This is a genomic window from Streptococcus sp. sy010, assembly GCF_007859175.1.
GTDB lineage: Bacteria > Bacillota > Bacilli > Lactobacillales > Streptococcaceae > Streptococcus.
In genome coordinates this window covers 403700-460403 of record NZ_VOHO01000001.1, presented here as the reverse complement: position 1 = coordinate 460403, position 56704 = coordinate 403700, and the positions used below count along the sequence as shown (strand labels likewise).

Here is a 56704-nt window from a genome sequence, read left to right as displayed (position 1 = left end):
ACGGGGTTTATGTCACCGAAGTGCGTGTGAAAAATCAAGTCTATCGTGCCATGACCAGCATTGGCAAAAATGTGACTTTTGGTGGTAACGACTTACGAATTGAATCACACCTGTTTGATTTTACTGGTGAGATTTATGGTGAAACCATTGAAATTTTTTGGTTGGATAAAATTCGAGAAATGGAAAAATTTTCTGGTATTGAAGAGTTGATTTGTCAATTAGAAGCCGATCAAAAAATCGCTAAAAATTGGAAAAAGCTAGCTATTTAAGGTTAAATTTGATATAATGAAAGGGCTTAGAATTGCTAGAATCATTATTTTATAGGAGTATATCGAATGATAACCTTATTTTTATCTCCTAGTTGTACTAGTTGTCGTAAGGCTAGAGCTTGGTTGATGAAACATGATGTCTCCTTTGTAGAACATAATATTATGACAAGTCCTTTGAGTCGTGAAGAATTGATTAAAATTTTATCTTTAACAGAAAATGGAACAGAAGATATTATTTCAACACGATCGAAGATTTTTCAACGTTTGAATATTGATGTTGAGGAGATGTCTATTACAGAATTACTAACTTTGATTGCCGAGAATCCAAGTCTATTGCGTCGTCCAATTATCATGGATAGTAAACGCATGCAGATTGGTTTCAATGAAGATGAGATTCGTGCCTTCTTATCAAGAGATTACCGTAAGCATGAATTAAGACAGGCAACTATTCGTGCGGAAATAGGAGGGAGCTAACTCATGAAAAATTATAGCTATCCGATTGATGTATCTTGGAGCACTAGCGAGTTGACTGCTGTGCTTCATTTTTTAGGTTTAGTTGAACAAGCCTATGAGGGGCATGTTACAGCTGAAAACTTACTGGAAGCTTATCAAGCCTTTAAGCAGGTCGTTCCTAGTAAGGCACAAGAAAAACAGCTAGATCGTGAGTTTGAAAAAAATAGTGGTTATTCAACTTATCGGGCTGTTCAAGAAGCTAAAAATCTTGAGAAAGGTAGATTGTCGCTTGGAAAATAAGTACAGTTTTGCTTGTCAACTGATTCGTCAAGCAGGTCAGTTATTAAGGCAACGTCTATCAGAGGAGTTGATTGTTGAGGAAAAATCAGGCTTTGCTGATTTAGTCACGCATTTAGACTTAGCAATACAAGATTTTTTAGTTGAACAGATCAAGACCCACTACCCAACAGATGCTATTTTGGCAGAAGAGAAAAATTTTTACCATGATTTGATGACAGGAACGGTTTGGGTTCTTGATCCCATTGATGGGACGACCAATTTTATTGTTCAAAAAGATGATTTTTGTATTCTTCTAGCTCATTATCACAAGGGTCAACCACAATTTGGTTTGATTTATCAAGTCATGGCTGACAAGCTCTATCATGGTGGTGGAGAGTTTGAGGTTTATTGCAATGAAGACAAGTTATTGCCTTATCAAGATAAACCCTTAACACGCTCTCTTTTTGCCTGCAATAGTCAAATGTATCGAGATAATGTTGCTCACTTAACTGATTTTCTCAATCAAACCTTGGGTGTTCGTATGTATGGTGGGGCAGGTATCAGTTTATCCTATGTGTTGTCAGGACGTTTGTCTGGCTACATTTCCAATATTCAAGTTTGGGACTATTTACCTGCCAAGATTATGGGAGAAAAGTTGGGGTATTGCTTATTGACCTTATCTGGTCAAGAGCCAGATTTTAAAACCCGACAAGAAGTGATGTTTATCCCAAAAGTTAAGCAAGAGGAAATTTTGGCTTATTTATCGGGCATTAGATAAGCGACTTGCGGAATTTTTTTGCCAGAAACCCCTTTCTTATAGTATAATAAAAGTATGAAAACGATATTACCACAGGCCTTTATTGATAAGTATCGTGAGCTTTTAGGAGAAGAAGCAGACGCCTTTTTTGCTAGCTTTGATCAACTTGCTCGCTCTGCCTTTCGCATAAATCCCTTGAAAAAACAGATGGTTGATTTTCCCAATCCGATTCCTAATACGGCTTGGGGTCACTATGGTAAGATTAGTGGCAAATCTCCTGAACATGTGACAGGTTTGATTTATTCTCAAGAACCAGCAGCTCAAATGGTTGGACAGGTAGCAAAACCAGAACCTGGAATGCGCGTGTTGGATTTGTCGGCTGCACCAGGGGGGAAATCAACTCACTTGTTATCTTATCTTGGTAATCAAGGCATTTTAGTTAGTAACGATATTTCTAAAAAAAGAAGTCAAGTATTGGTTGAAAATATAGAACGTTTTGGAGCAAGAAATGTTGTGGTGCTTAATGAAAGTGCCGATCGTCTAGCCAAGGTCTTCCCTAATTATTTTGATTTGATTGTTTTTGATGGGCCTTGTTCTGGTGAAGGTATGTTTCGGAAAGATCCAGAAGCTATTCAATATTGGACAGTTGATTACCCTAGCCAATGTGCTGACTTACAAAAATCCATTTTACAAGATACTCTGACTATGCTAGCTCCAGGTGGGCGATTGGTGTATTCAACTTGTACGTGGGCACCCGAAGAAAATGAGGACGTGGTTAGTTGGCTTTTACAAGAATACCCAGAACTTACTTTGCTTGATGTGCCTAAATTAAATGGTATGGTTGAAGGCATTGATTTGCCACAAACGGCTCGAATGTATCCGCATCAGTTTGAGGGAGAAGGACAATTTGTTGCTCACTTTCAAGATCAAAGACTACCAGTATCAATCCGTATTAAATCAGGTCACTCTAATTTGACTAAGGGACAAAAAGCCTATTGGCAAGAGTTTGCCAAAGAACATTTAAAGGTGGATTTAAGTGGCATGTTGCAGGTTTTTGGTGATCAATTATATCTGTTACCTCAAGAGTTGCCTGATTTGTCTTCCTTGAAAATTGCACGTAATGGCTTGCACCTAGGAACGTTTAAGAAAAATCGCTTTGAACCATCGTTTGCATTGGGGATGGCTCTAAGTTCGGATGAAGTCAAACGAACAGTAACTATTAGTGAAGCAGATTTCAGCAAATATGTGTCAGGGCAAACAGTGACTTTGCAAGAACCCTTGTCAACAGGCTGGTATCAACTGTTAGTGGGAGGTAATGGTTTGGGCTTTGTTAAGGTCGTTGGTCAAGTGATTAAAAATTATTATCCTAAGGGATTAAGATTTCAGGTATAAAGGAAAAAGAAATGAAAAAACAACTTAAATTGGCATTTACAGCGTTGATTGTTCTATCAACGTTTAGTCTAGCTGCGTGTTCTAAATGGATTGATAAAGGTCAATCAACGACTGCTGTAGGCTCAACGGCCTTACAACCTCTAGTTGAGGCTGTTTCTGATGAATTCTCTAAAAATAATATTGGTAAATACATCAATGTCCAAGGTGGTGGGTCTGGTACAGGTTTATCACAAGTTCAATCGGGTGCAGTAGATATTGGGAATAGCGACCTTTTTGCTGAGGAAAAGTCAGGAATTGACGCAGCTGCACTGGTGGATCATCAAGTAGCGGTTGTTGGAATAGTGCCAATTGTTAACAAAGCTATTACTGTTGACAATCTGACTGTTGAACAACTTAAACAAATTTTTACAGGTCAAATTAAGAATTGGAAAGAAGTTGGAGGTCAAGATTTGCCGATTACGGTTATCAACCGTGCTTCTGGTTCTGGTAGTCGAGCGTCTTTTGATGCAACAATCATGAAAGATGCCCAACCTCTTAAAGCACAAGAGTTGGACTCAAATGGTATGGTGCGTAGTATTGTAGCTCAGACGCCTGGAGCAATCTCTTATTTAGCTTTCTCTTATACAGATGATACGGTTAAAAAGATTAAGTTAAATGGCTATGAACCAACTTCAGAAAATGTTCAAGTCAATAATTGGCCAATTTGGTCTTATGAACACATGTACACCAAAGGACAACCAACAGCCTTAACGAAGGAATTTTTGGACTACATGATGAGTGAAGAAGTTCAAAATACAGTGATTAAGGATATGGGTTACATTTCCATTAACGATATGAAAGTGAAAAAAGATGCCAAAGGTGTCGTAACGGAGAAATAAAATGTCTAATGAAATTTCAAAACGTTTATTATCAACTTCAAAAAATTCCAAACTGGAGAAGTTTGGTAAGACCATTACCTTTTTCTGCCTCCTTTTAATTGTTTTTGTGGTTGCTATGATTCTCCTTTTTGTCGCTCAAAAAGGTTTAGCAACTTTTATCAAGGATGGTGTCAATCCCATTAGCTTCCTATTTGGTACAGATTGGAATCCGTCGCAAACGGGTCCAGATGGTTTGCCGATCTTGGGAGCTTTACCTATGATTTTAGGCTCTTTCTTTGTTACTTTCTTGTCAGCCTTGTTGGCAACCCCATTTGCGATTGGAGTGGCTCTCTTTATGACAGAAATCTCACCTAAGCGAGGGGCAAAAATCATGCAACCTGCTATTGAACTTTTGGTCGGTATTCCGTCGGTTGTTTATGGCTTCATCGGTTTAACGGTGGTTGTGCCTGCCGTTCGTTCGGTATTTGGCGGTTCAGGATTTGGTATCCTATCAGGTGTCTTTGTACTCTTTATCATGATTTTGCCAACAGTCACTTCAATGACGGTTGATTCACTAAAAGCAGTTCCACGTCACTATAAAGAGGCGAGTCTGGCTTTAGGAGCAACTCGTTGGCAAACAATTTCTCGTGTCATTTTACAGGCAGCTAAGCCAGGGATTTTAACAGCAAGTGTCTTTGGCATGGCGCGTGCTTTCGGAGAAGCCTTGGCTATTCAAATGGTAGTAGGAAATGCAGCCCTCATGCCAACCAGTTTAATCAGTCCGGCTTCAACCTTGACTTCTGTTTTGACTATGGGAATTGGTAATACGGTTATGGGGACTGTTCGTAATGATGCCCTTTGGAGTTTAGCCCTAATTCTTTTATTGATGAGCTTGTTCTTTAATAGCATGATTAAACTAATTACACGTCCGAAAGGTAAGAAAAACTATGTACGCTAAAAAAACTGATAAAATTGCCACAGGTGTTCTCTATGGTATTGCCGGCTTTGTCTTACTTATCTTGATAGGTTTAATTGGCTATATTCTAGTTCGTGGTTTATCACATATTTCATGGTCTTTTGTAACAGGTCAATCGAGTGCCTACAAGGCAGGTGGGGGCATTGGTATTCAGCTTTATAATAGTATCTTTCTCCTAGTGATTACACTTCTGATTTCTTTACCCTTATCACTGGGAGCAGGTATTTATCTATCTGAATACACAAAGGCAGGTCCTGTTACCAATCTCATTCGTAATGCCATTGAGATTCTTAGTTCGTTACCATCTGTTGTGGTTGGTCTCTTTGGTTTCTTGGTCTTTGTTGTTCAAATGGATTATGGCTTTTCAATTTTGTCAGGTGCTATGGCTTTGACTATTTTCAATTTACCAATGATGACCAGAAATGTCGAGGAAAGTTTGAAAGCTGTTCACCATACTCAACGTGAAGCTGGCTTGGCTCTGGGACTTTCTCGTTGGGAAACCATTATTTATGTGGTTGTTCCAGAAGCGCTACCAGGTATCATAACTGGGGTAGTCTTAGCGAGTGGTCGTATTTTTGGTGAAGCAGCAGCTCTCATCTATACGGCTGGTCAGTCAGCTCCAGCACTTGATTGGTCTAACTGGAATCCTTTAAGTGTAGCTAGCCCAATTTCTATTTTCCGCCAAGCAGAAACCTTGGCAGTTCATATTTGGAAGGTTAATGGTGAAGGGCTGTTACCAGATGCAGTACAAGTGTCTGCGGGAAGTGCAGTTATCCTATTATTCTTTATCCTTATCTTTAATTTTTCGGCCCGTTATCTAGGTCGAAAAATTCATGCCAAATTGACATCACAATAGAGGAGAATTATGGTCGAATATAATTGGAATGAAAAGCATATCATCACCTTTGATAAAGATAATGTCGCTCTAGAAACCAAAGATTTACATGTTTTTTATGGGACAAAAGAGTCAATCAAAGGCGTGGATATGCAGTTTGAAAAAAATAAAATAACTGCTTTAATTGGTCCATCTGGTTCAGGAAAGTCAACCTTTTTAAGAAGTTTGAATCGAATGAATGATACCATTGACATTGCTCGAGTGACAGGAGAAATTTGGTATGAGGGCTTAGATGTGAATCGTCCTGACATCAACGTTTATGAGATGAGAAAACAAATTGGTATGGTTTTCCAACGCCCAAATCCCTTTGCGAAGTCTATTTATCGTAACATTACTTTCGCTCATGAGCGAGCTGGAGTTAAAGATAAAGCCTTTTTGGATGAGTTGGTGGAAACGTCACTCAAACAAGCAGCTCTTTGGGAGCAGGTTAAGGACGATCTCCACAAGTCAGCATTGGCACTTTCAGGTGGTCAACAACAACGCTTGTGTATTGCAAGAGCGATTGCTGTTAAACCAGATATTCTTTTGATGGATGAGCCAGCTAGTGCTCTTGATCCGATTTCAACCATGCAGGTCGAAGAAACCATGATGGAGTTGAAAAAAGATTACACCATTATCATCGTCACTCACAACATGCAACAAGCAGCTCGTTCAAGTGATTATACTGCGTTTTTCTATAGTGGTGATTTGATTGAGTATGATCAAACCAAGAAAATTTTCCAAAATGCAAACTGTCAGTCAACCAATGACTATGTTTCTGGACGTTTTGGATAGAAGGGGGATAAGATGCAAAATCCAATTTTACATATCAGCGATATTTCCCTTTACTATGGGAAGAAAAAATCATTAAATAATATTTCCATGGATATTTTCCCAAATGAGATCACGGCTTTTATTGGTCCATCAGGATCAGGAAAATCAACGCTTTTACGTTCCATTAACCGAATGAATGACTTGATTCCAAGCGTTACCATTACTGGATCAATTATGTATAAGGGCCATAACATTTACAGTCCTCGGATGGATACGGTTGATTTGCGTAAGGAAATTGGCATGGTCTTTCAACAACCGAATCCGTTTCCAATGTCAATTTACGAAAACGTTGTTTATGGCTTACGTTTGAAAGGTGAAAATGACAAACAAAAGTTTGATCAAGTTGTAGAAACGTCACTCAAACAAGCGTCAATTTGGGACGAAGTTAAGGATCGCTTACACGATTCAGCCCTTGGCTTATCAGGTGGTCAGCAACAGCGGATTTGTATTGCTAGGGTGTTGGCAACTAGTCCTAAAATTATCCTATTGGATGAACCGACATCTGCTCTTGATCCGATTTCCTCAAGTAAGGTTGAGGAAACCCTTTATGAATTGAAGTCAGATTATACACAGATTATTGTCACTCATAGTATGCAACAAGCCAGTCGAATTTCAGACAAGACAGCCTTCTTCTTGAATGGTGATTTGGTTGAATACGATGATACGAAAAAAATCTTCCTTAATCCAAGCAAGCAAGAGACAGAAGATTATATTACTGGTAAATTTGGTTAGAAAAAGGAGAATACTATGTTACGCACTCAGTTTGAAGAAGAACTAGAAAAATTACACAATCAATTTTATTCGATGGGAACAGAAGTACTTGCTCAAATCAATAAGACAGTTCGTGCTTTTGTGAGCCATGATGTTGATTTGGCCCAAGAAGTCATTGTAGAAGATGATGTGGTCAATGATTATGAGGTTAAATTGGAGAAAAAATCTCTTGAAATTATTGCCTTACAACAACCTATTGCTCAAGATTTGCGTAATGTTATCACAGTTTTGAAAGCGTCAAGTGATGTGGAGCGTATGGGTGATCATGCGGTTTCAGTTGCAAAAGCAACCTTGCGTATGCAAGAGGAAAGTAACTACTTGCCAGCTATTGAAGCAGAAATCAAGAAAATGGGACGTGCCGTTAAGGCCATGGTAGAAGATGCCCTAGATGCTTATGTCACAGGTGATGCAGATAAGGCTCGTGATGTCGCAAAAATTGATGCTGATATTGACAACTATTTCCGTAATATTCAAAGTCAAGCTATCGAAGAAATTCGTCAAAATCCAGACACTATTTTTGCTGGTAAAGAGTATTTCCAAGTCTTGCTTTATTTAGAGCGAATTGGTGATTACGCTAAAAACTTATGTGAGTGGGTTGTTTATTTGAAAACTGGTAAGATTATTGAATTGTGATATAATAAAGACAAGTAAGGAAGTACGATGGTTACTTCCTTTCAGTCTATATAAACGAAGGAGAAAAAGATGGAAACCGTTGAGCATTTAGTCAAACGTTTTGTCCCTGAGCATTATGATATTTTCTTAGATATCAATCGAAAAGATAAAATCTTCTCAGGTCGAGTTGCGATTAAGGGACAGGCAATTAAAGAAACCATTGCATTTCATCAAAAAGATTTGAAGATTGAAACGGTTCTTGTAGCAGGCAAAAAAGTGGAATTTGAAGTTAATCATGATTTGGAAGAGCTTCGTTTCCAAGTGGAGCAAGTTGGTCAACAAGAGCTTGAACTTATTTTTTCAGGTCATATTACAGATGGTATGACAGGAATGTACCCATCTTATTATACAATCGATGGGATTAAAAAAGAGGTGCTTGCTACTCAATTTGAAAGCCATTTTGCAAGACAAGTTTTTCCCTGTATTGATGAGCCAGCAGCCAAGGCGACTTTTAGCTTATCAATTAAATTTGATCAAGGCCAAGGAGAAGTTGTTCTCTCCAATATGCCTGAAATTGATATAGAAAAGCGTCAAGAAACAGGTATCTGGAGCTTTGAAACAACCCCACGCATGTCAACTTATCTACTAGCTTTTGCGATTGGTGAACTTCAAAGCAAGTTAACAACCACTAAGAGTGGTGTAGAAGTTGGCATTTTTGCCACCAAGGCACATAAATCCTCTTCGTTAGATTTTGCACTTGATTTTGCCAAGCGAGTTTTGGAGTTTTATGAAGACTACTTTGGTGTTCCTTATCCTTTGAAACAGTGTTATCATATTGCTTTGCCTGATTTTTCAGCAGGAGCAATGGAAAATTGGGGCTTGATTACTTATCGTGAAATTTATCTCTTGTCAGATGAGAATTCAACCTTGATGAGTCGTCAACTTATTGCATTAGTGATTGCGCATGAAGTAGCTCATCAATGGTTTGGTAACCTTGTGACAATGACTTGGTGGGATGATTTATGGCTCAATGAAAGTTTTGCTATGATGATGGAAAATCTAGCTGTTGATAGGCTAGAACCTACTTGGCAAATTAGCAATGATTTTAAAATTAAAGAAATTCCCTCTGCTCTTAATCGTGATGCCATTGATGGTATCCAATCTGTTCATGTGGCTGTTAATCATCCAGATGAAATTCAAACGATTTTTGATAGTGCCATTGTTTATTCTAAGGGTAGCCGTTTGATGTTTATGCTTTATCATTGGTTGGGTGAAGAAGCCTTTGTTGCTGGTTTGCGAGATTACTTTGAGCAACATCAATATGGTAACACGGTTGGTCAAGATTTGTGGAATGCCTTATCTGGTCATTCGGACAAGGATGCAGCTAGCTTTATGGAGAGTTGGCTAGAACAGCCAGGTTTTCCAGTTGTTACAGCCAAGGTAGAAAATGATACCTTAATCCTTAGTCAAAACCAATTTTTTATTGGTCAACATAAAGCAAAAGGTCGTCTGTGGCATATACCACTCAATAGTAACTGGTTAGGTATTCCAGACACCTTGTCAAAAGCTGTTCTTAAAATTCCTAATTTTAGTCAGTTAGCAGCCAAAAACAAAGGTGCTTTTCGTCTTAACCTAGGTAATACGGCTCATTTCATTAGCTATTATGATGGGCAGTTGCAGACTGATTTGATGGCTGATTTAGCTGAGTTAGATCAGATAAGTAAATTGCAAATCATCCAAGAGTATCGTTTACTTGCCGCTAGTGGCTTGATTTCCTACACCCAATTGCTACCATTTTTGACTGTTTTTAGTCAGGAGAGCTCTTATCCTATGCTATCAGCCTTGCAAGGACTTGTCTATAGCTTAAGAAATATCATTGATGAAGGCTCCGAAGCGGAGCAAGTTCTCAAACAACTTGTTATTAAAAGTTTTCAAACTAGTTATGAGCAATTAGGTTTAGTGGCTCAAAAAGATGAAGATGACGCTATTGAAAAAAGCCGTCATATCATGTTGAGCATGTTATCATGGGCCAATCACGCGGAAGTTGCGACTCGTTTGCAAGAGGTTTTTAACCAATATGCAGATAAATTGGATGAAATTCCAGCAGGGATTCGTCATGCTGTTTTGTCTAATCAATTAAGACGAGCTGAAAGTCAATCTCTTGTGGATCAATACTTAGAGCAGTATGTTCAAACAAGTGATGGTGTATTGCGTGTCGAATTACGAGCAGCTCTAGCCTTGACCCAATCAAAAGCTACTCTTGAACAGTTAGTGACATCTCTAAACAATAAAGATATCATCAAACCACAAGATTTATCGAGCTGGTATTTGGCGTTATTGCAGTCAAACTTTGCTCAAGAACGCTTATGGACATGGGCAAAAGAAAATTGGTACTGGTTGAAGAAAACCTTTGCTGGTGATATGAGTTATGCTGATTTTGTTAGTGTTGCTGCGGCTTGCTTTAAGTCAGAAGAACGCTTGGCAGAATTCAAAGCATTTTATGAACCAGAATTATCTGACTTGGCCCTAACTCGTGAGATTGAAATGGGTATGCGTGAAATTCAATCACGAATTGATCAAGTGGCTAAAAATAAACTCGAGTTAGAACAAGCTATTTTAGCTCACATAAAGGCCTAGTAGAAGGAGAGAGAGTTTGACTTCTGAACTCTCTCTTTAGTCTAGCTTAAGAAAAGTTTGTTAAACTTCTCGTTAGAAGGAGATACCATGATTAAAATTTTATTAGTTGAAGATGATTTAAGTTTGTCCAATTCAGTTTTTGATTTTTTGGATGATTTTGCTGATGTCATGCAGGTTTTTGACGGTGATGAAGGTCTTTACGAAGCTGAAAGTGGTGTTTATGATTTGATTTTATTGGATCTTATGTTACCTGAAAAAGATGGCTTTCAAATGCTAAAAGAGTTAAGAGAAAAAGAAGTCTTGACACCAGTTATCATTATGACAGCCAAAGAAAGTCTAGATGATAAAACTAATGGTTTTGAGTTAGGAGCAGATGATTATATTACCAAACCTTTTTACTTAGAAGAGTTGAAAATGCGTATTCAGGCCTTGCTCAAACGTTCTGGTAAATTGACGGATAATAATCTGAATTACGGCAATCTTGAAGTCAATACAAGTACCAATACGGTTTTAGTTGCCAATCAAGAGGTCGAACTATTAGGTAAGGAATTTGATTTGTTAATTTATTTCCTACAAAATCAAAACGTCATTTTACCAAAATCTCAAATTTTTGATCGGATATGGGGATTCGACAGTGATACCACCATTTCAGTGGTTGAAGTCTATGTTTCCAAAATTCGTAAAAAGTTAAAAGGAACTGATTTTGTGAATAATTTACAAACACTAAGGAGTGTGGGGTATATTTTAAAGAATGCTGAGTAGAATTAAAGGGTTATCCAAATCTGAAAATTTTCCCTTTTTTCTCCACTTTTTAGGTGTTTTTACAGGGATATTTTTGGTCATGACGGTCATTATCTTACAAGTCATGTCTTTTGGAATCTATACCACTGTTGATTCCAATCTCAGAACGGCACAAAAGGATATTTCGTCTTATGTGACCCTGGCCATGATAAAAAATAGTTTTAATGCTATTACTGACAATAATAAAACAACTGCTGACGATCAGTCTAAGTTAATCCCACCTAGCGAAGTGATTGCTAATACGGATGTTATTTTATATAGCTCTGATGGTAATATCTTAAATACACTTGATACCTTATCAGGTCTTGAATACGTCAAATTGGACAAGAAAAATTTAGATAGTATTGTCAAAGTGTCCCTAACCAATATTTTGGGAGAAACCCTTGAGTATCGGACTTTGACGGTGCCAGTGCAGAACGTGATTTATCCTGAAGTGGCCTATGCTATGATTGCCATTAACACCAATCAGTTAGAAGAAGCTAATAATCGCTATGCTAAAATGATTGTTATTGTCATGATAACTTTTTGGGTAGTGTCAGTGGGAGCCAGTGTTTACTTAGCCAAATGGAGTCGTCGTCCAATCTTGGCCAATTATGAAAAACAAAAAGCCTTTGTTGAAAATGCTAGTCATGAGTTACGTACGCCTTTAGCAGTTCTGCAAAATCGCTTAGAAACTCTATTTCGTAAGCCCAATTCAAGTATTATGGATAATACGGAAAATATCGCGTCAAGCCTAGATGAAGTTCGTAATATGAAATTGTTAACGACTAATTTACTTAATTTGGCTCGACGTGATGATGGCATAAAACCCGACTTAGAAACCTTATCATCAGACTTTTTTAATGACATTTTTACTAATTATCAAATGATAGCAGAAGAACAAGGTAAATTGTTTAAGGTAAATAATCAAGTCAAACACCAAGTTGTTTCAGATAGAATCTTATTAAAACAGTTGATGACGATTCTTTTTGACAATGCCATGAAATATACCGATAAAAATGATGAAATTGTTTTTGAAGTAAAATCAACAGATAAACATTTTTATTTGAGTGTGGCTGATCAAGGAATTGGGATTAGCTCTGAGGATAAAAAGCATATTTTTGATCGTTTTTATCGAGTCGATAAGGCTAGAACAAGGCAACAAGGCGGTTTTGGCTTAGGATTGGCTTTGGCTAAGCAAATTGTAGATTCGTTGAAAGGAACGATTACTGTTCAAGATAATGAGCCCAAAGGTACCATTTTTATCGTTAAATTCTAGTAAAAAAGTAACTGGTTTTTGTTTTCCAGTTACTTTTTTGTTAGAATGGGATTATGACAATTTTACAATTTTTGTTGGTGGCATTTTTTTGTGCCTTAGAAACCATTTTTTTCAATCAAGCCTTATTTAATGGAGAGTATTTGATTGCAGCCTTTTGGGGATTTTTGCTCTATCGTGATCTTAGACGGGTTTATTTTGTGACAAAATTAACGGAAAGCCTGTTCACATTTCCCAAGAAGAAAGACTAATGTGGTGACTGGAGAGACGTTTTTGGCTGTTATCAGTTAGTTGAACCACTAATTCTCCTTTTTGACTAATGTCAATCACAAGTCCTTCATAGCTTTTACCTTTGTCGGTAAAGCTTATTTTTTTATCCAAAACCAAGGATTTATCACGATAAACCCTAATTAAATCACGTTTTGGTGTATTAAAGAAAATTTGCCAAATCTCACTGATGAGCTGATTGCGACTAATGGGTGGTGTTTCTTGGAAAAGTGAATGAGCAATTTGGTTCAATTCAGAAGGAAATTCACTAATGAAAAAATTGATTCCTACTCCAATTAAGAGGTCAGTTACCACATCTTGTTCTGAGGATAAACTTTCGGTCAAGATACCTGCAATTTTTTTACCTTGGTAGTAGATGTCGTTGACCCATTTGATACCACAATCAATCCCAGTCAGACGCTGAATAGCTTTGACAATACTGGTTGCTGTCATCATAGTATAGACGGGTAAATCATCGTAGGAACAATTTGGTTTGAGGTGTAAAGTCATATAAATGCCACCTTGATTGGTATAAAAAGGACGACCAAAACGTCCAACAGCTTGTTCTTGTTGGGGAGCAAGGTAGAGAACTGGTAGCTGCTCTGCACTTTTCAGGTTTAGTTTGGCATCTAATTGGGTGGATTGGCTGTTGGAATTGACAGAAACCTGAAGCCCAGTAGCCTGACTAATTTCTTTGGCTGATAGATAATCCGTTTTCATATTCTAAGTATAATAAAAAATGACCGTAATAGGCAACTAAGAAAGCTAAATTTTGATAAAATATGTTAAAATAGTAGAGTTAATGAGTCCCGAAAAGGTAGTTGTCTAGATAGGTAGCTAGTACTTTGTAACTTTTTAACAAGATTTATTAAAAGGGGGACATTTTTATGTCAGAACGTAAACTATTCACTTCTGAATCAGTATCTGAGGGACATCCTGATAAGATTGCTGATCAAATTTCAGACGCTATCTTGGATGCGATTTTAGCAAAAGATCCAGATGCTCATATAGCAGCCGAAACGGTTGTTTATACAGGATCTGTTCATGTTTTTGGTGAAGTTACGACATCAGCTTATGTTGATATCAATCGCATTGTTCGTGATACCATTGCAGAGATTGGCTACACCAAGACGGAGTATGGTTTTTCAGCTGAAACGGTTGGTGTGCATCCGTCATTGGTTGAACAATCTCCAGATATTGCCCAAGGTGTTAATGAAGCTTTAGAGGCTCGTCAAGGTCAAGAAGATGCCCTGGATCGAATTGGCGCAGGGGATCAAGGTTTGATGTTTGGGTTTGCCATTGATGAAACACCAGAATTCATGCCCTTACCGATTTCTCTTTCTCATCAATTGGTTAAAAAATTGGCTGATTTACGCAAGTCAGATCAGTTGAGTTACCTAAGACCTGATGCCAAAAGTCAAGTAACGGTTGAGTATGATGAAAATGATCAGCCAGTCCGAGTAGATACTGTGGTGATTTCAACACAACATGACCCAGACGTCAGTCAAGACCAGATCGCCAAAGATGTCATTGATAAGGTCATTAGAGCAGTAATTCCAGCTCATTATTTAGACGATAAAACTAACTATTTGGTTAATCCAACAGGCCGATTTGTTATTGGAGGCCCTCAAGGAGATTCGGGCTTAACCGGTCGTAAGATTATTGTGGATACTTACGGTGGCTATGCTCGTCATGGTGGTGGTGCTTTTTCAGGCAAGGATGCAACAAAGGTTGACCGCTCTGCTTCTTACGCAGCTCGTTATATTGCAAAAAATATTGTTGCAGCAGGTTTGGCTAAAAAAGTAGAAGTTCAACTGGCCTATGCTATCGGTGTGGCAAAACCTGTTTCGATACGTTTAGACACTTTTGGAACTAGCCAAATGTCTGAAGAAAAACTGCAAGAAGCCGTACGTCAACTGTTTGATTTACGACCAGCAGGCATTATCAAGATGTTGGATTTGAAGCGTCCTATTTATCGTCAAACGGCTGCCTATGGTCACATGGGACGAACAGATATTGAGCTACCATGGGAGCGTTTAGATAAGGTTCAAGCTTTGCAGAATTATTTTCAATAAATAAAACAAGGGAGGTATAGAACCTCCTTTTATTTTAGATAAATCATTTGTAAAAATTAGTGAAATGTGATAAACTAGTAAAGTTGAATATAGTGTTAAGAAAGAATAGAACGTATGCGTAAGATTGTAATCAATGGTGGTAAACTTCTAAGTGGAGAAGTAGCGGTTTCTGGTGCCAAAAATAGTGTGGTGGCCTTAATTCCAGCTATTATTTTAGCAGATGATATTGTCACTTTGGATGGTGTACCAGCCATTAGTGATGTTGACAGTTTAGTAGAAATTATTGAAATTATGGGATGTGTGGTTAAACGTGATGGTGAAACCCTTGAAATTGACCCACGAGGTGTCAAAAATATCCCTCTACCTTATGGTAAAATCAATAGCTTGCGTGCCTCTTATTATTTTTATGGGAGTTTGTTAGGTCGTTTTGCAGAAGCCACAGTTGGCTTGCCAGGTGGCTGTGACTTGGGTCCTCGTCCGATTGATCTTCATTTGAAGGCTTTTGAAGCCATGGGAGCTAAGGTTTCTTATGAAGGTGAGTCTATGCGTTTGGCGACAGATGGTAGTCCACTTCAGGGAGCTCATATCTACATGGATACGGTCAGTGTTGGAGCAACCATCAATACTATGATTGCAGCGGCTAAGGCTCAGGGGAAGACTGTTATTGAAAATGCAGCGCGTGAACCTGAGATTATTGATGTTGCAACGTTGTTAAATAATATGGGGGCTAATATCCGTGGCGCAGGTACAGATGTCATAACCATTGAAGGTGTTAAACGCCTACACGGCACACGTCATCAGGTTATTCCAGATCGCATTGAGGCAGGAACCTACATTGCTATGGCAGCAGCTATTGGTCAAGGTATTCGTGTCACAAATGTTTTATATGAACATTTGGAAAGTTTTATTGCTAAACTGGAAGAGATGGGTGTGCGAATGACCATTGATGAGGATAGTGTCTTTGTTGAAAAACAAGATAATCTCAAAGCAGTGTCAGTTAAGACATCGCCGTATCCAGGTTTTGCGACCGATTTGCAGCAACCAATCACTCCCTTACTTTTGACAACTCAAGGTCGTGGTAGCATCATTGATACGATTTATGAAAAACGAGTTAATCATGTGGCTGAGTTAGCACGTATGGGTGCAGATATTTCAGTTGTTGGTGGAAAAACAGTTTACAATGCCCCAAATCAACTAACGGGTGCAGCAGTTAAGGCAACGGATTTGCGAGCGGGTGCGGCATTGGTAACGGCTGGTTTGATGGCTCAAGGAAAAACAGAAATTACCAATATTGAATTTATTTTGCGAGGTTATTCTAATATTATTGAAAAATTGACAGCTCTAGGAGCAGATATTCAATTGGTTGAAGATTAAAAAACTAGGATGAATTATCCTAGTTTTTTATTTTGTCATAAAAAAGGTCAATGCCTCTTAACATCGACCTTTTTGGTTAGCGATTATCCTTAGGAATAAAGATACTTAGAATAATCACAGCACCAAGGATTGCTGGAAAGATTGGTCGTCCAGCAAGATATGGTCCCCAATCTCCTAAAAGCCATTGACCTAGACTAGCACCAATTAAACCGACTATAATGCGAGTTAGACATCCGATACGATGGTTACGTTTGGTAATCAAACCAGCCAGTCCCCCAATAATAGTCCCAACAATAATTGCTTGAATCATAATATTCTTATCTTTCTAATCTTTGTGTTAGATAGCCCATTCGCCACCACGGAAGATTGGGACACGCTGACCGTCAGCTGTAATCCCATCAATATCCATCTTCTCAGAACCAATCATAAAGTCCACATGTGTTGTTGAACGGTTAAGACCAGCAGTTTTCAGCTCATCTTGGGTCATGTCAACTCCACCTTCAACACTGTGAGCATAGGCTGAACCGATGGCCAAATGATTTGAAGCATTTTCATCAAAAAGGGTATTAAAGAAAGTTAATCCAGAGAGAGAAATTGGCGTTTTATGTGGGACTAGGGCAACTTCTCCCAGTGAACGAGCTCCATCATTTTCTTCAATGAGGCGTTTAAGGGTTTCTTCGCCTTTCTCTGCCTTGACATCAACAATTTGACCATCCTTGAAAGTGAAGGTCATGTTCTCAATGACGACTCCGGCATAACTCAATGGTTTGGTGCTAGTGACAACCCCATCAGCACGACGATAATCTGGAGCAGTAAAGATTTCTTCAGTTGGCATGTTGGCAATGAACTTTTCACCTTGAGCATTGAAACTACCCGCAGCTTCCCAAATGTGATTTTTTGGCATACCAAGAGTTAAATCTGTACCTGGTGCAAGATAGTGAAGGGCGTCAAACTGCATGTCATTAAGGATTTTTGCTTTTTCTGTTAATTTAGCTTCATGCTCATCCCAAGCCTTAACTGGATCTGCTTCATAGATACGATTCATCTTAAAGATAGCATCCCAAAGGGCATCCACTTGTTCTTCACGGGTTTCCAGATCAGGAAAGACCATCGCAGCCCATTCAGGACTAGAAGCTGCAGCTAAGTTCCAGCTAATTTTATTAGCTTGAGTAGCAATTCGTTGTTTTTCAAGAGCGGTATTGATGGCTTTAGTGGCGGCTGCCAGACGTGTTGAATCTACACTAGCATAGGCACTTGGGTTATTTGATAGAACCACTAAACGACTAGCCTTTTTGTCTAAAAAATAGTTAGATTTATCCACTAGGTATTGTGGGACAGTCGTCAAGCGTTCTTCATCGGCATGTAAATAACGTTCTCGAGTAATGGCTTCATCAGTAAAGTCAACAATGACTTCACTCGCTCCTTTGGCATAAGCTTCCTTTGTCAATAGACGAGCCAACTCGTATTGACGGACATCAATGGTTAAACAAAGGGTATGTCCTTTTTGAACATTGACTCCTTTTGCGATTAGTAATTTTGCATATTTTTCGAGTAATTGATCAAAATTTGCTAGTGTCATAAGCATCTCCTTTTATGTGATAGGCTTAATATAGCATAATTTGGTAGAAATCTCAATTAAGAAAGCGTTGGGTAAGGCTTGAAAAAAAGTGTCATTCATGATAGGATAGTTAAAGAGTAAATTAAGAAAAGGTGAGAAATTATGGCTTTTGGCGATAATGAAGTAAGAAAAAAAACGCTTTTTGAAAAAATCACATTGGTTGTCGTTGTTATCATGCTTTTGATTACAATTGGTGCTGCTGTATTGACAGCTATTAGTGCGATTTCAGCCTAGTTTATCTAGGCTTGTTTGAACAAAGGGTGACAAATTGACCAAGTGATGTTTTGTCCCTCTTTTTTTGTATAGGAGAAATAAATGAGTATGTTTTTAGATACTGCCAAAATCAGCGTTAAGGCTGGTCGTGGTGGTGATGGTATGGTGGCCTTTCGTCGTGAAAAATATGTCCCAAATGGAGGTCCTTGGGGGGGTGATGGTGGCCGTGGTGGCGATGTTGTTTTCATCGTTGATGAGGGCTTACGCACTCTGATGGATTTTCGTTACAATCGGAAATTTAAGGCTAAATCTGGCGAAAAAGGCATGACTAAGGGCATGCACGGACGAGGAGCAGAGGATCTTTATGTTCGTGTTCCTCAAGGCACAACGGTACGTGATGCTCAAACTGGCAAAGTGATTACGGATTTGGTGGAACATGGTCAAGAATTTATCATTGCCAAAGGTGGTCGTGGTGGTCGTGGTAATATTCGTTTTGCGACTCCTCGTAATCCAGCACCAGAAATTGCTGAAAATGGTGAACCAGGTGAAGAACGCGAACTGGCTCTTGAGTTGAAAATCTTAGCTGATGTTGGTTTAGTAGGTTTTCCGTCAGTTGGGAAATCAACCCTTTTAAGCGTGGTCACGGCAGCCAAACCTAAGATTGGGGCTTATCATTTTACAACCATTGTGCCTAATTTAGGAATGGTGAGAACCAAATCTGGTGATGGTTTTGCCATGGCTGATTTACCAGGTCTGATTGAAGGAGCCAGTCAAGGTGTCGGTCTTGGTACCCAGTTTCTTCGCCATATTGAACGAACTCGTGTTATTTTGCATGTCATTGATATGTCAGCAAGTGAGGGGCGTGACCCTTACGAAGATTACTTGGCCATCAATCATGAATTGGAAACTTATAACTTACGTTTGATGGAACGGCCACAGATTATCGTTGCCAACAAGATGGATATGCCAGAATCTGAAGAAAATTTAGCGATTTTTCGTGAAAAATTAGCTGCTACTTATGATGAGTTTGATGAGCTACCACTGATTTTCCCGATTTCTAGTATTGCCCATCAAGGCTTGGATAATCTACTGGAAGCTACGGCAGAATTACTAAATCAAACTGATGAATTTCTACTTTATGAAGAGGCTGATTTGGAAGAAGAAGTTTATTATGGCTTCAATGGTGAAGAAAAAGCCTTTGACATTTCTCGTGATGATGACGCCGCTTGGGTTCTATCTGGTGAGAAGTTAGAGAAACTTTTTGTTATGACCAATATGGAACGTGATGAATCTATCATGAAATTTGCTCGTCAATTGCGTGGTATGGGAGTTGATGAAGCCCTTCGTCAACGTGGTGCCAAAGATGGCGACATTGTTCGTATTGGCAATTTTGAGTTTGAATTTGTGGATTAAAAAGGAGGATGATTATGGGTGATAAGCCAATATCTTTCAAGAATGAGGAAGGTCAATTTATCTCAGCAGCAGATATTTGGACGACTGAGAAACTAGAAGAACTGTTTAATACCCTTAATCCTAATCGCCAATTACGTTTGGCAAAAAATCATCAAGATAAAGAATAAATAAAGCACCTAGAATAGCTATTCTAGGTGCTTTATTATTATCAGATATGATAGTTAAGATAAGATTTAGATGATTTTTGTGCCATGAACGATAGGTGTCCCAATTTGTGAAGCTAAGCTATGACAGTTTTGAGCAGTGACGCCACCCCCAATCATGATTTCAATTCTATTATTGGCATAATCAACTAAGGATTTGAGATGGTTAATATTATCAGTAATTGGCTGTCTAAGATTGGCTGAACCATGCACTAAGACACGAGTAAAGCCATAATCAATCAGTTGTTCTAAGGCTTGAAACTGATCTGCTTTAGAAATAAGGTCAAAGGCCATGTGAAAAACCAGGGGCAATCTTTGAGTGCTTGGGAGCAAGGATTCAATGGCTAGGCAATCAAGTCGATTGTCTTGAGTTAGTAATCCCATGACTAAAGCGTCACTTCCTAACTTGATTGCTTTCAAAATATCAGTTCTCATCAGCTCTATCTCTTCTTGAGTGTAGACAAAATTTCCCCCACGCGGTCGAATCATGGTGGCTAATGAAATACCTTTGCTATGTAGAATTTTAGCAGCATGTTCAATAGTTTGAGCAGAAGGTGTGACACCACCAATGGCTAAATGTTGGCACAACTCGACACGCGCTACTTGATGGGGGCTTAACTCCAAAAGATTTTCTACCGTTTCGGTACAAAGTTCCTTGATTAACATATTTTTTCCTTATTTAATCATCATCTTGGTTAGAAATAGAGGCTCCAGATGTCACATCAGACCATCCGACCAGTGCTTGTCCGCTATCATCTAAATAGGCTTTTAGAAGTGGTGAAATATCTTGGGTGTATTGAAAGATGCCTCGTAGTTTTTTTTGGTCATCATAGAGGGCTTGATAAGTTTGAATCAACCGTTGGTTGAAGCTATCTAGAGGAATTGGCAGATGAAGGCTATCCGTTTGGCTGGTCTTGATGTCTGATAAGATCCAAGATTCCAATGGCTCCACATCATCGGCAAAGAAAAAACTACCGTCAGGTTGCCCATTACTGTATAGCACCTGTCCTTTTTCATCAAAAATCGTTAGTCGCAAGGGCAGATAATTCAATAGCTCTTGCGTTTGCTTGTCAATAAATTGACGAATTTGCCTTGCAATTTGCCAAGGGTGTTCAGCAGAATTTAGTATAAGCAAAGGCAGTTCAGTTTCAACTGTGCTTGTGCTGAAAATGGCTTGATGAGTGTTAGTTATGTTTTGCGTAAAGTTATCAAAACTAGAAATAGTCAGTTGTAACAAATCATCAAAATAAGTTTGAATGTTTTGCCAAAAGGCCAGTGTTTGTTTGTCGCTATAAAGGGCGAGAGCGTTCAATCTTTTCATAATCTCATCTTACGTGTTTTTATCAAAAAAAGCAACTAAGTGCTATAATAAAGACAGGAGGTATTAAGATGAGTAAAAGTCCATGGCTTATTTTGGCTGAACATCAGATTATTGAAACACCACGACTGCGTTTGCGTCCACTTTCCCTAGCTGATGCAGAAGATTATCATGAATTTAATATGGATGACGATTTGTTAAAATATAGTTATATGGCCAGTCGCACCAAAGAAGAGAGTTTAGAAGAATTAGTCCTGTGGAATCTCAAAACTCCCTTGGGTCGTTATGGTATTGAACTGCTGAGTGAAGGTAAAATTATTGGTAATTCTAGCATTCGCTTGGACGACACAAACACCAAAGCAGAGATTGGAATTACCTTAAACCGTCATTATCACCATCAAGGCTATGCTAGAGAAACGCTTGCTGCTCTAAGAGATTTGGCGGTAAGCATGCCGACGGTTAATTATTTGAAAGCAAGTTGTAACCAAGACAATCAGGCTAGTCGAGCTGTGCTAGAGGCCATTGGCATGAATTTGGAAGAAATTCTTGAGAACACGACCAGTCTTAGAGGTCATCAAATCACCACCTTAATTTATGGCTTAGATGTATCCAAAAACGCTTAGGTTTAGTCTAAGAGTTTTTGATGAGTTGATTTTTTCGATATTGGCTAGGTGTGACTTGATGATAGGCTTTGAATTGTCGATTAAAGTTGGAAAGGTTATTAAAACCGACTTGTTGAGCAATATCAAGAATCGAATCAGTCGTGTCAATTAAACGTTCACAAGCCTTATTAAGCCTAACCTGAATGATAAAATCAGTGCAGGTAGTTCCTGTATGCTCCTTGAAAAGAGCCATAAAATGCGTCTTGCTATAGCCCATCTGTTGGGCAAGCGTATCAATGCTCAAGGGAGTATGATAGTGGTGATTGATGTAGTCGATTAACTCACGAATTTTTTCATTTTTACGGTAAATGTCGTTACTTTGCTTACGCACGACATAGCGATAATAAAAGAGATAGTAGATGAGTTCTTGTAATTTTGATTTGAGTAAAATCTCAAAATGTCGCTCTTTCTTCTCCACTAGCTGAAAAATCATAAACAAACAAGTTTTGATGTCTTGGTAGCCAGACATATCAGGCTTGATGCAAGGTGTCAATTTATACTGGCTATTTTGTAAGGGTTGTAAATAGCGTAAGCTCACCAAATCAATCATGGAAGCCCCGAGCATATCAAGATGGCAATTAAAGACAGCCGTCAGATGTTCTTTTTGAGCCAATGGATGAATAGAGTGCATACCATTGGGACGGATTAGGATAATATCACCAGTTTGGCTATTGAAATAATCATAATCAATATGATAACGGGCAGTTCCCTCATGCACATAGTGGATCTCTAGTTCGGGATGCCAATGAAAGAGAATATCAGGACGTCCATTTTGGACATGGATTTGTTGAAATTGGTAAGGTAGTGGATTATTACTCATATTAGATGAACCTTTTTATTTTTTTCTATTATAACAAAATCAGACAAAAGTATCAGTTTTTCGCAGGATAGTGTCGGAAAAATCTATGAAAACAGGCTATATTATTAGTAAAAAGACATAGGAGGGTAAGAAATGACACAGTCAATTTTTCCAAAAAACTTTTTATGGGGTGGGGCAACAGCAGCCAATCAGCTTGAAGGAGCTTACAATCAAGATGGTAAGGGATTGTCTGTACAAGATGTCACACCAAATGGAGGCGTGCCAGCTAATTCAGCAGATAAAAATCCTCGGATTACTGACTACCCAACGTCTGATAATCTCAAACTTGAAGGAATCGATTTTTATCATCGCTATAAAGAAGATATTGCACTCTTTGCTGAAATGGGTTTTAAGGTCTTTCGCATGTCTATTGCCTGGTCACGTATTTTTCCAAAAGGAGATGAATTAGAGCCAAACGAAGCTGGTTTAGCTTTTTATGACAAGGTTTTTGATGAATTAGCCAAATATGGTATTGAGCCTTTGGTGACCTTATCACATTATGAAACGCCCTTACATCTAGCACGCACCTACAATGGTTGGGCTAGTCGTGAACTAATTACTTTTTATGAACGTTATGTGAGAACCGTCTTTATGCGCTATAAGGATAAGGTAAAATATTGGCTGACCTTTAATGAAATTAACTCTGTACTTCACGCGCCATTTATGTCTGGTGGCATTGTGACGCCTGTGGAAAACTTGTCTAAGCAAGAACTGTATCAAGCCGTTCATCATGAACTGGTAGCGTCAGCCCTTGCAACTAAGCTTGGTCATGAGATTAACCCTGATTTCAAAATTGGTTGTATGGTTCTAGCCATGCCAACCTATGCGATGACAGCCAATCCTTTGGATCAATTAGCTGTTCATCAATTTGCTAATCATAATTATTTCTTTAGTGATGTTCATGCGCGTGGCAAGTACCCTAATTACATCAAACGCTATTTCAAAGAAAATGATATTAGCATTGAGTTTGCTGAAGGGGATGAAGAAATCCTACAACACACCGTTGACTTTATTTCCTTCTCTTACTACATGAGTGTGGCTCAGGCCCATAATCCAGAAGATTATAATACAGGTCGAGGTAATATCATGGGTGGCGTTACCAATCCTTATTTATCAGCATCTGAATGGGGCTGGCAGATTGATCCGATTGGGCTACGTCTGGTCTTAAATGATTTTTATGATCGCTATCAGTTGCCACTTTTTATTGTAGAAAATGGACTTGGGGCCAAGGATGTTTTGGTTGATGGAGCTTACGGTCCAACGGTTGAGGATGACTATCGTATTGATTATTTACAACAACATCTCGTTCAAGTTGGAGAAGCTTTGCAAGATGGGGTTGATGTGTTGGGCTATACCACTTGGGGCCCAATTGATTTAGTGTCAGCATCGACTGCTGAATTAAGTAAACGTTATGGTTTTATCTATGTCGATCGTCATGATGATGGTAGTGGTAGCCTAGCACGTTATAAGAAAAAATCATTCTATTGGTATAAAACTGTCATTGCCAGCAATGGAGCTAGTTTGTACCAAGATTAGTCACCAATCAATAGATTTCTTCAAAACTATAAAACGGGTATTTTGTTTAATAGTGTTTGATATTGTATAATAGAGAAGTAACATGATGTCATGTTAATGATTTTATTAAGGAGAGGAAAACTTATGTTAGAAACAGGAAATCAAGCTTTAAACGATTATATCATGCAACGTTTTCAAGGCTTTATACAAGACAATCAGAAAGAGAAAAAAGGCGGCATTGTTTTTGCAGGAGATTCGATTACCGAATTTTTCCCTTTAAAAAAATATTTAGGGCGTGACCATCATTTGATTAACCGAGGCATTGCTGGAACAGATACGGTTTGGTTACAAGAACATTTAGCAGAGCAGGTTTTAGCTGTAGAACCTAGTAAGGTTTTCTTGTCTATTGGCACTAATGATATTGGACGCGAGTATCCAAAACAAGAGACGATTGAACGTTTCAGTCAAATCATTAGTCAAATTAAATCTAATAACCCCTTTGTTCAGATTTATCTACTTTCTATCTTCCCTGTCAATGAGTCTGTAGATTATCAAGAAAAAGTTAAGATTAGAACCAATCAAGCTATTCAATCTTTAAATCAAGACTTATCTCAATTACCAGGTGTTGAATTTATTGACTTGTACCCATTATTACTGGATAAGGATGGGCAGTTAGCAGCTAATCTGACAACAGATGGGCTTCATCTGACTATGCCAGCCTATGAGATCATTTCTAAAAAACTAGCTCTGTATTTATAAACCAATTGATTTTTTGATATCAAAAGATAATTTAATCTTTTATCAATTATAAGGAGTAATGAGATGACAATTTATCCAGAATTTCCTAAAAATTTCCTTTGGGGTGGTGCTACGGCTGCTAACCAGTGTGAAGGAGCTTATGATGTTGATGGTCGTGGCTTAGCTAATGTTGATGTTGTGCCAATCGGTAAAGACCGTTTCCCCATCATAGCAGGTCAAAAGAAGATGTTCGACTTTGAAGAAGGCTATTTCTATCCTGCAAAAGAATCTATCGATTTTTATCATCGCTACAAGGAAGATATTGCCTTATTTGCTGAAATGGGTTTCAAAACCTATCGCATGTCAATAGCTTGGTCACGCATTTTTCCAAAAGGTGACGAATTAGAACCAAATGAAGCAGGTCTTGACTTCTACGAAAAAGTGTTCAAGGAATGTCATAAGTACGGTATTGAACCCTTGGTCACCATTACTCACTTTGACTGTCCAATGCACTTGATTAAAGAATATGGTGGCTGGCGTAATCGTCAGTTAATCACGTTTTACGAACGCTTGTGTCGCACTCTTTTCACACGTTATAAAGGACTGGTAAAATACTGGTTAACTTTCAATGAAATCAATATGATTTTACATGCGCCATTTATGGGGGCGGGTCTTTACTTTGAAGATGGTGAAAATCAAGAACAAGTCAAATACCAAGCAGCCCATCATGAATTGGTAGCATCAGCCTTAGCGACTAAGATTGCTCATGAAATTGATCCAGAAAATAAAGTGGGTTGTATGTTAGCGGCAGGTCAATATTATCCCAATACACCCCATCCAGATGATGTGTGGGAGAGTTTGAAATTAGATAGAGAAAACTACTTCTTTATTGATGTTCAAGCGCGTGGTGAGTACCCAAATTATGCCAAAAAAGAGTGGGAACAAAAAGGGATTGACATCAATATTGAACCCAAAGACTTGCTACTGTTGAAAGAGAACACGGTTGATTTTATTTCTTTCTCTTATTATTCTAGTCGAGTAGCTTCAGCAGATCCAGCAGTCAAGGAAAAAACGGCTGGTAATATCTTTGCCTCAATCAAAAATCCCTACCTTACAGAGTCAGAGTGGGGTTGGCAAATTGATCCACTTGGTCTAAGGATTACGCTTAATACCATATGGGATCGTTATCAAAAACCAATGTTTATCGTTGAAAATGGTCTGGGAGCAGTAGATAGTCCAGATGAAACAGGCTATGTGGCAGATGATTACCGTATTGACTACCTGCGTGAGCATATTAAGGCGATGAATGATGCCATTAACCAAGACGGTGTGGAACTCTGGGGCTACACGACTTGGGGTTGTATCGATCTCGTATCTGCCGGTACTGGTGAAATGAAAAAACGCTATGGTTTTATCTATGTTGATCGTGATAATGAAGGTAATGGAAGTTTGAAACGTTCTAAGAAAAAATCATTTGATTGGTACAAACAAGTTATCGCAACTAACGGCAGTATGTTATAATAATGATAAAGGTGGAGAATACCTCTCACCTTTATTTTTGCTATTTTATTAGAGAGAAGTTTAGGATAAAAAATGAGATTTAATCGTTCACGTTTTCTTTTTATTATTGTTAGTTTTGCAAGTTGCTATGCAATAATGACTTACTGGTCTGTGGGAGCCTCTTTGATCAATACCCTAAAAAATGCATTGATGCCTTTTATAACAGGTGCAGGTATTGCCTACGTGATTAACATTGTTATGAGTGGCTATGAAAAACTGTTAACGAAGCTGTTTAAAAAATCTTTTAAGGGGTTACGAGCGCTTAGTTTATTGCTAGCCTATTTAACATTTATTTGGGCCTTTGTTTTTATTTTTTCAATTGTTTTACCAGATTTGATTAGTAGTCTGAAACGACTTTTAGCCATTAAACCATCTGATATTCAACATATTTTGATGCAAGTTCAAAAAAATGACAAGGTCACACAGTTTGTGGATTATCTCGGTGGGGAAGTGGCTATTAGCCGACAAATTTCTAGCTATAGTCAACAAATTTCTAATCAATTTTTAGGCCTACTATCAAACTTGCTGTCATCTGTGACAAAGTTTGCTTCAGGTTTGATGTCTTTGTTTGTGAGTCTTATCTTTTCTATTTATGTTTTATCAAGTAAGGAAAGTCTAGCGAGACAGGTAAATCTTTTGCTTGATACTTATTTAGGTCGCTTTGCTAAAAGTTTTCATTATGTTCGAGAAATTCTACATAGACGTTTTCGTGGTTTCTTTGTAAGCCAAACCCTTGAAGCAATGATTTTAGGTACTTTAACTACTATTGGCATGTGGATTTTCAAATTACCTTATGCTCCAACTATAGGTATTGTGATTGCTTTTACAGCGCTTATTCCAGTTGTAGGTGCTTATATCGGGGTCACAGTCGGAACGATTTTGATTTTAACCCAATCAGTGAATCAAGCGATTTTCTTTCTTATCTTTGTGATTATTTTGCAACAGTTTGAAGGCAATCTAATTTACCCTCGAGTTGTAGGTGGCTCTATAGGTTTACCAGGAATGTGGGTTCTATTATCCATTACTGTAGGTGGAGCCTTGGGTAGTATTCTAGGTATGCTTTTAGCAGTGCCTCTAGCTGCAACCTTTTATCAGTTAATCAAAGATCAGGTGGTTAACATTCAAGTTAGAAAAAATAGATGATATTTTTAAAAAGCGAGCGTCCAAAAAAGGAAGCTCGCTTTTTCTTACGAATAATAAGATAGGAGGTAGATAAGTGATGTATGAGATTAAGTTGAGAAAAGATGTTCTTTTGCCCCGTGAGCGTCTATTAAACGACGGAGCAGCTCAACTAAGTAATCAAGAACTATTGGCTATTTTATTACGTACAGGTACAAAACAATCATCAGTTATTGAGATAGCTACAAAAATAATCAATAATCTTAATAATTTAGCTGAATTCAAAGAATTATCTATTCAAGAATTGCAGCAAGTGTCAGGAATTGGGCAAGTTAAGGCGATTGAATTGAAGGCAATGATTGAGTTGGGAAAACGTATTACTCAAGCAGAATATTTAAAAGAACATCAGATTTTAAGCAGTGAGCGTATTGCTAAAAAAATGATGTTGGAATTTGGTGATAAAAAACAAGAGCACCTAGTGGCACTCTATTTAGATACACAAAATCGTGTGATTCAGCAAAAAGTGGTTTTTATAGGAGGAGTGAGACGCTCGATTGCAGAATCAAGAGAAATTCTTCACTATGCTTGTCGAACAATGGCGACCTCCCTTATTATCGTTCATAATCATCCGTCAGGTGTTCCACAACCAAGTGAGAGTGATATTAGTTTTACAGAAAAACTTCATCGTTCCTGTCAAGATTTGGGAATTATTCTACTCGATCACATTATTGTTGGGCAACGTCGTTACTACAGTTTTCGTGAAAAGGACCGAGTACTTACAAACGGTTAACAACATAATCAAAAAGGGCTAAGTCTTCTGGGCGACTTTTATGAAGCAATTCTGGATGCCATTGAACTCCCAAAAAATTACAATCAGTCGCAAGAACTGCTTCAATGGTACCATCCTTAGGATCACGAGCAATGACTTTTAGATTTGGTGCTAATTCTTTAATACTTTGATGGTGAAAAGAATTGATACTAGCTGTTTTTCCATAGATCTCTGCTAGAATACTATCTGAATCGACTTGCATATCTTGAGAAAGGTAGTCAGAAGGGTGATCTTGCCAGTGATTTTCAATAGCTTGGTTTAAGTTACCACCGAGAGCAACGTTCATCAGTTGCGTTCCTCTACAAACCGAAAAAATCGGTTTTTTCTGAGCTAAGGCCTCTTTGATTAAGGCTAATTCAAATGCATCACGTTCTCTTAGAAAGTCACAATCGTCAGTTTGAATGGTTTCACCATAAAATTCTGGTAGAACATTTTGGCCACCAGTTAAGATAAGTTTATCAATAAGGCTGATATAGTGGGTAGCCTGTTCTGGTTTACCAATGGGTAGAATAAGAGGGAGGCCACCAACTCTTTTCACCCCCTCAACAAATCCAGTTGCCGTATAAGAAATATTGACACCGTCAGGGGTCATTTGATCTAGTGTCGTGCGTTGATTACCAGTGATTCCAATAATAGGTTGTTTATTGTTTATTGTCATTGTCATCTTGATTCATAAAGTAAAGAAGAGTCTGTAATTCACTTGTCAAATCGACATATTGAACAAAGACATCTTTAGGGAGGTTAAGGTTTATTGGTGAAAAACTTAAAATGCCTTTTATTCCAGCTTCAACTAAGAGATCAGCAACTTCCTGAGCTTTGACACTAGGAACAGTTAGAATGGCTGTATGACTGGCTAAATGCTCAAGTTTTTCCTTGATACTAGCAATATCATAAATAGGGATATTATCAGGTGTAGTCTGACCAATCAATTCATGTTCAGCAGTGTCAAAGGCTGCAACAATTTGCATCTTATTGCGTTCATGAAAACGGTAATGAAGAAGGGCTCGTCCGAGGTTTCCAACGCCAATTAGGACAACATTGGTGATAGAGTGGTCGTTGAGAATATCAGCAAAGAAGTTCATTAGTTTTTTGACGTCATAGCCAAAACCACGTCGCCCTAACTCTCCAAAATAAGAAAAATCACGACGAACAGTTGCTGAATCAATGCCAATAGCATCAGCAATTTGACGAGAGTTAACTTTTTCAATATTTTCTGCATTAAGTCGTTTGAAGATACGATAGTAAAGAGATAAACGACGAGCAGTAGCATTTGGGATGCTTTTATCAATAGTCATAAATGTCATACGCTTTCTTTGAAATGTAATTTAGTCTAGATTCTATTTTAATGAAAGTTTGTGAATTTTTCAATAAAATAGCTTTGAGTTTAATAAAAAGCGCCGAAACGCTCTTTTAGACTGTGAATTTATCAAAAATCCCACGTTCTACCAAGCTATTCATGAGAAAGTAGAACTTATCTTGAAAAATTTTATGTTGTTCTGACTTGAAAATATTAACAGAACGAAGACCAGATTGATCTGTAATAGTCAATTTGAAACCTGTTAATTCTTTATTGACGATGATTTTTAGTGGGAAACCTTGATTGGAATTGGGAACTTCTTCTAACAATCGAGTCAGTTCGTAGTGACCAATTTTATTTTCAAAAAAAGTGGTGTCACGCAGGGTGTATTTTTTTATTTTAGGGCTGATTGCATAACGGTATTGACAATCAGGTAGATGAATTTCTTGTTTAAATGCCATACTAATGTTTTATCACTTTCTTTAAGATTTGGGCTAAAGCAAGGACTTCAGCAAGGGTATTATATTCAGAGAAACTAATTCTGATGACTTCGTTTAGACGTGGAGAAGTCTTGCCGTAATAACTAGCTAAGACATGGCTTGGTTCGATATTACCAGCGGTACAGGCTGAACCTGCTGAAAGCGAGAAACCAGCCAAGTCGAGTTGAGTTAATAAGAGAGCATTGTTCGTTTCTGGAAAACCTAAGCTAAGGACGTAAGGAAGGCTATTTGCCCCTTGATTAAGATAGTAATTAACACCTAGTTGATCTAGTTGTTTCAAGAAACTAGCTTTCAATTCATAGATTTGTGCTAAATTTTCCTGTTCTTTTGCTAAACAGTCCAATAAAGCAGTGGTCATACCTGCAATGCCTATTAGATTTTCGGTGCTTGCACGTCTATTGTTTTCTTGTTGTCCACCATGTAAAAGTGGAGTTAGTTTAAGGGTGTTGTGATAGAGAAAACCACACCCTTTAGGCCCGTGAAATTTATGAGCTGACGCCGACAATAAATCAATATGTAGCTCCTGAGGATGAACGGATAATTTACCGATCACTTGAATGGCATCAACATGAAAAACTGCTTGATGTTCTGTTAAAAGTGTGCCAATTTCCTCTATTGGATAAACATCACCTGTTTCATTATTGGCATACATGATGCTGACCAAGATGGTGTCTGGTCGCAAGGCTTCTTTTACTTGTTGAGCAGAGATGGTTTGATTGATAGGTTCTAGGTAAGTGACTTCAAAACCACATGTTTCTAAATAGCTCATGGTATGTAAGACGGAGTGGTGTTCAACACTTGTTGTAATCAAGTGTTTTCCCTTATCCTGATTGGCCAAGGCATAGCCTTTGATCGCCAAGTTATTGCTTTCTGTTCCACCAGATGTAAAAATTAGTTGATTATCCTTAACTGCTAGAGCTTGAGCGAGTTCTTGACGGCATTGGCGAAGGAGTTGATTGGCTTTACGTCCATCTTGATGAAGACTAGATGGATTTCCAAAAACCTGGCTCATCACCTGTGTCATCCGTTCAATCACTTTCGGTGTTAAATGACTGGTTGCCGCATTATCAAAATAGACCATGATTAAGCATCCTTTTCATCAACATGGTAAGAGAAGAGTGGACTGAGTGGTTGTCGTTCTTGAATGCGAATAATCGCTTCTCCGATTAACTGGCTGGCTGAAATATAAACCAACTGTTCAGGTTTTGGATGTTGGCTCTTAATGGAATCTGTAGCAATAATTTCTTTGATTGGGGCAGCATTTAAGACATCTGCGGTTGTTTTGGTTAAGTGGGCATGACTAACAGCCGCATAAATTGCAGTTGCACCACCAGCTTCTACAATTTTAGCAGCTTCAGCTAAGGTTTTTCCAGTATTCAAGATGTCATCAATTAGAATCGCCTGTTTACCAGCCACATCTCCAATGATGTAGCCTTCCTCACGATTGGCATCATCCTTGGCATAATCGATAATCGCGATTGGGGCATCGAGATATTCTGCTAGACTACGAGCACGTTTAATACCTGAATTTTTTGGACTAACAACAACGACTTCATCAGTTGGGAAATGTTGATTGATGTAACGCTTTGCAAAAAGAGGAGTCGTTAATAAATTATCTACGGGAATATCAAAGAAACCTTGAACTTGAACAGTGTGCAAATCTAGAGTAAGGATACGATTAACCCCTGCCTTAACTAACATATTCGCAACTAGTTTAGCTGTAATTGGTTCACGGGAAGAAGCAATGCGATCTTGACGAGCGTAACCAAAATAAGGGATAACAACGTTTATAGTATTAGCACTGGCTCTTAGGCAGGCGTCAATCATAATCAGTAATTCCCACAAGTTATCATTAACGGGAAAGCTTGTTGATTGAATAATATATATGTCAGCTCCTCGAACGCTTTCTTCAATGTTAACCATAATTTCACCATCAGCAAATTGACGTGAAGACACCTTGCTCAAGGGAATACCGGCAGCACTGGCAATTTTTTCTGCCACTTCCATATTAGAGGAAAGTGAGAAAAGTTTGACGGTTTTTGTAAAATGATTGTGATCAGACATCAATAAAAGGCTCCTTTTATAAAAAACTTCATTTTATTTTATCAAAAATGGCAAAAGATTTCAGTAAGTAACTATTTTAATTTTTAGGAAGTGTGCTTGCAAAACGAGCAAGTTTACTTTTGGCAAATTTATAGTTGATATTATATTTTTTCAAAAAAGCTTGAAAATCAGCTTCTCCTTTACTAGCATCGTTAACTTCTAACTCTAATTCATAGTCTTTGATTTGGGCATAACGATTGCTGTCTAAGGCAATCAACCCAATGTCAATCTGACTTTCACGGCGAATGGTTGTTAGGTTACCGAGTAGATTAAGTTTACTTAAATCAATTCCCGCATCCAAAATAGGTTGAGTGACTGTATTGATTGGAAAATGCCCTGTACGAATGAGTTCTTTAGCTTTTTCTAAGCTTAATTCAGCATTAAATTCTAAATTCCCAACGTCTTGGGGAATTTTAAGTGTTAGTTCAGCAGACTGACTAAAGGTTCTAATTCTAAGTGATAGTCGATGTTTTTTAAGTTGAAAATCAGCGGTATCAAAATAATAGTTGGTCTGGGTGACTTGAGGCACATGGCTAAATAATAAATCAAGTCGTTTAAATTCATCCTTGGTTAACAAGGTCTTGTATTCAATTTCGAGATGTTTCATAGGTTTCCTTTCTTTTGGTTTGTTAATCTAATCATATTTTATCTTAAAGTTAAGAAAATATCATGTTTTTACTAGATAATGAGCAATTTGATGACGAAAAGGAAAATATAAGGAAAAAATTTAGACAGAAAGTATGGTATAATGGTAGAAGTAGTTTGTTCGACAAAAGACGTTCTGATGCTTAAAGGAGGTATCGATGTAATGGAAATGAAAGACTGGGAAGCCTTTTTAGACCCCTATATTCAGACAGTCGGAGAGTTAAAGATTAAATTAAGAGGCATTCGCAAACAATTCCGTAAACAAAATCAGCATTCTCCAATTGAATTTGTTACAGGTCGTGTCAAATCAGTTGAGAGCATTAAGGAAAAAATGGTTAGGCGAAATGTTCCATTAGAACGAATTCGAGAAGATATCGAAGACATTGCAGGGTTGCGGATCATGGTTCAGTTTGTGGATGATATTGATGAAGTTTTGACCTTGTTACGACAACGTGGTGACATGAAAGTTGTGATTGAGCGTGATTATATCAATCATAAAAAAGAAAGTGGTTACCGTTCTTACCATGTGATTGTTGAATATCCTGTTGATACCATTACTGGTCCCAAGACAGTCTTAGCAGAAATTCAAATTAGGACTCTAGCCATGAACTTTTGGGCAACCATTGAGCACTCGCTTAATTACAAGTATGGCGGGGATATTCCTAGTGAATTACAAAAACGTTTGAAAAGAACGGCAGATATTTCATTAAAATTGGACGAGGAAATGCGTAAAATTAGGGATGAGATTAAAGAAGCGCAATTGTTATTTGATCCCATTCATAAACGTGTTAATGATGGTGTAGGAAATAGTGATGACACAGATGAATTTTACCGATAAGGTTATTAAAGTAGCTATTATTTCAAATGGCAATTACCAGAGCCGAGGGATAGCTCATAAATTATTTAATATTTTACGTGATGATCAGGATTTTTATTTGACCAAGCGTCATCCAGACGTTGTTATCTCTATTGGTGGCGATGGCATGCTATTGTCTGCCTTTCACATGTACGAACGGTCATTGGACAATATTCGATTTGTTGGAATTCATACAGGCCATTTAGGATTTTATACGGACTATAGAGATTTTGAAGTCAATAAACTGTTAGATGATTTGCGTTCAGATCGAGGTGAAAAAATCTCTTATCCCATTTTACGCGTTAAAACGACGTTATCAGATGGTCGTGTGTTGACCTCACGTGCCTTAAATGAAGCGACCATCAAGCGTATGGAAAAGACCATGGTTGCCGATGTTTTGGTCAATCAAATAAAATTTGAGAGCTTTCGTGGTGATGGCTTATCGGTTTCAACCCCAACGGGTAGCACAGCCTATAATAAGTCTTTAGGTGGTGCAGTATTACATCCAACGATAGAGGCCCTACAATTAACTGAAATTGCCAGCCTAAACAATCGTGTCTTTCGTACCTTAGGCAGTCCCTTGATTGTTCCTAAAGGCGAGAAAATAGAAATTATTCCCAAACGTTTAGGAACGTATGTTATCGCTGTAGATAACAAAACTTATAAGCATAGGGATGTTGTTAAGATTGAGTTTGAGTTAGATCAGAAAAAAATTCATTTTGTTGGTTCCGACAGTCACATCAGTTTCTGGGAGCGTGTTCGAGATGCTTTTATCGGAGAGTTAGAAGATGAAGTTTGATTTTATTGCCCATCGTCCCTGTCAAGTTAAGAGTTTACTGAAGGAGCATGATGTTTCAAAGGCTCTTTTAGCTAAAGTTAAATTTAAGGGGGGCAATATTTGGGTTAATGATGTGGAACAAAATGCCACCTATGTTTTAGCTGTTGGAGATAAGGTAACCATTGAGGTTCCAAATGAAGAAGATTTAGCGGGTAGTTTACAACCTGTGGCGCGTGATTTGGCGATTGTTTATGAAGATGAACATTTTTTACTTCTCAATAAGCCCCATGGTGTAGCCAGTATTCCAAGTGTGCTTCATTCTAATACAATGGCTAATTTCGTTAAATATTATTATGTAGCTAATGATTATCCTAATCGTCAGGTTCACATTGTCACACGATTGGATAAGGATACCAGTGGTCTTATGCTATTTGCTAAACATGGTTATGCTCATGCTCGTTTGGATAAACAATTACAAGCTAAAACAATTGAGAAACGTTATTATGCCTTAATTTCAGGCTCAGGAGAATTGGCCAGTCAAGGTGACATTATTGCGCCAATAGCTAGACCAGAAGATAGCATTATCACACGTTGTGTGCATCCAGATGGCAAGTATGCTCATACTAGTTATCAGGTTGTTGAGGATTTTGGTGAGATCAAGTTGGTAGATATTAAACTACATACAGGACGCACTCATCAAATTAGGGTACATTTCGCACATATTGGTTTCCCGCTACTAGGAGATGATCTTTATGGTGGCCGCATGGACTTGGGGCTAACTAGACAAGCCTTGCATTGTCATCAACTAAGTTTTGTCAATCCTTTTACCAAAGAAAAACAAATACACACGAGTGACTTGACAGATGATATGGAAAATTTTATGATAAAATGGAAAACGAAAGGATAAAGAGTGATTATGGCATCATTATTTGAAACATTAAAAGAAAAAATTGTCGGCAAAAATATTAAGATTGTTTTTCCAGAAGGTAATGATTTGCGAGTGGTTACGGCAGCTGGACGCTTAAAAGCTGAAGGTTTGTTAGAACCGATTGTTTTGGGAAATACAAGTGACGTTGAAAAATTATTGGCTGAGGCTGGTTATGAGCAGTCAAACGTCACAATTATTGATCCAGAAAACTATGATCAATTAGCAGTGATGAAAGAAATGTTTCTTGACTTGCGTAAGGGGAAGGTCGAGCCAGAACAAGCTGACCAATTATTGAAAGATGTTAATTATTTTGGTGTGATGTTGGTTCAAATGGGCTTGGCAGCTGGTATGGTAAGTGGTGCGATTCATTCGACTGCAGATACTGTACGACCAGCCTTACAAATCATCAAGACAAAACCAGGAGTTTCAAGAACATCAGGAATTTTCATCATGAATCGTGATAGCACGAATGAACGTTTGGTTTTTGGTGATTGTGCGATTAACATTGAACCAAATGCGCAAGAATTGGCGGAAATTGCAGTTAATACAGCGGAAACAGCTAAAATTTTTGCTATTGATCCTTATGTGGCCATGTTAAGTTTTTCAACGATGGGGTCAGGGAAATCACCTAATGTTGATAAGGTAGTTGAAGCAACACGTTTGGCTAAAGAAATGGCACCTAACCTAAAATTAGATGGGGAATTACAGTTTGATGCAGCTTATGTAGCAGCCACTGCCAAAATTAAGGCACCAGATAGTCAAGTGGCAGGACAGGCAAATACCTTTATCTTCCCAGATCTTCAGTCAGGGAACATCGGTTACAAGATTGCTGAGCGTCTAGGCTCATTTGAAGCAATCGGACCAATTTTGCAAGGTTTGAATAAACCAGTTAATGACTTATCTCGTGGATCAAATGCCGAAGATATTTATAAATTAGGTATCATCACAGCAGCACAGGCTTTAGATAATTAAGCTAACAAAAAACTGGATGAGTTTATCCAGTTTTTTTTCAATAAGGAGAAAAAATGAAAACGATTTTAGTAACAGGGGCATCAGCTGGTTTTGGACGAGCCATTTGTCAAGAATTGGTTCAATCAGGTTATCGCGTTATTGGAGCCGCTCGACGACAAGAAAAATTAGAAGATCTAAAAAAAGAATTAGGTGAATCTTTTTATCCCTTATCATTAGATCTTACTAATAAAGCAGAAGTTGGTAAGGCATTGGCTCAATTACCTGAAAATTGGTCAATGATAGATGTCTTGATCAATAATGCAGGTTTGGCATTAGGATTGGATAAAGCACAAGAGGCAGACTTCAATGATTGGGAAACCATGATTATGACGAATGTTTTAGGCTTGTCATTCATCACTAATCAACTCTTACCTAAACTTGTCCTTAAACGCGGTCAAATTATCAATATTGGTTCAATTGCGGGTACTTATCCTTATCCTGGTGGTAATGTTTACGGTGCAACCAAGGCATTTGTTAAACAATTTAGTCTTAATCTACGTGCAGATTTAGCTGGAACAGGCGTTCGAGTGACCAATTTGGAGCCAGGTCTTTGTGGTGGCACAGAATTTTCTTTTGTTCGTTTTAAGGGAGATAAGGAACGAGCTGAAAAATTATACGAAGGAACAAATAGCATTCAACCCGAAGATATTGCTAAAACGATTATTTGGTTGATTCAACAACCTCAGCACATCAATATCAATCGTCTAGAAATGATGCCAACCTCACAAAGTTTCGGAGCCTTACCAGTTCATATTCAAGAAGATAAGTGATAAGGTTTAATCATTTTAAGGAGAAAGTCTGCCATTTGGCTAGGGCTTTCTTTTTTTCCTTGTGAAATCCATGTTTGACAGACAGTGAAATAAGCACTCGAAAGATAGACGATACAATAATGATTTTCATGTGTTTCAAATCTATCTAAAAATTTAGAGCCTTGTATTTCTAAATCTTCCCGTACAAGTTCCTGAAATTTATAGCGCAAGAAATCATGAATTTCTTTACTTCCATTTGGTAGTAACAGAGTAGAAAATAAGGTTTCTTGATTTAGAATATCAAAAATTTGGCAAATATTTTGATGTCGATTAGTAGTAAATTGAGCAAAAACAAGTTCTAGTTTTTGAAAAACACGTTGTTGACAGCAATCGATAATGTCATATTTATCTTTATAGTAATTATAAAAACTAGCCCGACTGATTTGGGCTTCTTTAGCGATTTGGCTGCTGGTAATTTTTGTTAAGGTTTGAGTCATCAATAGCAAACTTAGTGCATTTTCGATTTTTTTCTGACTCCGTTGTACTGAATTAATCATTTTATGCTCCTTTAATTAGACAGTTTTTGTTTTTTTGTCTAAAACTAATTGCTTTGTTCTTGTTTAATTCATAGATGCTTGCTATTCTATTATAGCACATCAACTATTTAACCTAAAAGGAGTATTTTTTATGTCAATTATAGCTAATTTTTTTGTTGTCTTAGTAGCCCTAGAGTGTTTTTATATCATGTATTTAGAAACCGTGATAACCAGTTCTGCCAAAACCGCTAAAGTTTTTGGCATGTCACAGGAGGAATTGAAACAAAAATCACTCAATACCCTATTCAAAAACCAAGGTATCTATAACGGACTATTAGGTGTTGGCCTACTATATGGTTTGTTGTTTAATGTCAGTTTTGTTCCAGCTATTTTAATTTACATTATTTTGGTTGCTAGCTACGGTGCTTTGACTAGCAGTCCTAAAATTATTTTAACTCAAGGTGGCCCAGCGATTTTAGCGCTTATTTTGACTATTTTTGCTTAATTTTTAACCATTAAAAGCCTATGTATGAATAGGCTTTTTTGTTTCTTAAAATGGTCAAGTGATTCATTTGAATATGAAAAAACAGTCCGATGGACTGTCTTTTAGTTTGCTAATTTTGTAGCAAGACGTGCTTTGTCACGACTTGCTTTGTTTTTATGAATCAAGCCTTTTGACTCAGCTTTATCAATAACTGAACTTGCAGTACGGTAAAGTTCTTCAGTTGGGTTAGCTTCGAATGCTTTGATTGCAGTACGCATAGCTGATTTTTGTGCTGAGTTTTTAGCGTTTTGTTTTACGTTAAGTTCAGCACGTTTGATAGCTGATTTGATATTTGCCAATGTTTTCACCTCCATTTATACTAACTATCTTATTATAGCTGAAAATAATGTACTTGACAAGCAGAAATCATCATTTTCTATAAAATTATCACCGACAATATTATTTTTTGAGAAAAATTTGTTCAATTTCATGATTATTTGATTTGTATAAAATCAGTTCAGCACGTTGTTTGGTTGGTTCGATAAATTCTTTAAGATTGATGAGATTGATAGATTGCCAAACATTTTTTGAGAAGGCTAAGGCTTCTTGACGAGGCATCTGTGTAAATTGATAATAATAGTTAGTTGGTTTGGTTACTGCTAAATCTAATAATGTTTCAAAACGTTCTAAGTACCAACGTTCAATAGCTTGACGATCAGCGTCGATATAAATTGAAAAATCAAAATAATCACTAATGTATAGGTTTTGATTTTCTTGAGTTTGTAAAACATTGATACCTTCGATGATTAAAATATCAGGCACATCAATTTCTTCTTGATGATTGGGGACAATATCATAAATATCATGTGAATAAATAGGGATTGTTGTTTTTTGGTTATTTTTTATCTCATTAAGGAAATGAATTAGACGCTTCATATCATAGGATTCAGGGAATCCTTTACGCTGGAGTAGATGTTTCTTTTTTAAAATAGCGTTCGGATAGAGAAAGCCATCAGTAGTTACCATGGTGACTTTACTTTTGGGAAAGGTTCGTTTTAATAGAAGGGTTAGTAGACGACTCGTTGTTGATTTGCCAACGGCAACACTACCAGAAATGCCGATGATAAAAGGTTTATTGGGAGTATGCTGTTGTAAAAAAATATTTTTCGAAAAATGAAGATCATCAAAATTTTTCTTATAAATTTGAATTAAACTAACCAAAGGAAGGTAGATGTCTTTAACATCTGCAATACTAATTTTATCATTAAGACTTTTGATACGTTCTAATTCATCAGTTGTTAGGGGAATATGGTCAGTAGGGGATAGTAATTGTCGCCAACTCTGACGTGAAATTGTAAAAAAATTACTTAAATCCATAGTTAAGAGAATTCCTTAAATAAAAATCGTATATTTGGTTTGTCTAGGCTTACAAACACTAATATTATAGCATAAATGAAAAGAAAACGCTTGATTGCCGAATGTTATCTCTTTGTAAGCGTCATTAAACTAACGAAAAAATGATTTAAAGCTTGTCAAAATCTTAAGATTATGTTAAGATAATTCTGTAAGAAAAATACAAGAGTGTATTGATAAATATGACAAATATGTATTATACAGAAAATCCAAATAGTCAACATGACATTCAAAAACTAGAAGTTGACTTATTAGGACAAAGATTTCATTTTTTAACAGACTCGGGTGTTTTTTCCAAGCGTATGGTTGATTATGGAAGTCAAGTGCTTCTATCTACTTTAACTTTTTCGCCAGGAGAAAGTGTCTTAGATGTAGGATGTGGTTACGGACCGTTAGGGATTAGTTTGGCTAAAGCTTATCAAGTGAAGTCAACAATGGTGGATATTAATTTACGAGCTCTAGATTTAGCAAGGCAAAATGCTCAGTTAAACCAAGTTCAGCCTAATATTTTTCAATCAAATCTTTATACGGAGGTAACCGGTAACTTTGATCATATCATCAGTAACCCTCCTATTCGGGCAGGAAAAGTAGTCGTCCATACTATTTTATCAGAGGCGATTCATTATCTGAACAAGGGTGGAGATTTAACCATTGTAATTCAAAAGAAACAAGGTGCTCCTAGTGCAAAGCAGAAAATGGAAGAAGTTTTTGGTAATTGTGACATTATTAAAAAAGATAAGGGCTATTATATACTTAGAAGTGTGAAATGATGAGAGCAGTAGATTTAATTCAAAAAAAACGTGATGGCAAAGAATTGAGTACAGAAGAAATCAACTGGTTGATTTCAAATTATGCTCAAGGACAAGTGCCAGATTATCAGATGTCAGCTATGGCAATGGCGATTTACTTCCAAGGGATGTCAGTTAATGAGATTCGAGATTTGACTATGAGCATGGTCAAAACAGGACAAGAGATTGATTTGTCTTCTATTGGTGGTATTAAAACAGATAAACACTCGACAGGAGGTGTCGGTGATAAAGTGACCTTGATTTTGGCACCTTTAGTTGCTAGTTTTGGTGTTCCTGTCGCTAAAATGAGTGGACGTGGTTTAGGCCATACTGGTGGTACTCTTGATAAGTTGGAATCAATCAAAGGTTATCAAATCGATCGAACACAAGAAGAATTTATTCAACAAGTTAAAGAAATTGGTGTTTCGGTTATTGGACAGTCGGATCAACTGGTTAAAGCGGATAAGTTGCTTTATGCTTTGCGTGATGTGACAGCGACAGTTGACATTATTCCACTGATTGCTAGTTCAGTTATGAGTAAAAAGATTGCGGCAGGAGCAGATAGCATTTTGCTAGATGTGACAGTTGGTGATGGTGCCTTCATGAAAAATCTTGATGATGCTGAGACCTTATCTCGAACTATGGTTGCCCTGGGTAATGAAGTCGGTCGCAAGACAGTTGCAGCAATAACTAACATGAGTCAGCCTTTGGGGCGTGCTGTAGGTAATCGCTTAGAAGTGTTAGAAGCACTAGAGATTATGCAAGGCAAGGGTCGTGAAGATGTGACAGAGTTTATCTGTGAATTGGCTCAAGTCATGTTAGAGTTGGCCGGACGTAAGGAAGAATTATCAACCATCAAAGAACATCTCATCAATGGTCAAGCTTTGAAGAAATTCGAAGAAATGGTGGCTTATCAAGGTGGAGATTTGGAAGATTTGTATCGTCCATCGCAAGCTCAATACATTACTGAAGTCAAAGCTGAAAAAGATGGCTACATCACTGCTTTGCCAGCCTTGGAATTTGGCTTGATTGCTATGCGTTTGGGGGCGGGTAGAGCTGTCAAAACTGATGCTCTAGATTATGAGACAGGTTTAGTTTTTGATAAAAAAGTAGGAGAATTTGTTGCTAAAGGTGATGTGATTCTTAAAGTTTACTCAAATCAAGAATTAGACTCAACAGTTTTAGCAGAGTGTCAAGCTAATATTGCAATTGGTGATGTTCAAGAAAAACCAAAAGAAATTTTGAAAATTATTTCTTAGGAAAGAGGCTAAAAGTAATTATGCAACTAAATAAATATATTGATCACACGCTACTCAAACAAGATAGCACACGTGAACAAATCGATCAACTAATCGCTGAAGCAAAAGAATATGATTTCGCAAGTGTCTGTGTAAATCCAACTTGGATTTCTTATTGTGCTAAAGCATTGGAAGAGACAGATGTTAAAGTTTGTACAGTTGTAGGTTTTCCTTTAGGTGCAACATTATCAGATGTTAAGGCATTTGAAACAGCTGCAAGTATTAAAGCTGGAGCTGATGAGATTGACATGGTAATTAACATTGGTGCGTTGAAGTCGGGGGACCTAGATTTAGTAGAATCAGATATTAGAGCTGTTGTTGAAGCTAGTCAAGATAAATTAGTTAAAGTCATTATTGAAACATGTCTTTTAACTGAAGAAGAAAAAGTTTTAGCTTGTCAACTAGCGGTTAAAGCTGGAGCTGATTTTGTTAAGACGTCAACGGGTTTTTCAACTAATGGTGCGACGGTAGCCGATGTAAAATTGATGCGTGAAACAGTCGGCTTAGAAGTCGGTGTTAAAGCAGCAGGAGGTGCCCGGTCACTTGCCGATGCCCAAGCTTTTATTGAAGCAGGAGCGACGCGTATAGGTACTTCTTCAGGTGTGGCAATTATCAAAGGAGAAAGCGTTAATGGTGGATACTAAGTTAATAGATTTAGCTCAAAAAGCCAGCGAGAAAGCTTATGTACCTTACTCAAAATTCCCAGTTGGAGCAGCTGTTAAAACAGTTGATGGAGAATTTTTCTTAGGATGTAATGTGGAAAATGTCAGTTATGGTTTAACCAATTGTGGCGAACGGACAGCTATATTTAAAGCAGTTTCTGAAGGTTATACAAAATTGACAGAAATCGCAGTATATGGTGAAACGGAAGAACCTATATCACCTTGTGGAGCTTGTCGTCAAGTGATGGTTGAATTTTTTGAACCGACTAGCAAGGTGACATTGATAGCGAAAAATGGTAAGACGGTCGAGATGATGGTCAAGGATTTAATTCCATATTCTTTCACAGATTTTAACTAATCTGTTTCTTATGTACCGTAGCTTTAAGTTACAAAAAAATATTTAGGAGGGTTCAGTCACATGAACAAAAAACTTATTGGTGTTGGTTTGGCTTCAGTAGCCGTATTGGGATTAGCGGCTTGTTCAAATCGTAAGGCGACGTCATCTAGTGAAGCAGCAACGGATTTGAAAGTTGCAATGGTTACGGATACTGGTGGAGTTGACGATAAATCATTTAACCAGTCAGCTTGGGAAGGTTTGCAAGCTTGGGGTAAAGAGAATGGTCTATCAAAAGATAATGGCTATACTTACTTCCAATCATCAGGTGAATCAGAATTTACAACTAACTTGAGTAGTGCAGTAGATAGTGGTTATCAGTTAGTTTTCGGTGTAGGATTTGCTCTCTATGATGCAGTAGATAAAGTTGCTGGTGATAATCCAGATACTAACTTTGCGATCATTGACTCTGTTATTGAAGGTAAAGATAACGTAGCGAGTGTTGTTTTTGCAGATAATGAAGCAGCATATTTGGCAGGAGTTGCAGCAGCTAAAGCAACGAAAACTAAACAAGTTGGCTTCATCGGTGGTATGGAAGGTGAAGTTATTACTCGTTTCGAAAAAGGTTTTGAAGCGGGTGTGAAATCTGTAGATTCGTCTATTAAAATTTCAGTAGAATATGCTGGTTCATTTGGTGATGCGGCTAAAGGTAAAACAATTGCAGCTGCTCAATATGCAGCTGGTGCAGATGTTATCTATCAAGCAGCAGGAGGAACTGGTGCAGGCGTATTTAGTGAAGCTAAATCAATCAACGAAACTAAAAACGAAGATGAAAAAGTTTGGGTTATCGGTGTTGACCGAGATCAATCTGAAGAAGGTAAATACACTTCTAAAGATGGTAAGGAATCAAACTTTGTTCTAGCATCATCTATTAAAGAAGTTGGTAATGCTTTACAATCAATCACAAACGAGACAAAAGATGGTAAATTCCCAGGTGGTAAAACAACTGTTTATGGTCTTAAAGATGGTGGTGTGAATATTGCTACAACTAATCTTGATGATGAGGCTAAAAAAGCAGTGGAAGATGCTAAAGCTAAAATTATTTCTGGTGAAATCACTGTTCCAGAAAAATAATGATGCATAAAGCGACCATTGTCGGTCGCTTTTTAAGAGACTGAGGTATTTATACCTCAGTAAAGCTTAGCAATTTTGCTAAGTTTTACTGACTGATAGATATTATGTTGAAAGGAAGATTCCTATGACTGAAAATGTCATTGAAATGAGAGAAATCACAAAAAAATTTGGTGATTTTGTAGCTAATGATCACATTAACCTAACGGTTAAAAAAGGTGAGATTCATGCTCTTCTTGGTGAAAATGGAGCAGGAAAATCAACTTTGATGAATATGCTCGCAGGCTTACTTGAACCAACGAGTGGCGAAATTGCGATTAAAGGTGAGGTGGTTAAAATTGATTCCCCCTCTAAATCTAACAGTTTAGGGATCGGAATGGTGCATCAGCACTTTATGTTAGTTGAAGCTTTTACCGTTGCTGAAAATATCATTCTTGGTAATGAAACAGTCAAAAATGGTGTTTTGGATTTGAAGAAAGCTACTAAAGAGATTAAGGAACTTTCTGAAAAATATGGCTTGGCTGTTGATCCTTCAGCTAAGGTCGAAGACATTACGGTAGGTGCTCAACAACGTGTTGAAATTTTGAAAACTCTTTATCGTGGTGCAGATTTGTTGATTTTTGATGAGCCAACAGCCGTTTTGACCCCATCTGAAATTCAAGAATTGATGGTAATCATGCGTAATTTGGTTAAAGAAGGTAAATCTATTATCCTAATCACACATAAATTAGACGAGATTCGAGCAGTTGCTAATCGTGTCACTGTAATTCGTCGTGGTAAGAGTATTCAAACGGTTAATGTTGCTGGAGCAACTGCTGAAGATTTAGCTGAAATGATGGTTGGACGTTCTGTTTCTTTCAAAACGGCTAAAAAAGCTGCTGAACCAAAAGACGTTGTGTTATCAATTAAAGATTTAGTTGTCAATGAAAATAGGGGAATTCCAGCTGTTAAAAATCTATCATTAGATGTGAGAGCTGGTGAAATTATTGGTATTGCTGGAATTGATGGCAATGGTCAAAGTGAATTGATTCAAGCAATCACAGGATTACGCAAGGCGAAATCAGGCAGCATTAAAATCAAAGGACAAGAAATAACAAAAATGACAGCTCGTCAAATTACAGAGCTGAGTGTTGGTCATGTTCCTGAGGACCGTCATCGTGATGGTTTGGTACTTCCTATGACTTTGGCTGAAAATATCGCACTTCAAACTTATTATAAAGAACCTTTAAGTAAAAAAGGTATCTTAGATTATAAGAAAATCAATGATTATGCGAAAAAATTGATGGCAGAGTTTGATGTTCGTGGAGCTAATGAATTAGTACCTGCCAAAGGTTTTTCAGGTGGTAATCAGCAAAAGGCTATTATTGCTCGTGAAGTCGATCGTAACCCAGACTTACTAATTGTTAGTCAACCAACTCGTGGCTTGGATGTGGGAGCGATTGAGTATATTCGTAAACGTTTGATTGCTGAACGTGATAAAGGCAAGGCGGTTCTTGTTGTGAGTTTTGAATTAGATGAAATTTTAGATGTTTCAGATCGTATTGCTGTAATTCATGACGGCCATATTAAAGGCATTGTAAAACCAGAAGAAACTAATAAACAAGAGTTAGGTATCTTGATGGCAGGCGGTGCTATTGACAAGGAGGTTAGTCATGTCTAAGAAAAATCAACAAATTATTGTTCCTTTAATTTCAGTTCTACTAGGCCTGTTGCTAGGTGCAGTAGTCATGCTTATTTTTGGATATGACCCACTTTGGGGTTATGAAGGTCTTTTCCAAGTGGCTTTTGGTAGCTTGAAAAATATTGGAGAAATTTTCCGTGCGATGGGACCACTAATTTTAATTGGTTTAGGCTTCTCAGTAGCTAGCCGTGCTGGATTCTTCAACGTTGGATTACCAGGACAAGCCTTAGCTGGTTGGATAGCTGCGGGCTGGTTTGCTTTGGAAAATCCCGATATGTCTCGTCCATTGTTAATTCTCATTACTGTTATTATTGCGATGCTTGCTGGAGGACTTGCTGGTGCGATTCCTGGTATTCTTCGTGCTTATTTAGGAACTAGTGAAGTTATTGTAACTATTATGATGAATTACATCATTCTTTACGGTGGTAATGCCATTATTCAAAATGCTTTTTCTAAAGATTTAATGCGTAGTGTTGACTCTAGTATTCAAGTTAGTAGCAATGCTTCTTATCAAACAGAATGGCTATCAGCAATGACTAGTAATTCTCGAATGAATATCGGTATTTTCTTTGCCTTGATTGCAATTGCTGTTATTTGGTTCTTACTGAACAAAACAATTTTAGGTTTTGAAATTCGTTCAGTTGGTCTAAATTCACATGCCAGTGAATATGCAGGTATGTCAGCTAAAAAAACCATTATTTTATCTATGGTTATCTCAGGTGCCTTAGCAGGTCTTGGTGGAGTTGTTGAAGGACTAGGAACATTTGAAAATGTCTTTGTTCAAAATAGCTCACTTGCTATTGGTTTTGAAGGGATGGCTGTTAGTTTGTTAGCAGCGAATTCTCCAATTGGTATTTTCTTTGCTGCCTTGCTTTTTGCCATTTTGAGTGTTGGTAAGACAGGGATGACTGTGGCTGGTATTCCACCAGAATTGGTAAGTATTGTAACAGCTTCAATTATCTTCTTCGTTGCATCACATTATTTAATTGAACGATTTATGGCTTCACGAAAAGCTGGAAAAGGAGGAAAATAGGATGCCATCATTAAGTTTAGTAACAATTTTATCGCTCTTAGTATCCTCTATGTTAATCTATGCTGCGCCTTTAATTTTTACTAGTATTGGCGGGGTTTTCTCAGAACGTTCTGGAACCGTTAATGTCGGACTTGAAGGAATCATGGTTGTCGGAGCCTTTTCTGGAATTGTTTTCAATTTAGAATTTGCTGAGAGTCTTGGCAAAATGACTCCTTGGGTAGCTGTCCTAGTAGCAGGTTTGGTTGGCGTACTCTTTTCTCTTGTTCATGCTTTGGCAACCATTAATTTCAGGGCGGATCATACCGTAAGTGGTACAGTACTCAATCTTCTAGCACCAGCCCTAGCTATTTTCTTAACGAAAGCTCTTTATTCTAAAGGGCAAACAGATAATATCCAACAATCTTTTGGTAAATTTACTTTCCCAGTTCTGTCAGATATTCCTGTTATCGGTGAAATTTTCTTTACAAATACGAGTATCTTAGGTTATCTAGCAATTGCTTTCTCATTCGCTGCATGGTATGTTCTATATAAAACACGTTTTGGTTTACGTTTGCGTTCAGTTGGTGAGCATCCACAAGCAGCAGACACTTTGGGAATCAATGTTTACAAAATGCGTTATTTTGGTATTATGATTTCAGGTTTCCTTGGTGGTGTTGGTGGAGCACTCTATGCGCAATCTATCTCAGTAAACTTTGCCATTACAACGATTTTAGGACCAGGTTTTATTTCCTTAGCGGCGATGATCTTCGGTAAGTGGAATCCAGTAGGTGCTATGTTGGCTAGTCTATTCTTTGGTCTATCACAAAGTTTAGCGGTTATTGGTAGTCAATTACCACTCTTGTCAAAAATTCCAACAGTTTACCTTCAGATTGCACCGTATCTTTTGACTATTGTGGTTTTAGCAGCCTTCTTTGGACAATCTGTAGCACCTAAGGCTGATGGAGTTAATTACATTAAATCGAAATAAAAAAATCGGCTTAGCCGGTTTTTTTATTTTTTGAATAAATGACGTAAAATTTAGCCAAATTAGTGGTAAGCGTTTTTAAAAAATGATATAATAAGAGAGTAAGAAAAAAATGAAAGTAGAGATTTTATTATGAGTAAAATTGTTGTTGTTGGTGCAAACCATGCAGGTACAGCTTGTATTAAAACAATGTTGTCAAACTATGGTAGCGAAAACGAGATTGTTGTTTTTGACCAAAACTCAAACATTTCATTCCTAGGTTGTGGAATGGCACTTTGGATTGGTGAGCAAATTGCAGGACCAGAAGGTTTGTTCTATTCTGATAAAGAACAGTTGGAGAGCATGGGAGCTAAAGTTTACATGAATTCTCCTGTTGAGTCTATCGACTATGACAAAAAAGAAGTTCATGCAGTTCTAGAAGATGGAACAAAGCATGTTGAATCTTATGACAAACTGATCTTTGCTACAGGTTCACAACCAATTCTTCCTCCAATCAAAGGTGCTGAAATCAAAGAAGGTTCTCGTGAATTTGAAGCTACACTTAAGAACTTGCAATTTGTTAAATTGTATCAAAACTCAGCAGACGTTATTGAGAAATTAAAAGATGCTGATATCAAACGTGTTGCCGTTGTTGGTGCAGGTTATATTGGTGTTGAGTTGGCAGAAGCTTTCCAACGTAAAGGTAAAGAAGTTATCTTGATTGACGTTGTTGATACATGTCTTGCAGGTTACTATGACAAAGATTTGACTGATATGATGGCTAAAAATCTTGAAGATAATGGCATCCAACTTGCTTTCGGTCAAACGGTTAAAGAAATCGCTGGTGATGGTAAAGTTGAAAAAATCATTACTGATAAAGCTGAGTACGATGTTGACATGGTTGTTTTGGCTGTTGGTTTCCGTCCTAATACAGCTCTTGCTGGCGATAAAGTTGAATTGTTCCGCAATGGTGCATTCCTTGTCAACAAAAAACAAGAAACAAGTGTTAAAGATGTCTATGCAATTGGTGATTGTGCAACAATTTATGACAATGCAACTAAAGACACCAGCTATATCGCTCTTGCATCAAATGCCGTTCGTACAGGTATCGTAGCAGCACACAATGCTTGTGGTACAGATCTTGAAGGAATTGGTGTTCAAGGGTCAAATGGTATTTCAATTTATGGCTTGCACATGGTGTCAACTGGTTTGACACTTGAAAAAGCAAATCGCCTTGGTTTTGATGCTGAGGTCACTGAGTTTACTGATAATCAAAAACCAGAGTTTATGGAACATGGTAACTTCCCAGTAACACTAAAAATCGTTTACGATAAAGAATCACGTCGTATCCTTGGTGCTCAAATGGTAGCTCGTGAAGATATGTCTATGGGTATTCACATGTTCTCACTTGCTATCCAAGAAGGTGTAACGATCGAGAAATTGGCGCTAACAGATATTTTCTTCTTGCCACATTTCAATAAGCCATACAACTACATCACAATGGCTGCTCTTAATGCAAAATAATTTAATCAATCTCAGCCAAAGAGCTGAGATTTTTTCTTGTTTAATGACTAATAAAAAACATCCTTAATGATTAAGGATGTTTTTTATTAAATTAGTTTTTACTAGCAGATGCAAATTCTTCTTTCGCAAATGCTTCATCAATAATATCTTTTAATTGTTTAGCAGAAGCTTGCATTTTTTGAAGTTCAGAATCGTTTAATGGAATATTGACTGGGTGAACAACACCGTGTGCACCTACAATAGCTGGTTGACCGATATAAACATCTTCAACACCTTCGTATTGTCCATCTTGATAAACTGAAATTGGAAGAACAGCTGATTCATCGTCAAGAATGGCTTTTGTAATACGAGCAAGAGCCACGGCAATACCATAGTAAGTTGCTCCTTTTTTGTTGATGATTGAATAAGCGGCATCACGCACAGAAATAAAGAGATCAATCAAACCTTGCTCATCAACGTCTTGGTTATCTTTTAACCATTGTTCTAGTTTAACACCGGCAACGTTAGCATGTGACCAAACTGCAAATTCTGAATCACCATGTTCTCCCATGATATAAGCATGGACTGAACGTGCGTCAACACCGATTTTTTCAGCCAAGGCCTGACGGAAACGAGCAGAATCAAGTGAAGTTCCTGAACCGATAACACGTTCTTTAGGGAAACCTGAGAATTTCCAAGTCGAGTAAGTTAAGATGTCGACTGGGTTAGCTGCAACAAGGAAAATTCCATTGAAACCTGACTCAACAATTGCATTAACAACTTCTTTGTTGATGCGGAGGTTTTTTTCTACCAAATCCAAACGAGTTTCACCTGGTTTTTGTGGAGCACCTGCTGTCAAAACAACTAAATCAGCGTCATGACAGTCAGAATAATCAGCAGCATAAATCTTTTTAGGTGATGTGAAAGCAAGCGCATGGCTCAAATCTTCAGCGTCACCTTGAGTTTTTTCTTTGAAAATATCAATAATTCCAAGTTCTTGTGCAATACCTTGAGTAACCAAGGTGAAGGCATAAGATGAACCAACGGCACCATCGCCGACAAGGATAACTTTTTTGTGTTGTTTAGTTGTCATATTCTAAACATCTCCCTTTATATTTTATTGGATTTCTCCATACGAACCCTATTCTATCACTTTTTGTGAAAAATGTCATTAAGAAAACGAAAAATCCCTAATGAGAACGCTTACAGTCCGAGGGTTTTAGCTTTTTATGGTATAATAAGAAGGTGAGTTTCGTGAGAAAAGAGGCAGAAAATGCAAGATAAAAATTTAGTAAATGTCAATTTAACAAGTGAAATGAAAACAAGTTTTATTGACTATGCCATGAGTGTAATTGTGGCTCGTGCCTTGCCTGATGTTCGTGATGGCCTTAAACCCGTTCATCGTCGAATTCTATATGGGATGAATGAACTAGGGGTGACACCAGATAAGCCTCATAAGAAATCAGCTCGTATTACAGGTGATGTCATGGGTAAATACCATCCTCATGGTGATTCGTCTATTTATGAAGCCATGGCTCGTATGGCTCAGTGGTGGAATTACCGACATATGCTGGTTGATGGTCATGGAAATTTTGGTTCAATGGATGGTGATCGTCCAGCGGCTCAGCGTTATACTGAAGCAAGAATGAGCAAGATTGCTTTAGAAATGCTGCGTGACATTAACAAAAATACGGTTGACTTTGCAGATAACTATGATGGTAGCGAGCGAGAACCCTTAGTTTTACCTGCTCGTTTCCCTAATCTTTTGGTTAATGGGGCAACAGGAATTGCAGTTGGTATGGCAACCAATATCCCACCACACAACTTAGGAGAAACGATCGAGGCGGTCAAAATGGTGTTGGATAAGCCAGAATCAACAACCCGGGATTTGATGACTGTTTTACCTGGTCCTGATTTTCCGACTGGCGCTTTGGTTATGGGTAAGTCAGGCATTCATAAGGCCTATGAAACAGGTAAGGGATCTATTGTTTTACGAGCTAAGACAGAGATTGAAGAGATGTCCAATGGTCGTGAGCGGATTGTCGTGACAGAGTTTCCTTACATGGTCAACAAGGTTAAAGTTCATGAGCACATTGTTCGCTTAGCTCAAGAAAAACGTATTGAGGGAATTACGGCAGTTCGTGACGAATCTAATCGTGAAGGTGTTCGTTTAGTGATTGAAGTGCGACGTGATGCGTCAGCGAGTGTTATCTTAAATAACCTTTTCAAGTTAACCAGCCTGCAAACAAACTTTGGCTTCAATATGTTGGCCATTGAACATGGTATTCCTAAAATTCTTTCCTTGCGTCAAATTTTAGATAATTATATTGCCCATCAAAAAGAGGTTATTACACGTCGAACACAATTTGATAAGACTAAGGCAGAGCAACGAGCACATATTTTAGAAGGTTTGTTGATTGCTTTAGATCATTTGGATGAAGTGATTACAATTATCCGAAATAGTGAAACTGACGCCCTAGCTCAAGCTCAGTTAATTAAGCGATTTAATTTATCGGAACGTCAAAGTCAAGCCATTTTAGACATGCGTTTGCGTCGTTTGACTGGCTTGGAACGAGATAAAATTCAATCAGAATATCAGGATTTATTAGCCTTAATTGCTGATTTAGCTGATATTTTAGCTAAGCCAGAACGCGTTATCGCCATTATCAAAGAAGAACTTGAAGAAATCAAGCGTAAGTATGCTGATGAACGTCGTACAGAATTGATGGTTGGTGAAGTTCTATCAATTGAAGATGAAGATTTGATTGAAGAAACAGATGTTTTGATTACCTTGTCTAATAAGGGCTATATCAAGCGTTTACCACAAGATGAGTTCCGTAGTCAGAAACGTGGGGGACGTGGAGTTCAAGGAACAGGAGTGAATGATGATGATTTTGTTCGTGATCTAATCTCAACCAGTACCCATGACGTTATGCTCTTTTTCACAAATAAAGGGCGTGTCTATCGTCTGAAAGGCTATGAAATCCCTGAATATGGTCGTACTGCCAAGGGGCTGCCAGTGGTAAATCTTCTCAAATTGGAAGAAAATGAAACTATTCAGACGATTATGAACTTGAAGAGTGATGATTTTGCGAATAAGTTTCTTTTCTTCACGACCAAACAAGGCCTTGTGAAACGCTCAAGCTTATCAGCTTTTAGTAATATTCGTCAAAATGGTTTGATTGCCTTGAATTTGAAAGAGAACGATGAACTGATTAACGTTTTGTTGACAGAAGGCCAAGATAATGTTATTATTGGGACTAAATTTGGTTATTCTGTCCGTTTTGATGAAACAAAAGTGAGAAGTATGGGACGTAGTGCGTCTGGAGTCAAGGGATTGAGTTTACGAGAGGGTGATTGTGTTGTCGGTGCTGCCCGTATTAACGACAGCCAAGAAGTGTTGATTATTACAGAAAATGGTTTTGGTAAACGAACATCAGCTAGTGAATATCCAACTAAAGGCCGTGGCGGTAAAGGAATTAAAACTGTTAACATTACCGAACGCAATGGTCATTTGGCAGGTCTTGTCACGATTACAGGAAATGAAGATGTCATGGTCATGACAACAACTGGTGTGATAATCAGAACCAATGTTCAAAATATCTCTCAAACAGGTCGTTCAACGCAAGGCGTCAAGGTTATGCGGTTGGATCAAACAGCCAAAATTGTCACTTTTACCTTGGTTGAGGCAGAAGAAGCCGTAGAAATAAGTGAAGAATAGAGGAAAATATGGCAAAGAAATCAAGAAAAATTAGTAAATGGCTGCGTCCATTACTATTGAGTCTGATGCTAATTGTTGGATTGGCTCTGGTCTTTAACAAATCCATCCGTAATAGCTTAATCGCAGTCAATACCAATAAATACCAAGTTTCTAAGGTAACTAAGGAAAAAATTGAAGAAAATAAACAATCAGAAGGTAACTTTGATTTTTCAACGGTAAAATCTATTAGTACCGAATCTGTACTGGCTGCTCAAATGGAGGCTCAAGAATTACCAGTTATTGGTGGTATTTCTATCCCAGAATTGAATATTAACTTGCCAATTTTTAAGGGCTTAGATAATACTGCTCTGACTTATGGAGCTGGTACCATGAAAGAAGAGCAGGTTATGGGCGCAGAAAATAACTATGCCTTGGCCAGTCATAATGTCTTTGGTTTGACAGGAGCTTCTGAAATGCTCTTTTCACCATTAGAGCGTGCTCAATTGGGAATGAAAATCTATCTAACTGATAAGGATAAGATTTATACCTATGTGATTTCTGATATTACAGAAGTAACACCTGAGCATGTTGAAGTTATTGATGATACACCAGGTGTTAAGAATCTCACCTTGGTCACTTGTTCAAATCCTGAAGCAACTGGACGAATTATTGTTCATGCTACTTATGAAGGAGAAACGGATTTCAGTCAGGCTTCTCAAGAGATTCAAGATTCCTTTACAAAATCTTACAATCAGATTAGTTTGTAAAATCAATAAAAGACTGGATAAATCCAGTCTTTTATTTTGACTTATGATATAATAAAGAAAAATTGGAGAATAAGAATGAAATTAGATGTAATTCATCATGTGGCAATCATTGTTTCTGATTATGACAAGTCGCGAGATTTTTATGTGAATAAGTTGGGATTTGAGATTATCCGAGAAAATCATCGTCCTCATAAGCAAGACTATAAACTTGATTTGAAATGTGGGACGATTGAGTTGGAGATTTTTGGTAATAAGCTATCAGATCCCTCTTATCAAGCTCCACCAAAAAGATTAGATTATCCAGAAGCTACGGGGTTAAGGCATTTATGCTTTAAGGTGGCAGATGTTGAACAGACTAAGAAAGAACTGGAATCTATGGGCATTTTTGTTGAACCAGTTCGCTATGATGATTATACTAATGAAAAATTAACCTTTTTCTTTGATCCAGATGGCTTACCTTTAGAATTACATGAGTGATTATTAAGAAAAAGATAAGTTTATTGTGTTATTGTAGTGTTATTTAGAAAGATTAAGGAGAATAATGATGAAATGGCATAAAATTTTGATGGCTAGTGCAGTGATTTTTACAACTAGCATGGCAACCAGTAATGTTCAAGCAAATAGTCAAGTCCAAACGGTTATTGATGAAACTTATGTGCAACCTGACTATGTCTTGGGCTATTCTTTAACTGAAGAACAAAAGGCGACAACGCTGAATTTGTTGGGTTACAATAGTCAAGACCAGCAACTTAAAACCATGACAACCAGTGCTTTTGCTCAAATCATGAATGTTGCTGATGATCCAAGTTTGCAGTTGTATTCTTCGGTGAAAATTCAAAAATTAGGTTCATCAGGCACACTGAAAGTCAATATCGTGACACCAGAAAATATTACCAAGGTAACAGAAAACATGTATCGTAATGCAGCCGTTACCTTAGGAATTGAAAAAGCAGAGATTACAGTGGCTTCTCCTATAGCCGTAACGGGAGAAAGTGCTTTAGCAGGTATTTATTATTCTTTGGAGCAAAATGGTGCTCAAATTGCGACAGAAAATAAAGAACTGGCTCAAGAAGAATTGAGTACTTTGGCTAATATTGCTGCTGAAAATCAAGATAAAGAGAATTTTGATGCTGATAAATTAAATGTGGCTTTGACAGATATTAAACAGGCTGTTGCAGATGGTGGTTCTAGTTTAACCAAACAAGATATTGAAGAGATTGTTAACAATACTTTAACTAATTATGGCTTGAATACAAGTATGACCAGTAATCAAATTACTTTAATTGTCAATTTTGCACTTAATCTATCAAAAAGTGGCGTGATTACAGATGCAGCTTTCAAATCAACCTTATCATCTTTGAAGGATAGTATTGTGGCTGAGGCAGGTTCGCTGTTTGACCAGGTGAATTTGAATTTTGATGCCAATGCTAGTATTGAAGAAAGTAAAAATTTCTTGGCTAATATTTGGCAACAAATCATTGCCTTTTTCAGAAACTTAATCAACTAATAAAAAAGTTCTAGACGCTTGTTCTAGAACTTTTTTGATAAGATTTTAGGCGATTTGAAAGATACAGTTGATTGTCTTTATCAATGATAATGCCTTCTAACTGTAGGTGTTGATTGATAAGATTCAGTGCCGTAGCAATAGGTAAACCAAATAAACGAGTACTCCAAATATCTGCTTCAAATGATTGAGGACTAATAATGGTTAGGCTTGCCATGTCACTGTCAATGGGAAAACCTGTTTGCTTATCAAGAAGATGATGATATGATTTGTCACCATCCTTAAACTGCCTTTCATAGATACCAGATGTGACGATAGATAGATTTTTTATAGGTAGGGTCAATAAATGTTGACCACGATCTGCCTTGGGATCTTGTATCCCAATAAACCAAGAACCACTGGGATGATTAGGGTTGGGGCCATGAACCAAAACATTGCCACCCAAATTAAGCATGGCAGAAGTGACTTGTTCTTTTTTTAAAAATGCCATCAATTGATCAGCAATGTATCCCTTGGCAATAGCTCCTAAATCTAGTGACATATTAGGACGGTTCAAAGAGATAGTTGAGGTGTTTGAATCAAGCAATATATCACTGGCTTGGCTATTAAGTAGTGCTTTTTTAATACTGTCATGAGTTGGGAGATGGGCATCTGAAAAACCAATTCGCCAAGCATTGACCAAGGGACCGATGGCGATATTTAACTGGCTCTGGGGTGCCAGACTGTGTTGCTTTCCAATAGTAATCAAGTCAAACAAGTCAGGAGCGATAGTAAGTGGGCTCTGATAGGCTTTATTATGAATTGTTGTTAGCTCAGAATGCTTATCATAAGGACTAAACCGTTGGGCATAGTAACGTAATTGTCGGCAAGTTTCTTTCAGTAATTTATCACTATACTTACCAGTAATCATTAAGTCAATTTGTGTTCCCATAAGAGATAAACGAGTTTTAGCGAGTGTCATACATTTTAGTGTATCATAAAATGTATTTCTGTGATAAGCATTTTTTTATTTTATCCTTGCTGACTTATCCCAAAAAGCAGAAAATATGATAAAATAAAAGGAACTATGTTTTAGAATAGGAATGAAAATGGCACAGCTATATTACAAATATGGAACCATGAATTCAGGTAAGACCATTGAGATTTTGAAGGTGGCTCATAATTATGAAGAACAAGGCAAGCCTGTTGTTATTATGACGAGTAGTTTGGATACACGAGATGATTTTGGAATTGTTTCCAGTCGAATTGGTATGCGTCGTGAGGCCCTGCCGATTGCTGATGATACTGATATTTATAGCTATATTGAAAATTTAGCAATCAAGCCTTATTGTGTCTTGATTGATGAGGCTCAATTTTTAGGCAAACATCATGTTTATCAACTAGCTCGTGTGGTAGATGAGTTAGGTGTACCAGTTATGGCTTTTGGTTTGAAAAATGATTTTCAAAACCGTTTATTTGAAGGGTCAGAACAATTGTTATTGTTGGCTGACAAAATTGAAGAAATAAAAACCATTTGCCATTTTTGCAGTA

Annotated in this window: 63 protein-coding genes (2 of these 63 cut by a window edge); 46 read left to right on the top strand and 17 right to left on the bottom strand. The window is 37.6% G+C overall.

Annotation, left to right across the window (positions count from 1 at the left end; all coding sequences use genetic code 11):
* The 15 genes from FRX51_RS02335 to FRX51_RS02265 all read left to right on the top strand — a co-directional run.
* Window positions 1-269, top strand: partial view of a bifunctional riboflavin kinase/FAD synthetase gene (locus FRX51_RS02335; RefSeq protein WP_146495499.1) — the 3' portion only. The gene continues 658 nt to the left of window position 1, outside the view; 269 of the gene's 927 nt are visible here — the last part of the coding sequence; the start codon falls outside the window, past its left edge; the stop codon is at window positions 267-269.
* 66 nt (window positions 270-335) lie between these two features.
* Window positions 336-743 carry a Spx/MgsR family RNA polymerase-binding regulatory protein gene (locus FRX51_RS02330; protein WP_146460635.1) on the top strand — a complete coding sequence of 136 codons (408 nt, stop codon included), beginning with the start codon at window positions 336-338 and terminating at the stop codon, window positions 741-743.
* A gap of 3 nt (window positions 744-746) precedes the next feature.
* On the top strand, window positions 747-1022 hold the full coding sequence (locus FRX51_RS02325; RefSeq protein WP_146495497.1) for a UPF0223 family protein: 276 nt from the start codon (window positions 747-749) through the stop codon (window positions 1020-1022).
* Entirely contained in the window at window positions 1012-1779 is a 768-nt protein-coding gene (locus FRX51_RS02320) for an inositol monophosphatase family protein (protein ID WP_146495495.1), read from the top strand. The genes FRX51_RS02325 and FRX51_RS02320 overlap by 11 nt, the downstream gene beginning before the upstream one ends.
* Before the next feature lie 54 nt (window positions 1780-1833).
* Entirely contained in the window at window positions 1834-3150 is a 1317-nt protein-coding gene (locus FRX51_RS02315) for an RsmF rRNA methyltransferase first C-terminal domain-containing protein (protein WP_146495493.1), read from the top strand.
* Window positions 3151-3161: 11 nt separating this feature from the next.
* Window positions 3162-4028 carry a phosphate ABC transporter substrate-binding protein PstS family protein gene (locus FRX51_RS02310; RefSeq protein WP_146460627.1) on the top strand — a complete coding sequence of 289 codons (867 nt, stop codon included), beginning with the start codon at window positions 3162-3164 and terminating at the stop codon, window positions 4026-4028.
* Between the two features lies 1 nt (window position 4029).
* The gene (pstC, locus tag FRX51_RS02305; protein WP_146460625.1) at window positions 4030-4965 is read left to right on the top strand and encodes a phosphate ABC transporter permease subunit PstC; all 936 of its coding nucleotides are present in this window, start codon (window positions 4030-4032) and stop codon (window positions 4963-4965) included.
* Window positions 4955-5839 (top strand): phosphate ABC transporter permease PstA, encoded by an 885-nt coding sequence (pstA, locus tag FRX51_RS02300; RefSeq protein WP_146495491.1) that lies wholly within the window; start codon window positions 4955-4957, stop codon window positions 5837-5839. Before pstC ends, pstA begins: the two co-directional genes overlap by 11 nt.
* A 9-nt stretch (window positions 5840-5848) precedes the next feature.
* The gene (gene pstB, locus FRX51_RS02295; RefSeq protein WP_146495488.1) at window positions 5849-6652 is read left to right on the top strand and encodes a phosphate ABC transporter ATP-binding protein PstB; all 804 of its coding nucleotides are present in this window, start codon (window positions 5849-5851) and stop codon (window positions 6650-6652) included.
* Between the two features lie 12 nt (window positions 6653-6664).
* Entirely contained in the window at window positions 6665-7423 is a 759-nt protein-coding gene (pstB, locus tag FRX51_RS02290; RefSeq protein WP_146495486.1) for a phosphate ABC transporter ATP-binding protein PstB, read from the top strand.
* A gap of 15 nt (window positions 7424-7438) precedes the next feature.
* On the top strand, window positions 7439-8095 hold the full coding sequence (gene phoU / locus FRX51_RS02285; RefSeq protein WP_146495485.1) for a phosphate signaling complex protein PhoU: 657 nt from the start codon (window positions 7439-7441) through the stop codon (window positions 8093-8095).
* A 69-nt stretch (window positions 8096-8164) separates the two neighbouring features.
* Entirely contained in the window at window positions 8165-10711 is a 2547-nt protein-coding gene (locus FRX51_RS02280; RefSeq protein WP_146495483.1) for a M1 family metallopeptidase, read from the top strand.
* A gap of 87 nt (window positions 10712-10798) precedes the next feature.
* Window positions 10799-11473, top strand: coding sequence for a response regulator transcription factor (locus tag FRX51_RS02275; RefSeq protein ID WP_146495481.1), 675 nt, complete (start codon window positions 10799-10801; stop codon window positions 11471-11473).
* On the top strand, window positions 11463-12770 hold the full coding sequence (locus FRX51_RS02270; protein ID WP_146495479.1) for a cell wall metabolism sensor histidine kinase WalK: 1308 nt from the start codon (window positions 11463-11465) through the stop codon (window positions 12768-12770). Before FRX51_RS02275 ends, FRX51_RS02270 begins: the two co-directional genes overlap by 11 nt.
* A 53-nt stretch (window positions 12771-12823) precedes the next feature.
* A complete protein-coding gene (locus FRX51_RS02265) occupies window positions 12824-13018 on the top strand; it encodes a DUF3272 family protein (RefSeq protein WP_146460607.1) in 195 nt (64 codons plus the stop codon).
* On the opposite strand, the gene FRX51_RS02260 is transcribed toward FRX51_RS02265, so the two are convergent.
* The gene (locus tag FRX51_RS02260) at window positions 12993-13754 is read right to left on the bottom strand and encodes a biotin--[acetyl-CoA-carboxylase] ligase (protein WP_146495477.1); all 762 of its coding nucleotides are present in this window, start codon (window positions 13752-13754) and stop codon (window positions 12993-12995) included. The genes FRX51_RS02265 and FRX51_RS02260 overlap by 26 nt on opposite strands.
* A 167-nt stretch (window positions 13755-13921) precedes the next feature.
* Between FRX51_RS02260 and metK the strand changes: the two genes are divergently transcribed.
* Together metK and FRX51_RS02250 are read left to right on the top strand one after the other, a co-directional pair.
* A complete protein-coding gene (gene metK, locus FRX51_RS02255; RefSeq protein WP_146495476.1) occupies window positions 13922-15109 on the top strand; it encodes a methionine adenosyltransferase in 1188 nt (395 codons plus the stop codon).
* Between the two features lie 114 nt (window positions 15110-15223).
* A complete protein-coding gene (locus FRX51_RS02250) occupies window positions 15224-16483 on the top strand; it encodes a UDP-N-acetylglucosamine 1-carboxyvinyltransferase (protein WP_146495474.1) in 1260 nt (419 codons plus the stop codon).
* Between the two features lie 76 nt (window positions 16484-16559).
* Here the strand turns inward: FRX51_RS02250 and FRX51_RS02245 are convergent, their stop codons facing one another.
* Complete coding sequence (locus FRX51_RS02245) at window positions 16560-16793, bottom strand: GlsB/YeaQ/YmgE family stress response membrane protein (RefSeq protein WP_146495472.1); 234 nt, start codon at window positions 16791-16793, stop codon at window positions 16560-16562.
* A gap of 27 nt (window positions 16794-16820) precedes the next feature.
* Complete coding sequence (locus FRX51_RS02240) at window positions 16821-18062, bottom strand: aminopeptidase (protein WP_146495470.1); 1242 nt, start codon at window positions 18060-18062, stop codon at window positions 16821-16823.
* Window positions 18063-18203: 141 nt separating this feature from the next.
* Between FRX51_RS02240 and FRX51_RS02235 the strand changes: the two genes are divergently transcribed.
* The 3 genes from FRX51_RS02235 to FRX51_RS05795 all read left to right on the top strand — a co-directional run bounded on the left by FRX51_RS02235 (window position 18204) and on the right by FRX51_RS05795 (window position 19894).
* Entirely contained in the window at window positions 18204-18335 is a 132-nt protein-coding gene (locus FRX51_RS02235) for a DUF4044 domain-containing protein (protein ID WP_146460595.1), read from the top strand.
* 81 nt (window positions 18336-18416) lie between these two features.
* Window positions 18417-19727 (top strand): GTPase ObgE, encoded by a 1311-nt coding sequence (gene obgE / locus FRX51_RS02230; RefSeq protein ID WP_146495468.1) that lies wholly within the window; start codon window positions 18417-18419, stop codon window positions 19725-19727.
* A 14-nt stretch (window positions 19728-19741) separates the two neighbouring features.
* Window positions 19742-19894, top strand: coding sequence for a hypothetical protein (locus FRX51_RS05795; protein ID WP_186603316.1), 153 nt, complete (start codon window positions 19742-19744; stop codon window positions 19892-19894).
* Window positions 19895-19960: 66 nt separating this feature from the next.
* On the opposite strand, the gene FRX51_RS02225 is transcribed toward FRX51_RS05795, so the two are convergent.
* Window positions 19961-20596, bottom strand: a complete 636-nt coding sequence (locus FRX51_RS02225; RefSeq protein ID WP_146495466.1) for a copper homeostasis protein CutC — start codon at window positions 20594-20596, stop codon at window positions 19961-19963.
* Window positions 20597-20609: 13 nt separating this feature from the next.
* Window positions 20610-21251, bottom strand: coding sequence for a hypothetical protein (locus tag FRX51_RS05875; RefSeq protein WP_261379785.1), 642 nt, complete (start codon window positions 21249-21251; stop codon window positions 20610-20612).
* 68 nt (window positions 21252-21319) lie between these two features.
* On the opposite strand from FRX51_RS05875, the gene FRX51_RS02215 reads away from it, so the two are divergent.
* The gene (locus tag FRX51_RS02215; RefSeq protein ID WP_146495464.1) at window positions 21320-21871 is read left to right on the top strand and encodes a GNAT family N-acetyltransferase; all 552 of its coding nucleotides are present in this window, start codon (window positions 21320-21322) and stop codon (window positions 21869-21871) included.
* Window positions 21872-21878: 7 nt separating this feature from the next.
* On the opposite strand, the gene FRX51_RS02210 is transcribed toward FRX51_RS02215, so the two are convergent.
* Complete coding sequence (locus tag FRX51_RS02210; protein WP_146495462.1) at window positions 21879-22730, bottom strand: AraC family transcriptional regulator; 852 nt, start codon at window positions 22728-22730, stop codon at window positions 21879-21881.
* 132 nt (window positions 22731-22862) lie between these two features.
* Between FRX51_RS02210 and FRX51_RS02205 the strand changes: the two genes are divergently transcribed.
* The 5 genes from FRX51_RS02205 to radC all read left to right on the top strand — a co-directional run bounded on the left by FRX51_RS02205 (window position 22863) and on the right by radC (window position 28491).
* The gene (locus FRX51_RS02205; protein WP_146495460.1) at window positions 22863-24305 is read left to right on the top strand and encodes a glycoside hydrolase family 1 protein; all 1443 of its coding nucleotides are present in this window, start codon (window positions 22863-22865) and stop codon (window positions 24303-24305) included.
* Window positions 24306-24401: 96 nt separating this feature from the next.
* Window positions 24402-25043, top strand: a complete 642-nt coding sequence (locus tag FRX51_RS02200) for an SGNH/GDSL hydrolase family protein (protein ID WP_398586890.1) — start codon at window positions 24402-24404, stop codon at window positions 25041-25043.
* A gap of 63 nt (window positions 25044-25106) precedes the next feature.
* On the top strand, window positions 25107-26543 hold the full coding sequence (locus FRX51_RS02195; protein ID WP_146495456.1) for a 6-phospho-beta-glucosidase: 1437 nt from the start codon (window positions 25107-25109) through the stop codon (window positions 26541-26543).
* 72 nt (window positions 26544-26615) lie between these two features.
* Window positions 26616-27725 carry an AI-2E family transporter gene (locus FRX51_RS02190; protein WP_146495454.1) on the top strand — a complete coding sequence of 370 codons (1110 nt, stop codon included), beginning with the start codon at window positions 26616-26618 and terminating at the stop codon, window positions 27723-27725.
* Window positions 27726-27801: 76 nt separating this feature from the next.
* Complete coding sequence (gene radC, locus FRX51_RS02185; protein ID WP_146495452.1) at window positions 27802-28491, top strand: DNA repair protein RadC; 690 nt, start codon at window positions 27802-27804, stop codon at window positions 28489-28491.
* Here radC and FRX51_RS02180 read toward each other — a convergent pair.
* The 6 genes from FRX51_RS02180 to FRX51_RS02155 form a co-directional block, all read right to left on the bottom strand.
* Entirely contained in the window at window positions 28478-29188 is a 711-nt protein-coding gene (locus FRX51_RS02180; RefSeq protein ID WP_146495450.1) for a gamma-glutamyl-gamma-aminobutyrate hydrolase family protein, read from the bottom strand. The two genes, radC and FRX51_RS02180, sit on opposite strands and share 14 nt — an antisense overlap.
* Window positions 29172-29825, bottom strand: a complete 654-nt coding sequence (locus FRX51_RS02175) for a redox-sensing transcriptional repressor Rex (RefSeq protein ID WP_146495546.1) — start codon at window positions 29823-29825, stop codon at window positions 29172-29174. The genes FRX51_RS02180 and FRX51_RS02175 overlap by 17 nt, the downstream gene beginning before the upstream one ends.
* A 115-nt stretch (window positions 29826-29940) precedes the next feature.
* The gene (locus FRX51_RS02170) at window positions 29941-30288 is read right to left on the bottom strand and encodes a DUF1831 domain-containing protein (RefSeq protein ID WP_146495447.1); all 348 of its coding nucleotides are present in this window, start codon (window positions 30286-30288) and stop codon (window positions 29941-29943) included.
* Between the two features lies 1 nt (window position 30289).
* Window positions 30290-31408 (bottom strand): cysteine desulfurase family protein, encoded by a 1119-nt coding sequence (locus FRX51_RS02165; protein WP_146495445.1) that lies wholly within the window; start codon window positions 31406-31408, stop codon window positions 30290-30292.
* A 2-nt stretch (window positions 31409-31410) separates the two neighbouring features.
* On the bottom strand, window positions 31411-32391 hold the full coding sequence (locus FRX51_RS02160) for a ribose-phosphate diphosphokinase (protein ID WP_146495443.1): 981 nt from the start codon (window positions 32389-32391) through the stop codon (window positions 31411-31413).
* Between the two features lie 76 nt (window positions 32392-32467).
* On the bottom strand, window positions 32468-33037 hold the full coding sequence (locus FRX51_RS02155; RefSeq protein WP_146495441.1) for a CYTH domain-containing protein: 570 nt from the start codon (window positions 33035-33037) through the stop codon (window positions 32468-32470).
* A gap of 207 nt (window positions 33038-33244) precedes the next feature.
* On the opposite strand from FRX51_RS02155, the gene FRX51_RS02150 reads away from it, so the two are divergent.
* From FRX51_RS02150 to FRX51_RS02130, 5 genes are read left to right on the top strand one after another with little or no spacing between them, the layout of a single operon-like run.
* The gene (locus FRX51_RS02150; RefSeq protein WP_398586889.1) at window positions 33245-33913 is read left to right on the top strand and encodes a GTP pyrophosphokinase family protein; all 669 of its coding nucleotides are present in this window, start codon (window positions 33245-33247) and stop codon (window positions 33911-33913) included.
* Window positions 33888-34730: an NAD kinase gene (locus FRX51_RS02145; protein ID WP_146495437.1), complete on the top strand. Its 843-nt coding sequence runs from the start codon at window positions 33888-33890 to the stop codon at window positions 34728-34730. Before FRX51_RS02150 ends, FRX51_RS02145 begins: the two co-directional genes overlap by 26 nt.
* Window positions 34720-35616 (top strand): RluA family pseudouridine synthase, encoded by an 897-nt coding sequence (locus tag FRX51_RS02140; RefSeq protein WP_146495435.1) that lies wholly within the window; start codon window positions 34720-34722, stop codon window positions 35614-35616. Before FRX51_RS02145 ends, FRX51_RS02140 begins: the two co-directional genes overlap by 11 nt.
* 3 nt (window positions 35617-35619) lie before the next feature.
* On the top strand, window positions 35620-36609 hold the full coding sequence (pta, locus tag FRX51_RS02135) for a phosphate acetyltransferase (RefSeq protein ID WP_146495433.1): 990 nt from the start codon (window positions 35620-35622) through the stop codon (window positions 36607-36609).
* Window positions 36610-36662: 53 nt separating this feature from the next.
* Window positions 36663-37418: an SDR family oxidoreductase gene (locus FRX51_RS02130; RefSeq protein ID WP_146495431.1), complete on the top strand. Its 756-nt coding sequence runs from the start codon at window positions 36663-36665 to the stop codon at window positions 37416-37418.
* Here FRX51_RS02130 and FRX51_RS02125 read toward each other — a convergent pair.
* Window positions 37403-37954: a TetR/AcrR family transcriptional regulator gene (locus FRX51_RS02125; RefSeq protein ID WP_146495429.1), complete on the bottom strand. Its 552-nt coding sequence runs from the start codon at window positions 37952-37954 to the stop codon at window positions 37403-37405. The genes FRX51_RS02130 and FRX51_RS02125 overlap by 16 nt on opposite strands.
* A gap of 130 nt (window positions 37955-38084) precedes the next feature.
* On the opposite strand from FRX51_RS02125, the gene FRX51_RS02120 reads away from it, so the two are divergent.
* Window positions 38085-38438, top strand: coding sequence for a DUF1304 domain-containing protein (locus FRX51_RS02120; protein ID WP_146495427.1), 354 nt, complete (start codon window positions 38085-38087; stop codon window positions 38436-38438).
* 101 nt (window positions 38439-38539) lie between these two features.
* On the opposite strand, the gene rpsT is transcribed toward FRX51_RS02120, so the two are convergent.
* On the bottom strand, window positions 38540-38791 hold the full coding sequence (gene rpsT, locus FRX51_RS02115; protein WP_146460545.1) for a 30S ribosomal protein S20: 252 nt from the start codon (window positions 38789-38791) through the stop codon (window positions 38540-38542).
* A gap of 85 nt (window positions 38792-38876) precedes the next feature.
* Window positions 38877-39794 carry a type I pantothenate kinase gene (coaA, locus tag FRX51_RS02110; RefSeq protein ID WP_146495425.1) on the bottom strand — a complete coding sequence of 306 codons (918 nt, stop codon included), beginning with the start codon at window positions 39792-39794 and terminating at the stop codon, window positions 38877-38879.
* A 227-nt stretch (window positions 39795-40021) separates the two neighbouring features.
* Here coaA and FRX51_RS02105 point away from each other — a divergent pair, with 227 nt between their 5' ends.
* The 9 genes from FRX51_RS02105 (at window position 40022) to nox (ending at window position 49224) form a co-directional block, all read left to right on the top strand.
* Complete coding sequence (locus FRX51_RS02105; protein WP_186627077.1) at window positions 40022-40600, top strand: class I SAM-dependent methyltransferase; 579 nt, start codon at window positions 40022-40024, stop codon at window positions 40598-40600.
* A complete protein-coding gene (locus FRX51_RS02100) occupies window positions 40600-41877 on the top strand; it encodes a pyrimidine-nucleoside phosphorylase (RefSeq protein WP_146495544.1) in 1278 nt (425 codons plus the stop codon). The genes FRX51_RS02105 and FRX51_RS02100 overlap by 1 nt, the downstream gene beginning before the upstream one ends.
* Window positions 41878-41897: 20 nt before the next feature.
* Window positions 41898-42560 (top strand): deoxyribose-phosphate aldolase, encoded by a 663-nt coding sequence (deoC, locus tag FRX51_RS02095; RefSeq protein WP_146495421.1) that lies wholly within the window; start codon window positions 41898-41900, stop codon window positions 42558-42560.
* Window positions 42547-42936 carry a cytidine deaminase gene (locus FRX51_RS02090; RefSeq protein ID WP_146495419.1) on the top strand — a complete coding sequence of 130 codons (390 nt, stop codon included), beginning with the start codon at window positions 42547-42549 and terminating at the stop codon, window positions 42934-42936. The genes deoC and FRX51_RS02090 overlap by 14 nt, the downstream gene beginning before the upstream one ends.
* Window positions 42937-42996: 60 nt before the next feature.
* On the top strand, window positions 42997-44046 hold the full coding sequence (locus FRX51_RS02085; RefSeq protein WP_146495417.1) for a BMP family protein: 1050 nt from the start codon (window positions 42997-42999) through the stop codon (window positions 44044-44046).
* Window positions 44047-44170: 124 nt separating this feature from the next.
* Window positions 44171-45703: an ABC transporter ATP-binding protein gene (locus FRX51_RS02080; RefSeq protein WP_146460533.1), complete on the top strand. Its 1533-nt coding sequence runs from the start codon at window positions 44171-44173 to the stop codon at window positions 45701-45703.
* Complete coding sequence (locus tag FRX51_RS02075) at window positions 45696-46757, top strand: ABC transporter permease (RefSeq protein ID WP_146495415.1); 1062 nt, start codon at window positions 45696-45698, stop codon at window positions 46755-46757. The genes FRX51_RS02080 and FRX51_RS02075 overlap by 8 nt, the downstream gene beginning before the upstream one ends.
* A gap of 1 nt (window position 46758) precedes the next feature.
* The gene (locus FRX51_RS02070) at window positions 46759-47724 is read left to right on the top strand and encodes an ABC transporter permease (protein ID WP_146495413.1); all 966 of its coding nucleotides are present in this window, start codon (window positions 46759-46761) and stop codon (window positions 47722-47724) included.
* Between the two features lie 129 nt (window positions 47725-47853).
* Entirely contained in the window at window positions 47854-49224 is a 1371-nt protein-coding gene (nox, locus tag FRX51_RS02065) for a H2O-forming NADH oxidase (RefSeq protein ID WP_146495411.1), read from the top strand.
* A gap of 91 nt (window positions 49225-49315) precedes the next feature.
* On the opposite strand, the gene FRX51_RS02060 is transcribed toward nox, so the two are convergent.
* Window positions 49316-50296: an L-lactate dehydrogenase gene (locus FRX51_RS02060; RefSeq protein WP_146495409.1), complete on the bottom strand. Its 981-nt coding sequence runs from the start codon at window positions 50294-50296 to the stop codon at window positions 49316-49318.
* Window positions 50297-50476: 180 nt separating this feature from the next.
* On the opposite strand from FRX51_RS02060, the gene gyrA reads away from it, so the two are divergent.
* From gyrA to FRX51_RS02040, 4 genes are all read left to right on the top strand, one after another.
* Window positions 50477-52924 carry a DNA gyrase subunit A gene (gyrA, locus tag FRX51_RS02055; protein ID WP_146495407.1) on the top strand — a complete coding sequence of 816 codons (2448 nt, stop codon included), beginning with the start codon at window positions 50477-50479 and terminating at the stop codon, window positions 52922-52924.
* Window positions 52925-52932: 8 nt separating this feature from the next.
* Window positions 52933-53670 (top strand): class A sortase, encoded by a 738-nt coding sequence (locus tag FRX51_RS02050; RefSeq protein ID WP_146495405.1) that lies wholly within the window; start codon window positions 52933-52935, stop codon window positions 53668-53670.
* A gap of 75 nt (window positions 53671-53745) precedes the next feature.
* Entirely contained in the window at window positions 53746-54147 is a 402-nt protein-coding gene (locus tag FRX51_RS02045; protein WP_146495403.1) for a VOC family protein, read from the top strand.
* A gap of 67 nt (window positions 54148-54214) precedes the next feature.
* Entirely contained in the window at window positions 54215-55177 is a 963-nt protein-coding gene (locus tag FRX51_RS02040; RefSeq protein WP_146495401.1) for a DUF1002 domain-containing protein, read from the top strand.
* 10 nt (window positions 55178-55187) lie between these two features.
* On the opposite strand, the gene FRX51_RS02035 is transcribed toward FRX51_RS02040, so the two are convergent.
* On the bottom strand, window positions 55188-56135 hold the full coding sequence (locus tag FRX51_RS02035; protein ID WP_146495399.1) for an FAD:protein FMN transferase: 948 nt from the start codon (window positions 56133-56135) through the stop codon (window positions 55188-55190).
* 127 nt (window positions 56136-56262) lie between these two features.
* Here FRX51_RS02035 and FRX51_RS02030 point away from each other — a divergent pair, with 127 nt between their 5' ends.
* Window positions 56263-56704 carry the 5' portion of a thymidine kinase gene (locus FRX51_RS02030; RefSeq protein WP_146495397.1) on the top strand. Its footprint extends 137 nt past the window's final position, so 442 of the gene's 579 nt are visible here — the first part of the coding sequence; it begins with the start codon at window positions 56263-56265; its stop codon lies beyond the right edge, outside the window.

Coding starts and splice junctions, on each gene's coding strand:
- FRX51_RS02330 (WP_146460635.1), top strand. CDS start 336: ATGATAACCTTATTTTTATCTCCTAGTTGTACTAGTTGTCGTAAGGCT.
- FRX51_RS02325 (WP_146495497.1), top strand. CDS start 747: ATGAAAAATTATAGCTATCCGATTGATGTATCTTGGAGCACTAGCGAG.
- FRX51_RS02315 (WP_146495493.1), top strand. CDS start 1,834: ATGAAAACGATATTACCACAGGCCTTTATTGATAAGTATCGTGAGCTT.
- FRX51_RS02310 (WP_146460627.1), top strand. CDS start 3,162: ATGAAAAAACAACTTAAATTGGCATTTACAGCGTTGATTGTTCTATCA.
- pstC (WP_146460625.1), top strand. CDS start 4,030: ATGTCTAATGAAATTTCAAAACGTTTATTATCAACTTCAAAAAATTCC.
- pstA (WP_146495491.1), top strand. CDS start 4,955: ATGTACGCTAAAAAAACTGATAAAATTGCCACAGGTGTTCTCTATGGT.
- pstB (WP_146495488.1), top strand. CDS start 5,849: ATGGTCGAATATAATTGGAATGAAAAGCATATCATCACCTTTGATAAA.
- pstB (WP_146495486.1), top strand. CDS start 6,665: ATGCAAAATCCAATTTTACATATCAGCGATATTTCCCTTTACTATGGG.
- phoU (WP_146495485.1), top strand. CDS start 7,439: ATGTTACGCACTCAGTTTGAAGAAGAACTAGAAAAATTACACAATCAA.
- FRX51_RS02280 (WP_146495483.1), top strand. CDS start 8,165: ATGGAAACCGTTGAGCATTTAGTCAAACGTTTTGTCCCTGAGCATTAT.
- FRX51_RS02275 (WP_146495481.1), top strand. CDS start 10,799: ATGATTAAAATTTTATTAGTTGAAGATGATTTAAGTTTGTCCAATTCA.
- FRX51_RS02270 (WP_146495479.1), top strand. CDS start 11,463: ATGCTGAGTAGAATTAAAGGGTTATCCAAATCTGAAAATTTTCCCTTT.
- FRX51_RS02265 (WP_146460607.1), top strand. CDS start 12,824: ATGACAATTTTACAATTTTTGTTGGTGGCATTTTTTTGTGCCTTAGAA.
- FRX51_RS02260 (WP_146495477.1), bottom strand. CDS start 13,754: ATGAAAACGGATTATCTATCAGCCAAAGAAATTAGTCAGGCTACTGGG.
- metK (WP_146495476.1), top strand. CDS start 13,922: ATGTCAGAACGTAAACTATTCACTTCTGAATCAGTATCTGAGGGACAT.
- FRX51_RS02250 (WP_146495474.1), top strand. CDS start 15,224: ATGCGTAAGATTGTAATCAATGGTGGTAAACTTCTAAGTGGAGAAGTA.
- FRX51_RS02245 (WP_146495472.1), bottom strand. CDS start 16,793: ATGATTCAAGCAATTATTGTTGGGACTATTATTGGGGGACTGGCTGGT.
- FRX51_RS02240 (WP_146495470.1), bottom strand. CDS start 18,062: ATGACACTAGCAAATTTTGATCAATTACTCGAAAAATATGCAAAATTA.
- FRX51_RS02235 (WP_146460595.1), top strand. CDS start 18,204: ATGGCTTTTGGCGATAATGAAGTAAGAAAAAAAACGCTTTTTGAAAAA.
- obgE (WP_146495468.1), top strand. CDS start 18,417: ATGAGTATGTTTTTAGATACTGCCAAAATCAGCGTTAAGGCTGGTCGT.
- FRX51_RS05795 (WP_186603316.1), top strand. CDS start 19,742: ATGGGTGATAAGCCAATATCTTTCAAGAATGAGGAAGGTCAATTTATC.
- FRX51_RS02225 (WP_146495466.1), bottom strand. CDS start 20,596: ATGTTAATCAAGGAACTTTGTACCGAAACGGTAGAAAATCTTTTGGAG.
- FRX51_RS05875 (WP_261379785.1), bottom strand. CDS start 21,251: ATGAAAAGATTGAACGCTCTCGCCCTTTATAGCGACAAACAAACACTG.
- FRX51_RS02215 (WP_146495464.1), top strand. CDS start 21,320: ATGAGTAAAAGTCCATGGCTTATTTTGGCTGAACATCAGATTATTGAA.
- FRX51_RS02210 (WP_146495462.1), bottom strand. CDS start 22,730: ATGAGTAATAATCCACTACCTTACCAATTTCAACAAATCCATGTCCAA.
- FRX51_RS02205 (WP_146495460.1), top strand. CDS start 22,863: ATGACACAGTCAATTTTTCCAAAAAACTTTTTATGGGGTGGGGCAACA.
- FRX51_RS02200 (WP_398586890.1), top strand. CDS start 24,402: ATGATTTTATTAAGGAGAGGAAAACTTATGTTAGAAACAGGAAATCAA.
- FRX51_RS02195 (WP_146495456.1), top strand. CDS start 25,107: ATGACAATTTATCCAGAATTTCCTAAAAATTTCCTTTGGGGTGGTGCT.
- FRX51_RS02190 (WP_146495454.1), top strand. CDS start 26,616: ATGAGATTTAATCGTTCACGTTTTCTTTTTATTATTGTTAGTTTTGCA.
- radC (WP_146495452.1), top strand. CDS start 27,802: ATGTATGAGATTAAGTTGAGAAAAGATGTTCTTTTGCCCCGTGAGCGT.
- FRX51_RS02180 (WP_146495450.1), bottom strand. CDS start 29,188: ATGACAATAAACAATAAACAACCTATTATTGGAATCACTGGTAATCAA.
- FRX51_RS02175 (WP_146495546.1), bottom strand. CDS start 29,825: ATGACTATTGATAAAAGCATCCCAAATGCTACTGCTCGTCGTTTATCT.
- FRX51_RS02170 (WP_146495447.1), bottom strand. CDS start 30,288: ATGGCATTTAAACAAGAAATTCATCTACCTGATTGTCAATACCGTTAT.
- FRX51_RS02165 (WP_146495445.1), bottom strand. CDS start 31,408: ATGGTCTATTTTGATAATGCGGCAACCAGTCATTTAACACCGAAAGTG.
- FRX51_RS02160 (WP_146495443.1), bottom strand. CDS start 32,391: ATGTCTGATCACAATCATTTTACAAAAACCGTCAAACTTTTCTCACTT.
- FRX51_RS02155 (WP_146495441.1), bottom strand. CDS start 33,037: ATGAAACATCTCGAAATTGAATACAAGACCTTGTTAACCAAGGATGAA.
- FRX51_RS02150 (WP_398586889.1), top strand. CDS start 33,245: ATGAAAGACTGGGAAGCCTTTTTAGACCCCTATATTCAGACAGTCGGA.
- FRX51_RS02145 (WP_146495437.1), top strand. CDS start 33,888: ATGACACAGATGAATTTTACCGATAAGGTTATTAAAGTAGCTATTATT.
- FRX51_RS02140 (WP_146495435.1), top strand. CDS start 34,720: ATGAAGTTTGATTTTATTGCCCATCGTCCCTGTCAAGTTAAGAGTTTA.
- FRX51_RS02130 (WP_146495431.1), top strand. CDS start 36,663: ATGAAAACGATTTTAGTAACAGGGGCATCAGCTGGTTTTGGACGAGCC.
- FRX51_RS02125 (WP_146495429.1), bottom strand. CDS start 37,954: ATGATTAATTCAGTACAACGGAGTCAGAAAAAAATCGAAAATGCACTA.
- FRX51_RS02120 (WP_146495427.1), top strand. CDS start 38,085: ATGTCAATTATAGCTAATTTTTTTGTTGTCTTAGTAGCCCTAGAGTGT.
- rpsT (WP_146460545.1), bottom strand. CDS start 38,791: ATGGAGGTGAAAACATTGGCAAATATCAAATCAGCTATCAAACGTGCT.
- coaA (WP_146495425.1), bottom strand. CDS start 39,794: ATGGATTTAAGTAATTTTTTTACAATTTCACGTCAGAGTTGGCGACAA.
- FRX51_RS02105 (WP_186627077.1), top strand. CDS start 40,022: ATGTATTATACAGAAAATCCAAATAGTCAACATGACATTCAAAAACTA.
- FRX51_RS02100 (WP_146495544.1), top strand. CDS start 40,600: ATGAGAGCAGTAGATTTAATTCAAAAAAAACGTGATGGCAAAGAATTG.
- deoC (WP_146495421.1), top strand. CDS start 41,898: ATGCAACTAAATAAATATATTGATCACACGCTACTCAAACAAGATAGC.
- FRX51_RS02090 (WP_146495419.1), top strand. CDS start 42,547: ATGGTGGATACTAAGTTAATAGATTTAGCTCAAAAAGCCAGCGAGAAA.
- FRX51_RS02085 (WP_146495417.1), top strand. CDS start 42,997: ATGAACAAAAAACTTATTGGTGTTGGTTTGGCTTCAGTAGCCGTATTG.
- FRX51_RS02080 (WP_146460533.1), top strand. CDS start 44,171: ATGACTGAAAATGTCATTGAAATGAGAGAAATCACAAAAAAATTTGGT.
- FRX51_RS02075 (WP_146495415.1), top strand. CDS start 45,696: ATGTCTAAGAAAAATCAACAAATTATTGTTCCTTTAATTTCAGTTCTA.
- FRX51_RS02070 (WP_146495413.1), top strand. CDS start 46,759: ATGCCATCATTAAGTTTAGTAACAATTTTATCGCTCTTAGTATCCTCT.
- nox (WP_146495411.1), top strand. CDS start 47,854: ATGAGTAAAATTGTTGTTGTTGGTGCAAACCATGCAGGTACAGCTTGT.
- FRX51_RS02060 (WP_146495409.1), bottom strand. CDS start 50,296: ATGACAACTAAACAACACAAAAAAGTTATCCTTGTCGGCGATGGTGCC.
- gyrA (WP_146495407.1), top strand. CDS start 50,477: ATGCAAGATAAAAATTTAGTAAATGTCAATTTAACAAGTGAAATGAAA.
- FRX51_RS02050 (WP_146495405.1), top strand. CDS start 52,933: ATGGCAAAGAAATCAAGAAAAATTAGTAAATGGCTGCGTCCATTACTA.
- FRX51_RS02045 (WP_146495403.1), top strand. CDS start 53,746: ATGAAATTAGATGTAATTCATCATGTGGCAATCATTGTTTCTGATTAT.
- FRX51_RS02040 (WP_146495401.1), top strand. CDS start 54,215: ATGAAATGGCATAAAATTTTGATGGCTAGTGCAGTGATTTTTACAACT.
- FRX51_RS02035 (WP_146495399.1), bottom strand. CDS start 56,135: ATGACACTCGCTAAAACTCGTTTATCTCTTATGGGAACACAAATTGAC.